This window comes from Sphingomonas alba, from assembly GCF_023516555.1.
GTDB lineage: Bacteria > Pseudomonadota > Alphaproteobacteria > Sphingomonadales > Sphingomonadaceae > Sphingomicrobium > Sphingomicrobium album.
Window position 1 is genome coordinate 1384333 of record NZ_JAMGBD010000001.1, and the last position, 54597, is coordinate 1438929.

The 54597-nt window shown below is 64.1% G+C and carries 64 protein-coding genes (2 of these 64 cut by a window edge); 48 read left to right on the plus strand and 16 right to left on the minus strand.

All coding sequences use genetic code 11. The features are described from left to right. The 6 genes in view from LZ536_RS07250 to LZ536_RS07275 are tightly spaced (at most 51 nt apart) and all read left to right on the plus strand, a layout consistent with a single transcriptional unit that may run on beyond the window. Positions 1-162, plus strand: partial view of a hypothetical protein gene (locus tag LZ536_RS07250; protein WP_249847740.1) — the end only. Its footprint begins 246 nt before the window's first position; the window shows 162 of its 408 coding nt (coding positions 247-408); its start codon lies off the left edge, out of view; the stop codon is at positions 160-162. A gap of 28 nt (positions 163-190) precedes the next feature. Continuing rightward, entirely contained in the window at positions 191-793 is a 603-nt protein-coding gene (locus LZ536_RS07255) for a hypothetical protein (RefSeq protein ID WP_249847741.1), read from the plus strand. Further along, complete coding sequence (locus LZ536_RS07260) at positions 790-1005, plus strand: helix-turn-helix transcriptional regulator (protein ID WP_249847742.1); 216 nt, start codon at positions 790-792, stop codon at positions 1003-1005. Before LZ536_RS07255 ends, LZ536_RS07260 begins: the two co-directional genes overlap by 4 nt. Before the next feature lie 12 nt (positions 1006-1017). Then, the gene (locus LZ536_RS07265) at positions 1018-1917 is read left to right on the plus strand and encodes an alpha/beta fold hydrolase (RefSeq protein ID WP_249847743.1); all 900 of its coding nucleotides are present in this window, start codon (positions 1018-1020) and stop codon (positions 1915-1917) included. Between the two features lie 51 nt (positions 1918-1968). Next, positions 1969-2739, plus strand: a complete 771-nt coding sequence (locus LZ536_RS07270; protein WP_431357939.1) for an alpha/beta hydrolase family protein — start codon at positions 1969-1971, stop codon at positions 2737-2739. Then, complete coding sequence (locus LZ536_RS07275; RefSeq protein ID WP_249847745.1) at positions 2736-3464, plus strand: tetratricopeptide repeat protein; 729 nt, start codon at positions 2736-2738, stop codon at positions 3462-3464. Before LZ536_RS07270 ends, LZ536_RS07275 begins: the two co-directional genes overlap by 4 nt. Positions 3465-3486: 22 nt before the next feature. On the opposite strand, the gene LZ536_RS07280 is transcribed toward LZ536_RS07275, so the two are convergent. Further along, entirely contained in the window at positions 3487-4233 is a 747-nt protein-coding gene (locus tag LZ536_RS07280; protein ID WP_249847746.1) for an SIMPL domain-containing protein, read from the minus strand. Between the two features lie 109 nt (positions 4234-4342). Between LZ536_RS07280 and LZ536_RS07285 the strand changes: the two genes are divergently transcribed. From LZ536_RS07285 to LZ536_RS07295, 3 genes are read left to right on the plus strand one after another with little or no spacing between them, the layout of a single operon-like run. Beyond that, positions 4343-4759: a VOC family protein gene (locus LZ536_RS07285; RefSeq protein ID WP_249847747.1), complete on the plus strand. Its 417-nt coding sequence runs from the start codon at positions 4343-4345 to the stop codon at positions 4757-4759. 5 nt (positions 4760-4764) lie between these two features. Beyond that, on the plus strand, positions 4765-5484 hold the full coding sequence (gene gloB / locus LZ536_RS07290; RefSeq protein WP_249847748.1) for a hydroxyacylglutathione hydrolase: 720 nt from the start codon (positions 4765-4767) through the stop codon (positions 5482-5484). Positions 5485-5535: 51 nt separating this feature from the next. Then, positions 5536-5940, plus strand: a complete 405-nt coding sequence (locus LZ536_RS07295; RefSeq protein WP_249847749.1) for a hypothetical protein — start codon at positions 5536-5538, stop codon at positions 5938-5940. Between the two features lie 40 nt (positions 5941-5980). On the opposite strand, the gene LZ536_RS07300 is transcribed toward LZ536_RS07295, so the two are convergent. Then, entirely contained in the window at positions 5981-7726 is a 1746-nt protein-coding gene (locus LZ536_RS07300; RefSeq protein ID WP_249847750.1) for an AMP-dependent synthetase/ligase, read from the minus strand. A gap of 91 nt (positions 7727-7817) precedes the next feature. On the opposite strand from LZ536_RS07300, the gene ggt reads away from it, so the two are divergent. Beyond that, complete coding sequence (ggt, locus tag LZ536_RS07305) at positions 7818-9524, plus strand: gamma-glutamyltransferase (RefSeq protein ID WP_249847751.1); 1707 nt, start codon at positions 7818-7820, stop codon at positions 9522-9524. Here the strand turns inward: ggt and LZ536_RS07310 are convergent. After that, positions 9521-10558: a quinone-dependent dihydroorotate dehydrogenase gene (locus LZ536_RS07310; RefSeq protein WP_249847752.1), complete on the minus strand. Its 1038-nt coding sequence runs from the start codon at positions 10556-10558 to the stop codon at positions 9521-9523. The two genes, ggt and LZ536_RS07310, sit on opposite strands and share 4 nt — an antisense overlap. A gap of 68 nt (positions 10559-10626) precedes the next feature. Between LZ536_RS07310 and LZ536_RS07315 the strand changes: the two genes are divergently transcribed. Genes LZ536_RS07315 through LZ536_RS07350 form a run of 8 tightly spaced genes read left to right on the plus strand, consistent with a single transcriptional unit; the run spans position 10627 to position 16365 of the window. Continuing rightward, positions 10627-11028 carry an RrF2 family transcriptional regulator gene (locus tag LZ536_RS07315; protein ID WP_249847753.1) on the plus strand — a complete coding sequence of 134 codons (402 nt, stop codon included), beginning with the start codon at positions 10627-10629 and terminating at the stop codon, positions 11026-11028. Beyond that, a complete protein-coding gene (sufB, locus tag LZ536_RS07320) occupies positions 11025-12494 on the plus strand; it encodes a Fe-S cluster assembly protein SufB (protein WP_249847754.1) in 1470 nt (489 codons plus the stop codon). Before LZ536_RS07315 ends, sufB begins: the two co-directional genes overlap by 4 nt. After that, positions 12491-12859 (plus strand): hypothetical protein, encoded by a 369-nt coding sequence (locus tag LZ536_RS07325; RefSeq protein WP_249847755.1) that lies wholly within the window; start codon positions 12491-12493, stop codon positions 12857-12859. The genes sufB and LZ536_RS07325 overlap by 4 nt, the downstream gene beginning before the upstream one ends. An 8-nt stretch (positions 12860-12867) precedes the next feature. Beyond that, the gene (gene sufC / locus LZ536_RS07330; RefSeq protein WP_249847756.1) at positions 12868-13611 is read left to right on the plus strand and encodes a Fe-S cluster assembly ATPase SufC; all 744 of its coding nucleotides are present in this window, start codon (positions 12868-12870) and stop codon (positions 13609-13611) included. Next, positions 13608-14345 (plus strand): SufD family Fe-S cluster assembly protein, encoded by a 738-nt coding sequence (locus LZ536_RS07335; RefSeq protein WP_249847757.1) that lies wholly within the window; start codon positions 13608-13610, stop codon positions 14343-14345. The genes sufC and LZ536_RS07335 overlap by 4 nt, the downstream gene beginning before the upstream one ends. Then, complete coding sequence (locus tag LZ536_RS07340; RefSeq protein ID WP_249847758.1) at positions 14342-15538, plus strand: cysteine desulfurase; 1197 nt, start codon at positions 14342-14344, stop codon at positions 15536-15538. The genes LZ536_RS07335 and LZ536_RS07340 overlap by 4 nt, the downstream gene beginning before the upstream one ends. Beyond that, positions 15538-15993: an SUF system Fe-S cluster assembly protein gene (locus tag LZ536_RS07345; RefSeq protein WP_249848581.1), complete on the plus strand. Its 456-nt coding sequence runs from the start codon at positions 15538-15540 to the stop codon at positions 15991-15993. Before LZ536_RS07340 ends, LZ536_RS07345 begins: the two co-directional genes overlap by 1 nt. A gap of 12 nt (positions 15994-16005) precedes the next feature. Further along, the gene (locus tag LZ536_RS07350) at positions 16006-16365 is read left to right on the plus strand and encodes a HesB/IscA family protein (RefSeq protein WP_249847759.1); all 360 of its coding nucleotides are present in this window, start codon (positions 16006-16008) and stop codon (positions 16363-16365) included. 9 nt (positions 16366-16374) lie between these two features. Here the strand turns inward: LZ536_RS07350 and LZ536_RS07355 are convergent, their stop codons facing one another. Continuing rightward, positions 16375-18678 (minus strand): S8 family peptidase, encoded by a 2304-nt coding sequence (locus LZ536_RS07355; RefSeq protein ID WP_249847760.1) that lies wholly within the window; start codon positions 18676-18678, stop codon positions 16375-16377. A gap of 111 nt (positions 18679-18789) precedes the next feature. Between LZ536_RS07355 and LZ536_RS07360 the strand changes: the two genes are divergently transcribed. The 3 genes from LZ536_RS07360 to LZ536_RS07370 all read left to right on the plus strand — a co-directional run bounded on the left by LZ536_RS07360 (position 18790) and on the right by LZ536_RS07370 (position 21365). After that, positions 18790-19470 (plus strand): pyrimidine 5'-nucleotidase, encoded by a 681-nt coding sequence (locus tag LZ536_RS07360; RefSeq protein ID WP_431357919.1) that lies wholly within the window; start codon positions 18790-18792, stop codon positions 19468-19470. Next, positions 19460-20278, plus strand: a complete 819-nt coding sequence (dapD, locus tag LZ536_RS07365; RefSeq protein WP_249847761.1) for a 2,3,4,5-tetrahydropyridine-2,6-dicarboxylate N-succinyltransferase — start codon at positions 19460-19462, stop codon at positions 20276-20278. The genes LZ536_RS07360 and dapD overlap by 11 nt, the downstream gene beginning before the upstream one ends. A gap of 82 nt (positions 20279-20360) precedes the next feature. Next, positions 20361-21365 carry a DMT family transporter gene (locus tag LZ536_RS07370; protein ID WP_249847762.1) on the plus strand — a complete coding sequence of 335 codons (1005 nt, stop codon included), beginning with the start codon at positions 20361-20363 and terminating at the stop codon, positions 21363-21365. Here LZ536_RS07370 and LZ536_RS07375 read toward each other — a convergent pair. Continuing rightward, positions 21349-21996, minus strand: coding sequence for a TlpA family protein disulfide reductase (locus LZ536_RS07375; protein ID WP_249847763.1), 648 nt, complete (start codon positions 21994-21996; stop codon positions 21349-21351). The two genes, LZ536_RS07370 and LZ536_RS07375, sit on opposite strands and share 17 nt — an antisense overlap. Here LZ536_RS07375 and argH point away from each other — a divergent pair. Genes argH through LZ536_RS07390 form a run of 3 tightly spaced genes read left to right on the plus strand, consistent with a single transcriptional unit; the run spans position 21935 to position 24470 of the window. Further along, a complete protein-coding gene (gene argH / locus LZ536_RS07380; RefSeq protein WP_249847764.1) occupies positions 21935-23305 on the plus strand; it encodes an argininosuccinate lyase in 1371 nt (456 codons plus the stop codon). The two genes, LZ536_RS07375 and argH, sit on opposite strands and share 62 nt — an antisense overlap. Further along, positions 23305-23616, plus strand: coding sequence for a hypothetical protein (locus LZ536_RS07385; RefSeq protein WP_348538817.1), 312 nt, complete (start codon positions 23305-23307; stop codon positions 23614-23616). The genes argH and LZ536_RS07385 overlap by 1 nt, the downstream gene beginning before the upstream one ends. Further along, on the plus strand, positions 23613-24470 hold the full coding sequence (locus tag LZ536_RS07390; RefSeq protein WP_249847765.1) for a UTP--glucose-1-phosphate uridylyltransferase: 858 nt from the start codon (positions 23613-23615) through the stop codon (positions 24468-24470). Before LZ536_RS07385 ends, LZ536_RS07390 begins: the two co-directional genes overlap by 4 nt. Here the strand turns inward: LZ536_RS07390 and LZ536_RS07395 are convergent. Then, positions 24467-25033 carry an HNH endonuclease gene (locus LZ536_RS07395; RefSeq protein ID WP_249847766.1) on the minus strand — a complete coding sequence of 189 codons (567 nt, stop codon included), beginning with the start codon at positions 25031-25033 and terminating at the stop codon, positions 24467-24469. The genes LZ536_RS07390 and LZ536_RS07395 overlap by 4 nt on opposite strands. A 204-nt stretch (positions 25034-25237) precedes the next feature. On the opposite strand from LZ536_RS07395, the gene gluQRS reads away from it, so the two are divergent. From gluQRS to LZ536_RS07455, 12 genes are all read left to right on the plus strand, one after another. Beyond that, positions 25238-26107: a tRNA glutamyl-Q(34) synthetase GluQRS gene (gene gluQRS / locus LZ536_RS07400; RefSeq protein ID WP_249847767.1), complete on the plus strand. Its 870-nt coding sequence runs from the start codon at positions 25238-25240 to the stop codon at positions 26105-26107. A 9-nt stretch (positions 26108-26116) separates the two neighbouring features. Then, the gene (locus LZ536_RS07405; protein WP_249847768.1) at positions 26117-26323 is read left to right on the plus strand and encodes a twin transmembrane helix small protein; all 207 of its coding nucleotides are present in this window, start codon (positions 26117-26119) and stop codon (positions 26321-26323) included. A 1-nt stretch (position 26324) separates the two neighbouring features. After that, entirely contained in the window at positions 26325-26879 is a 555-nt protein-coding gene (locus LZ536_RS07410; protein ID WP_249848583.1) for a cob(I)yrinic acid a,c-diamide adenosyltransferase, read from the plus strand. Continuing rightward, the gene (egtB, locus tag LZ536_RS07415; RefSeq protein WP_249847769.1) at positions 26855-28087 is read left to right on the plus strand and encodes an ergothioneine biosynthesis protein EgtB; all 1233 of its coding nucleotides are present in this window, start codon (positions 26855-26857) and stop codon (positions 28085-28087) included. Before LZ536_RS07410 ends, egtB begins: the two co-directional genes overlap by 25 nt. After that, on the plus strand, positions 28071-29039 hold the full coding sequence (gene egtD / locus LZ536_RS07420) for an L-histidine N(alpha)-methyltransferase (protein WP_249847770.1): 969 nt from the start codon (positions 28071-28073) through the stop codon (positions 29037-29039). The genes egtB and egtD overlap by 17 nt, the downstream gene beginning before the upstream one ends. Before the next feature lie 35 nt (positions 29040-29074). Next, positions 29075-29386, plus strand: coding sequence for a YggT family protein (locus LZ536_RS07425; protein WP_249847771.1), 312 nt, complete (start codon positions 29075-29077; stop codon positions 29384-29386). Between the two features lie 4 nt (positions 29387-29390). After that, on the plus strand, positions 29391-30281 hold the full coding sequence (gene folD, locus LZ536_RS07430; protein WP_249847772.1) for a bifunctional methylenetetrahydrofolate dehydrogenase/methenyltetrahydrofolate cyclohydrolase FolD: 891 nt from the start codon (positions 29391-29393) through the stop codon (positions 30279-30281). After that, positions 30278-30910 (plus strand): MarC family protein, encoded by a 633-nt coding sequence (locus LZ536_RS07435; protein ID WP_249847773.1) that lies wholly within the window; start codon positions 30278-30280, stop codon positions 30908-30910. Before folD ends, LZ536_RS07435 begins: the two co-directional genes overlap by 4 nt. A gap of 134 nt (positions 30911-31044) precedes the next feature. Beyond that, positions 31045-31980: a metallophosphoesterase family protein gene (locus tag LZ536_RS07440; protein WP_249847774.1), complete on the plus strand. Its 936-nt coding sequence runs from the start codon at positions 31045-31047 to the stop codon at positions 31978-31980. 16 nt (positions 31981-31996) lie between these two features. After that, complete coding sequence (locus tag LZ536_RS07445) at positions 31997-32353, plus strand: cupredoxin domain-containing protein (protein ID WP_249847775.1); 357 nt, start codon at positions 31997-31999, stop codon at positions 32351-32353. Positions 32354-32375: 22 nt separating this feature from the next. After that, positions 32376-33017 (plus strand): sigma-70 family RNA polymerase sigma factor, encoded by a 642-nt coding sequence (locus LZ536_RS07450; protein ID WP_249847776.1) that lies wholly within the window; start codon positions 32376-32378, stop codon positions 33015-33017. Next, complete coding sequence (locus tag LZ536_RS07455) at positions 33017-33769, plus strand: anti-sigma factor family protein (protein WP_249847777.1); 753 nt, start codon at positions 33017-33019, stop codon at positions 33767-33769. The genes LZ536_RS07450 and LZ536_RS07455 overlap by 1 nt, the downstream gene beginning before the upstream one ends. A 31-nt stretch (positions 33770-33800) precedes the next feature. On the opposite strand, the gene LZ536_RS07460 is transcribed toward LZ536_RS07455, so the two are convergent. Then, positions 33801-35573, minus strand: a complete 1773-nt coding sequence (locus LZ536_RS07460) for an AcrB/AcrD/AcrF family protein (protein ID WP_249847778.1) — start codon at positions 35571-35573, stop codon at positions 33801-33803. A gap of 83 nt (positions 35574-35656) precedes the next feature. Between LZ536_RS07460 and LZ536_RS07465 the strand changes: the two genes are divergently transcribed. Next, on the plus strand, positions 35657-36403 hold the full coding sequence (locus LZ536_RS07465) for a class I SAM-dependent methyltransferase (protein WP_249847779.1): 747 nt from the start codon (positions 35657-35659) through the stop codon (positions 36401-36403). Further along, complete coding sequence (locus tag LZ536_RS07470) at positions 36400-36825, plus strand: GtrA family protein (RefSeq protein ID WP_249847780.1); 426 nt, start codon at positions 36400-36402, stop codon at positions 36823-36825. The genes LZ536_RS07465 and LZ536_RS07470 overlap by 4 nt, the downstream gene beginning before the upstream one ends. Here the strand turns inward: LZ536_RS07470 and LZ536_RS07475 are convergent. Genes LZ536_RS07475 through LZ536_RS07485 form a run of 3 tightly spaced genes read right to left on the minus strand, consistent with a single transcriptional unit; the run spans position 36721 to position 40591 of the window. Beyond that, positions 36721-37800, minus strand: coding sequence for a glycosyltransferase family 2 protein (locus LZ536_RS07475; RefSeq protein WP_249847781.1), 1080 nt, complete (start codon positions 37798-37800; stop codon positions 36721-36723). The two genes, LZ536_RS07470 and LZ536_RS07475, sit on opposite strands and share 105 nt — an antisense overlap. Next, entirely contained in the window at positions 37797-39362 is a 1566-nt protein-coding gene (locus LZ536_RS07480) for a hypothetical protein (RefSeq protein ID WP_249847782.1), read from the minus strand. The genes LZ536_RS07475 and LZ536_RS07480 overlap by 4 nt, the downstream gene beginning before the upstream one ends. 2 nt (positions 39363-39364) lie before the next feature. Continuing rightward, a complete protein-coding gene (locus LZ536_RS07485) occupies positions 39365-40591 on the minus strand; it encodes an argininosuccinate synthase (RefSeq protein ID WP_249847783.1) in 1227 nt (408 codons plus the stop codon). A 124-nt stretch (positions 40592-40715) separates the two neighbouring features. On the opposite strand from LZ536_RS07485, the gene LZ536_RS07490 reads away from it, so the two are divergent. From LZ536_RS07490 to LZ536_RS07520, 7 genes are all read left to right on the plus strand, one after another. Continuing rightward, positions 40716-41411 (plus strand): EF-hand domain-containing protein, encoded by a 696-nt coding sequence (locus tag LZ536_RS07490; RefSeq protein ID WP_249847784.1) that lies wholly within the window; start codon positions 40716-40718, stop codon positions 41409-41411. 194 nt (positions 41412-41605) lie between these two features. After that, positions 41606-41794, plus strand: coding sequence for a Flp family type IVb pilin (locus LZ536_RS07495; RefSeq protein ID WP_249847785.1), 189 nt, complete (start codon positions 41606-41608; stop codon positions 41792-41794). Between the two features lie 42 nt (positions 41795-41836). Further along, positions 41837-42322, plus strand: a complete 486-nt coding sequence (locus LZ536_RS07500) for a hypothetical protein (RefSeq protein ID WP_249847786.1) — start codon at positions 41837-41839, stop codon at positions 42320-42322. A gap of 58 nt (positions 42323-42380) precedes the next feature. Continuing rightward, positions 42381-43535 (plus strand): dual-specificity RNA methyltransferase RlmN, encoded by a 1155-nt coding sequence (gene rlmN / locus LZ536_RS07505; protein WP_489146318.1) that lies wholly within the window; start codon positions 42381-42383, stop codon positions 43533-43535. Between the two features lie 58 nt (positions 43536-43593). After that, entirely contained in the window at positions 43594-44877 is a 1284-nt protein-coding gene (locus tag LZ536_RS07510) for an SAM-dependent methyltransferase (RefSeq protein ID WP_249847788.1), read from the plus strand. 156 nt (positions 44878-45033) lie between these two features. Further along, complete coding sequence (locus tag LZ536_RS07515; RefSeq protein ID WP_249847789.1) at positions 45034-46407, plus strand: glycosyl transferase family protein; 1374 nt, start codon at positions 45034-45036, stop codon at positions 46405-46407. A 584-nt stretch (positions 46408-46991) separates the two neighbouring features. Then, positions 46992-47504, plus strand: coding sequence for a hypothetical protein (locus tag LZ536_RS07520; protein ID WP_249847790.1), 513 nt, complete (start codon positions 46992-46994; stop codon positions 47502-47504). A gap of 9 nt (positions 47505-47513) precedes the next feature. Here the strand turns inward: LZ536_RS07520 and LZ536_RS07525 are convergent, their stop codons facing one another. From LZ536_RS07525 to LZ536_RS07540, 4 genes are all read right to left on the minus strand, one after another. Continuing rightward, complete coding sequence (locus tag LZ536_RS07525; protein ID WP_249847791.1) at positions 47514-49205, minus strand: ATP-binding protein; 1692 nt, start codon at positions 49203-49205, stop codon at positions 47514-47516. Between the two features lie 83 nt (positions 49206-49288). Next, on the minus strand, positions 49289-50050 hold the full coding sequence (locus tag LZ536_RS07530) for a TIGR02186 family protein (protein ID WP_249847792.1): 762 nt from the start codon (positions 50048-50050) through the stop codon (positions 49289-49291). Continuing rightward, positions 50047-50955 (minus strand): sulfite exporter TauE/SafE family protein, encoded by a 909-nt coding sequence (locus tag LZ536_RS07535; RefSeq protein ID WP_249847793.1) that lies wholly within the window; start codon positions 50953-50955, stop codon positions 50047-50049. Before LZ536_RS07535 ends, LZ536_RS07530 begins: the two co-directional genes overlap by 4 nt. 86 nt (positions 50956-51041) lie before the next feature. Further along, the gene (locus tag LZ536_RS07540) at positions 51042-51185 is read right to left on the minus strand and encodes a hypothetical protein (protein ID WP_249847794.1); all 144 of its coding nucleotides are present in this window, start codon (positions 51183-51185) and stop codon (positions 51042-51044) included. A 198-nt stretch (positions 51186-51383) separates the two neighbouring features. On the opposite strand from LZ536_RS07540, the gene LZ536_RS07545 reads away from it, so the two are divergent. The 3 genes from LZ536_RS07545 (at position 51384) to LZ536_RS07555 (ending at position 53570) form a co-directional block, all read left to right on the plus strand. Continuing rightward, entirely contained in the window at positions 51384-52313 is a 930-nt protein-coding gene (locus LZ536_RS07545; RefSeq protein WP_249847795.1) for a hypothetical protein, read from the plus strand. 108 nt (positions 52314-52421) lie between these two features. Further along, complete coding sequence (locus LZ536_RS07550) at positions 52422-52856, plus strand: cupin domain-containing protein (RefSeq protein ID WP_249847796.1); 435 nt, start codon at positions 52422-52424, stop codon at positions 52854-52856. Positions 52857-53096: 240 nt separating this feature from the next. Beyond that, complete coding sequence (locus LZ536_RS07555) at positions 53097-53570, plus strand: RcnB family protein (protein ID WP_249847797.1); 474 nt, start codon at positions 53097-53099, stop codon at positions 53568-53570. A 175-nt stretch (positions 53571-53745) separates the two neighbouring features. On the opposite strand, the gene LZ536_RS07560 is transcribed toward LZ536_RS07555, so the two are convergent. Then, positions 53746-54297: a PAN domain-containing protein gene (locus LZ536_RS07560; protein WP_249847798.1), complete on the minus strand. Its 552-nt coding sequence runs from the start codon at positions 54295-54297 to the stop codon at positions 53746-53748. Between the two features lie 90 nt (positions 54298-54387). After that, on the minus strand, positions 54388-54597 hold the 3' portion of the coding sequence (locus tag LZ536_RS07565; protein ID WP_249847799.1) for a MerR family transcriptional regulator. 198 nt of this gene lie beyond the right edge of the window; only the last 210 of its 408 coding nucleotides appear in the window; its start codon lies beyond the right edge, outside the window; the stop codon is at positions 54388-54390.

Genomic DNA, 54597 nt, shown 5'->3' on the forward strand with positions numbered 1-54597 from the left:
GCGAGCGGCTTCACGATGAGTGTCGCCACCATCTGGGGCTTCCTCGACAACTTCGAGCTCGTTGGCCACGCCGACGGTTATTACATCGTCGTCGTCTGGTTCTTCGGCCTCGGTATCGGCGGCATTGCGAACAAGCTCACGCTTGGCGAGCGCGGCTGCTGACCTTCGCCCCATCGTACAGGAGCCTGACATGAATATTGCTGTTCAAGATTCCGCACAGGCCGGCCGCCGCAAGCAGCTCGTTCTGGTGGTCGCCCTGGAAATGGTGGCGCTGAGTGCTGCCGCGGTTGCCATGATCTTCTTCGACCTAGGATGGGTGGGTGCCATATTGATTGCCTTGCTGGCCGGTGCCTTTACGATCGCCATTGTGCGGGTCGGAGAAGGCAAGGCCAAGGCCGAGGGCAATTTCTCGGTCGCAATGGGCCGCTACAACCGGCGTATGCTCGTCGCGAGCGCTGTCTACGTCGTCGGCTTGTTCGGCGCGATTTGGGCCGATGAACTGATCCGCCCGGGCGGGCCGCTCGCTTTTCTTATCGGGTTTTTGCCGTCGATCGGCGTCTTGGTGATGGTCGTCGCAATGGCGCGCCTGGTTGCGGAAGAAGAGGACGAGTATCAACGCTCCCGGCACATCCGGGCATCGCTCTTCGGTCTCGGCACCTTATTGGTCCTGGCGACAATCTGGGGCTTCTTCGAACAGTTCGGACTGGTGCCGCACGTGCCCTCCTGGGCCGCCGTCCCGGTCTTCGCGCTTGGGCTTGGGCTCGCCAATTGCCTGCCCGGGAGGCGCGCGTGAACAACCGGCTGAAGATCCTCCGCGCCGAGCGGAGCTGGAGCCAGGGCGATCTTGCCGACCGGCTCGGCGTATCCCGGCAGAGTGTTAACGCCATTGAAACCGGCAAATACGACCCGTCGCTGCCCCTCGCCTTCCGGATCGCCGAGCTGTTCGGGCTCGCCATCGAGCAGGTGTTCAGCTCTCCGACCCAGCATCAGTCCAAAGCCATCTAAAAGGGAAATCCAATGCGCATGCTTCTTCTCGCCGCTGCTGCGGCGCTCGCCACCCCTTTGTCTGCTGCCCAAGCGGCGCCGGCCACCCAGAGTCAACCGGCGGAGGTTCGCCTGCCGCACATTTCCATAGTCGCCGAAGGCAAGGGGTCGCCGGTCGTTCTCATTCCCGGCCTGTCCTGTCCGCGAGAAGTCTGGGAATCCGCGGCGGCAGAGATCCGCAAGGCCCATCGCCTCCTGCTCGTGCAGGTGAACGGCTTCGGCGGCGATGACCCGGGTGCCAATCTCGACCAGGACATCCTGGCCGGCATCGGGAATGACCTGCACGCGTACCTCCAGCGCGAGAAGATCGGGCCTGTCCATCTCGTTGGTCATTCGATGGGTGGGCTGGCCAGCCTGCTCTTCGCGAATGCCCATCCCGAGGACGTGAAGGCATTGATGATCGTCGACGCCTTGCCGTTCTTTCCGGTGCTCATGGACCCCAATGTAACGGTCGAACAGGCGCGCCCGATTGCGACGATGATGCGCGACCAGGTCGCGGCGACCTATGGCAAGCCTGTCGATCCGGCGGTGATTGAAGCCAATGTGAGAGGTCTGGCGCTGAAGCCCGAAAGCCTGGTCCTGACAAGGAAATGGTCCGCCGCGGCCGACTCTCGCGTCACCGCTCGTGCGCTCTACGAGGACATGACGACGGACGCCCGACCCCTGCTGCCGGCGATCAAGGCGCCCATCACCATTGTCGTACCCTGGAGCGATAGCGCGTTCGGCAAGGAAAGGACTCTCGCCTTCTACGGCAAGCAATATGCCGGAGCGCCAAACGTCCATTACGCCGACATCGGCGATGCTGGCCACATGGTCATGCTCGACCAGCCGCAGGCGTTCGAGGCGGCGGTGGAGGCGTTTCTCGCCAAGTAGGTGGCTGGCGGCCAGGCGGGGAGCTTGCTACCCGCCCCATCCATGAACGCCATGCCCCGCCCCGAACCTGCCCCGCTTTCCTATTTCGATCCCGGCGACGGCCGCCGAATCGCCTATCGGCTCAGGCCGGCGAAGCCGCAGATCAAAGGCCCAACCCTGGTCTTCCTGCCAGGCTATGCTTCCGACATGGACGGCACCAAGGCGAGCGAGATCGACGTCTTCGCCGCAGTGTCGGGCCTCGCCTACCTTCGCCTGGATTATTCCGGCACCGGCTCGTCCGGCGGCGATTTCGCCGAGGGGACCCTGGATCGCTGGCTCGATGAAGTCATCGCCGCGATCGACCAGCTTGTTGAAGGTCCGGTCGTCGTGATCGGATCGTCCATGGGCGGATGGCTCGCGCTGCATGCCGCGCAGAAGCGGCCGGAGCGCGTGAAGGCCATTGTTGGCGTGGCGGCCGCGCCGGACTTCACCGACTGGGGATTCACCGCGGAGCAAAAGGCGGAGCTGCAGCAGAGCGGCAAGCTGGAACAGCCCAGTCCTTATGGAGAGGAGCCGCAGGTCACGCATCGCGCCTTCTTCGAATCGGGCGCGGCCATGCGACTGCTGCACAAGCCGGTCATGCTCGATTGCGCCGTGCGGCTGGTCCACGGCGATGCCGACGAGGACGTGCCGATCGGCGTCGCCTTCAAGCTGCTGCAGGACGCCCATTCAGGCGATGTCCAGCTAAACATCATCAAGTGGGGCGACCACCGGCTGTCGAAGCCGCACGAAATCGAGACGATCGTGCGGACCATCGCCGTCCTCGCGGAGAAAATTCAATGATCCTGCTTGCCGCCCTTCTCTCTGCCGCGCAGCCGGCGGCCTCGCCGGCCGTCACTGCCGAAGCCGGGCAATGCGGCAATATGGACGACGCCGGCCAGAAGATCTGCGAGGCGCTGGCAGCCCAAAAGGCCGGACGTTTCACCGAGGCCGCGAGCACATTCGAATCTGCCGCGCTAGCGCAGAAGCCCGGAGACGCCGCCGCCGACCGCATGCTTGCTGCCGCCGGCAATATGTGGATCGCCGCAGGCGAGCCGGGCAAGGCGGCCGTCGCGCTGGACAAGGCGCTGAGCGGGACCGGCCTTCTCGCCGACCAGCGAGGTGAGGCCCTGCTCGATCGCGCCCGCGCGGCCGAGGCGCAAGGCGATTTCAAGACCGCCCGCGCCAAGGTCACAGCGGCCTCCGTCACCATCAGCGGGGATGCATTTCTCTGGTATTTCTCGGCGGCATTGGCGATCCGCGAGCAGGACGCCACGACGGCCAAGATCGCAATCGGGAAAGCGCTGGCCCTGGAACCCAATGATCCGACGGTCCTGTTCGAAGCCGGCCACGTCTACGAGTTTGCCGGCGAAGACGACAAGGCGCGCGATTACTGGACGCGCGCTTCGAACGCCGATCCCAAGGGCAAGTCGGGCGATGCCGCCCGCCGTGCACTGGCGATGATGGATGTGCCTCTGACGGTCACGAACAAGGTGACCAAAGAACCGATCGAGGACGAGAAGAACTAGCCTTCCCGTCCCCGCATTCGGCCTAGCCCAAATCGTAATCGATCGTCGTCACGACGCGGACTTTCTGGAACGGCGAACTGCCACCGGACGAGCCGCAGTCATCGCAATCTTCGCCGTCGCGCGCACCCACCGAGAAATAGCCCTGGCTGGCGGTCTTCAGCTTGCCGACCGCCACGCCGCTGTCGCTTGCGAACTGCTGAGCGCTGCGCCGCGCATTCTGGTTTGCCTCGGCAATCATTTCCGGCTTCAGATCGTTGAGCTTCGTAAAGGTGTACGTGACGTTGCTGCTCGACAGTTCGACGCCGTCGCGGAGCAATTCCGCCTGCCGGGCATAGGCCGCTCGCGTCTTCATCACGTCGTTGGTCCGAAGCTGGATCGAGCGGCTGACCGTCAACAACTGCGGACCGGCCGGCGCGCCATAGCGGTCGGTCGGCTGTGAATGGCTGAGCGTGACGTCCACATCCGTAATCTCATCCGACTTGAAACCCGCGCGCTGAAAGAATGCGCGGACCGACCGCGCCTGTTGGTCGACCGAGCCTTGGACGGACGCCAGCTCGGTCCCCTGGTAGGAAAAGCCGATCGACCAGGTCGCTAGGTCCGCTGTGACATCGCGTTCGGAAACACCTCGCACGGTCACCGTTCTGTGCTCGGCCAGCTTGTACCGCCGGAGACCGTCGCCCAGCGCATAGCCGCTTGAAGTCAAACCCAAAGCAAAAATCGCCACCGCGCCCAAAAGGACGGCACGGCTGTCCTGCAGCTTCTGGATCATGTTAGGGATACCCTGCGTTCGTCCGCATGAAGTGCAGCCACCGGTCACAATCGCCGGCCACGGCTGCGACGAACCGTGCCTATATAGCGATGAACTGAGCGAGGCCAAAGTGAAATTCCTCCATTCCATGATCCGCGTGAGCGATCCCGAGGCGACTGTTGCATTCTTTCAACTATTGGGGCTCGAGGAGCGGCGACGGATGGAGAATGAACAAGGCAAGTTCACCCTCATTTTCCTCGGCGTTCCCGGGGATGAGGGAGGCGAGGTCGAACTCACCTACAATTGGGGCGAAGAAGGCTATGCCGGCGGCCGCAACTTCGGCCATCTCGCCTATCAGGTCGACGATATCTACGAGACTTGCCAACGGCTCGCCGACAATGGTGTGACCATCAACCGCCCGCCACGCGACGGCCACATGGCTTTCGTCCGCAGCCCCGACAACATCTCGATTGAACTGCTGCAGAAGGGTGAGCGCAAGGCGCCGGCCGAACCCTGGGCTTCCATGCCGAACACGGGCGAATGGTGAGGGCTATGGAGATCGTCCCAGTCCCGGTCCTGAATGATAATTACGTTTGGCTGATTCACGATAGCGATAGCGGCGAGACAGCGGCGGTCGATCCTTCCGTCGGACCGCCGGTGATCGAGGCGGCCGAAGCGCGCGGGTGGCAGATCTCGCAGGTCTTCAACACGCATTGGCATCCCGACCATACGGGCGGGAACCAGGCCATCCACGAGGCGACCGGTGCGCCGGTCACAGGTCCGACGGAGGTCCGCAAGGTTTACGAGCCTGATCGGATTGTCGGTGAAGGCGACCATGTCCGACTCGGCGGCCTGGAAGCGAATATCTGGGACATTCCGGCCCATACAGCCGGCCACATCGCCATTTATTTCCCAACCGCCAAGGCGATCTTCGTCGGCGATACGATGTTCGCCATGGGCTGCGGCCGCCTGTTCGAGGGCACTGCCGCCCAGATGCACGCCAATCTCCAGCGGCTAGCGGCATTGCCCGAGGACACGCGAGTCTATTGCGGTCACGAATATACGCTGGCGAACGCGCGTTTCGCGGTGACGGTCGAGCCGGACAATGCCGACCTTGCAGCGCGACTCCAGCGAGTCGAGGATCTGCGCGAACGCGGCGAGGTGACATTGCCCACGACGATCGGCGAAGAACGCCGCACCAATCCCTTCATGCGCGCCCATAGCGTTGATGAACTGGCGCGGCTTCGGCAGACGAAAGACAGCTTCGGTTAATCACGGAAGGCGTTTTGATGCCTTTCAGGGAGCGACCAAACTCTAAGGGGAATGACGATGCGCCTTTTCATGCTTGCATCCGTTGCGGTCGGCCTGTGCGCCTGTGCCACCGCCAGTGAACCGATCCAGCGTTCAGCCCAGGCCCAGCGCGAATATGATCACGCTCTGGCGGGCAAGGTAGCTGGCAAGGCCGAGAAATGCCTGCCGACCTATCGATCGAACGACATGACGATCATCGATGACAATACCATCCTCTTCAGGGATGGGCGGACAACCTACGTCAATCATCCGCTCGGAGGCTGCAACAATCTGCACCAGAGCGGCCGCGCGTTGGTGACGAAGAATTTCGGCCCGCAATTGTGCCGCGGCGACCTGGCGACGGTGGTCGACAATTCGTCCGGCATGTCCGTGGGCGCCTGCTCACTCGGCGACTTCATTCCATACAAGCCGAGCTAGGCGAACCCATAGTCGCCTGGCCCCGGACAGGCGGGGCGGCTTACTTCTTGTAAAGCGCGTCGAGGCGGTCTCCATAGGCCGCCTTGATGACGTGCCGCCGGATTTTCATCGACGGCGTCAGTTGTTCGTTCTCCACCGTGAAGGACTCATCCGCGAGGATGAAGCGTCGTACCTTTTCAACAACCGACAACTCGGCATTCACGCGATCGACAGCCTTGCCGAGCAGCTGCTGCAAATCGGGATGATTGGCATATTCCGGGTCGGGAACCAGCAGGCCGACCAAATATGGATGGCGGTCGCCATGAACCATCGCCTGCGCGATCTCCGGCTGCAGGGTCAGCATGCCCTCAACCCGTTGCGGGGAAACATTGTCGCCCTTGTCGTTGACGATCAGATCCTTCTTGCGATCGGTGATGACGATGCGGCCTTTGGCATCGAGGTGGCCGACATCGCCCGTGCCAAGCCATCCATCGCTCAGCACTCGCGCGGTTTCCTCGGGATTGCGCCAGTAGCCATGCATGACGAGCTCGCCGCGGACGAGGATTTCGCCATCCTCGGCAATGCGGATCTCCGTGTTCATCAGCGGTGGGCCGACTGTCTCCATGCGGATCCCCGCCTGGGGACGGTTGCAGCTGATCACCGGTCCGGCTTCGGTCTGGCCATAGCCCTGCAGCATTGGCAGGCCCATCGCCTGGAAGAACAGGCCTACGTCGGTGTTTAGCGGGGCGCCGCCTGACACCATCGCTTTCATCCGGCCGCCGAACTTCTTGTTCACTTTCTTGCGCAAGGTAAGTGAGAGTATTCCGTCCATCGGCAGGTCGAGCGGGTTCTTCTTGCCCGCATAGCGCTTGGCCTCGATCGATAGCGCGCGGCTAAGGAGATAGGCGGGCAGTCCGCCGTCTTTCTCGATGGTCTTCAAGATGCGGGCGCGAAGCATTTCGAACAGCCGCGGCACGACGACCATGATCGTCGGCTTCACCTCCTCTATATTGGCGGCGAGCTTCTCTAGGCTCTCGGCGTAATAAATCTCCGCGCCAAGCGCGATCGGGAAGTGCTGGCCACCGGTATGCTCGTACGCGTGGCTTGCAGGCAGGAAAGAGAGGAAGACCTCCTCATCCCAGCCGAAATCGGTCGAAATGACGTCGATGCAGCCTTCGACATTGTGCAGGATCATGCCGTGGTGCTGCTGCACCCCGCGCGGCGCGCCGCCAGTGCCCGAGGTGTAAATCAGGCAGGCAAGATCATCGCGGCCGACTGTGGCGGAAGCGTCCGCCGTCCCGCCGATATCCGCGGGGCCGTCCACCAGCTCCGCCCAATGATGAAATTGCGCGACCTCCTGGGTCTGGCCCGTGCGAATGTCTTCGATGCCGATGATGTGATGACATTCCGACGCGAACATCACTGCCGGGATCAACTGCTTCGCCAGCTTCTGAGTCGAAACAATGACCGCGCGTGCGCCGGAATTGCCGAGAATATGCTGGTGGTCGCGGGTTGTGTTGGTTGTGTAGGTAGGCACGGTCACGCAACCTGCGGCCATGATGCCGAGGTCGGCGATCAGCCATTCCGGTCGGTTCTCGCTGACCAGCATGACGCGGTCGCCGGGCTCCAGGCCGAGCTTCTTGAGGCTCGCGGCCAGCGCCGCAACCTGGCGCGCCGCTTCATTCCAGCTGATCGATACCCACTTGCCGTCGCGCCTGGCCCAGAGAAACGGCTTCCCACCACGTTCGCCTGCGCGCGTAAAAAACATCGAGACCAGATTTTCGAAACGTTCGAGCTGACGCGCCATTCCTCTCCCCCGAATTGTGCGCCTTCTTAGCTCATCGAGGGCGAAGCGCCACCTGCTTGGAAGAGCGGCCAGTCTGGGCTAGGCGCACCGCATGCGCATTACCCGCCTGTTCGCCTGCGTCTCCGCTTTCCTTGGCCTCGTCAGCTGTGTTTCCGTTCCGGCTGGAACGACCGCGCCCAACGAGCAGCCGTTCGTCATTGCCGCCAATCCGCTTGCGGCCGAAGCTGGCCTCAATGTCCTGAAGCGCGGCGGCAGCGCGGTCGATGCGGCGATCGCGGTGCAGGCGATGCTGGGCCTGGTCGAACCGCAGAGCTCCGGCATCGGCGGCGGCGCCTTCATGACCTACTATGATGCCGCCTCGAAACAGGTCATGGCTTATGACGGCCGCGAAGTGGCACCGGCGCAGGCAACGCCGGACATGTTCCTCGATTCCTCCGGCCGGCCACTGCCGTTCGAGCAGGCCGTACTGAGCGGCCGGGCGACGGGCGTTCCGGGCGCGGTCAAGATGTTGGCCCTTGCTCATGACGAGCACGGCAAGCTCCCGTGGAATAGCCTGTTCGGCTCGGCCGAACGGACGGCGGACGAGGGCTTCATCGTCAGCCCGCGCCTCGCGAAGCTGGTCGTTTATCCCGTGCCGGAGAATGGCGCTCCAGACGTGATTGCCTACTTCCATCAGGGACCCGGCGGTGCGCTGGTCAAGGCCGGAGATCGGCTGGTCAACAAAGCCTACGCCGCCTTCCTCCGCCGGCTGGCGAGCCAGGGACCGGCCGCGCTCTATGGCGGCGAAACGGGTGCGCGCATCGTCGCGCGGACTCGCGTCGCGCCGCTGGCAGGCTCGATGACCATGGCCGACCTTGCCAACTACAAACCGATCAAGCGCGAGCCGCTGTGCGCACCCTATCGTGTTTACTTGGTCTGCACTCCGCCGCCGCCGGGCAGCGGCGTGGGAACATTGGAACTGCTTGGGTTGCTGGAGCATACAGACATCGACCGGCGCGGCCCCAACGATCCCGACGCCTGGTACCTTTTCGCCGAAGCCAGCCGCCTGATGTATGCCGACCGCGACCGTTATGTCGGCGATCCGGCCTTCACCAATGTACCTGCCAACGGCTTGCTGGCGCCCGACTATCTGGCAGACCGCGCGAAGCTGATTGGCGACATGGCAGGCCCGCCGCCCGCCGCGGGCAATCCCGCTTTGGCGCCGGCGATGGCCGCCGATCATACCTACGAGCCGACCGGCACATCGCACTTCATCATCCGGGACGCAGCCGGGAATGTCGTTTCGATGACCACCACGGTTGAATCCATTTTCGGCAGCGGGCGGATGGTGGATGGCTTCTTCCTCAACAACCAGATGACCGATTTCTCATTCACACCGGTCGATGCCGAGGGCCGGCCCGCCGCCAACGCCGTGGCAGCGGGCAAGCGCCCGCGCTCGTCAATGACTCCGCTGCTGATGCTCGACGGCGATCGCAATTTTGCCGGTGCGTTCGGGTCGGCCGGCGGCAATTCGATCATCGCCTTTGTCGCCAAATCGATGGTCGCGGCGATAGACTGGAATTTGCCGACGCAGGAAGCGCTGGCGGTGCCGAACCTCGTCGCCCGCGGACCCAATTTCAACGGCGAGGTTACCAAGTTCAGTCCCGAGATATTGGCCGCGCTCAAGGCCAAGGGCATTGATTTGAAGCCGGGCCAGGGCGAGGACAGCGGAGTCCACGCGGTGATGATCCGCAATCGGCAGGTCGACGGCGGCTACGACCCTCGGCGCGAAGGTGTAGTCCTGACCTTGCCGCGCTAGCGCTCGCCGCCGACGGCTTCGGCGATGCTGGCGAGATTCTCTTCGGTGAGCTTGGCGGCGAGGCCCCTGGCGATCCGGCGGGCAAGGCCGGGGCCTTCATAGACCATGGCCGAATAGATCTGGACGAGGCTGGCTCCGAAGCGGATGCGCACCCAGGCATCGTCGGCGGAGGCAATGCCTCCGGCGGCTACCAGCGGAATGGCGCCCCCACTGGCCGAGCGAAAGCGGCGCAATGCATCGAGCGCCAGTGTCTTGAGCGGTTCGCCGGACAGGCCTCCGGTCTCATTGGCGAAGCGCGATTGGAGCGGCGGTCGCGAAACCGTCGTATTGGCGACGATGATCGCATCGACCTTGTGCTGCATGGCAACGCGGACGATCTGGTCAGGCTCGCCCTCCCCCAGATCAGGAGCGACCTTCAAAAAGACCGGTGGGCCGCCAACCGTCCGCGCTTCCTGCACCGCCGACAGCAAGGCGCGCAGCGCGCCTTCATCCTGGAGCTGGCGAAGTCCCGGCGTGTTGGGCGAGCTGATGTTGATCGTCAGGTAATCGGCGACCGGCGACATGGCCCGGACGCCGGCGACATAATCGGCGATGCGATCGGGCGAATCCTTGTTCGCGCCGATATTCACGCCGACGATACCGCGGCTGCGGTCGCGCTTTGTCAGCCGCTCCAGCGCATCCGCCTGGCCGCGATTGTTGAAACCCATGCGGTTTATGACGGCGCGGTCTTCCTTGAGACGGAACAGGCGAGGCTTGTCGTTCCCGGCCTGTGGCACTGGTGTCAGCGTGCCGATCTCCACGAATCCGAAACCCAGGCCAAGCATCCGGTCGGGAACTTCCGCATCCTTGTCGAAGCCTGCCGCCAGCCCGACCGGCGACGGGAAGCCCAGACCGGCGACGCTGGTTGTCAGCGAGCCCGGAAAGGCAGGCTGGCGACGGCCAGGCGACCACTTCAACGCCGCGATGGTCGCGCGGTGCGCGCGTTCCGCATCCAGGCGGAAGACCAACGGCCGGAGGAGCGGGTAAAGCGCCATGGCGCAAGGCCTAGACGGTTGAGTTTTGGACGCCAAGCGCCTAAATCGGACTGGAAAGCTCCGATTAGATGCGACTCACCCACCTTGCCGACTATGCAGTCGTGCTGATGACCGCCGCCGCCCGGCGCGAAACGGGCGAGCGCCTGAGCGCCAACGAGCTTGCCGCCGAGACCGGCGTTCCGCTGCCAACCGCCCAGAAACTGATGGGCCTGCTCGCCAATGCCGGCCTGCTGCGGAGCATGCGCGGCCAGGGCGGCGGCTTCTCGCTCAACCGCGACGTCGTCGCGATCAGCCTGGCAGACATCGTCGAGGCGGTCGAAGGCCCGTTCGTCATGACGCAATGTGCCGACGGCGTGAATCACGAATGCCTGCTCGACAAGCACTGCCGCGTGAAGCCGCACATGGGCATTATCGGTGAGCGGGTGCGCGGGGCGCTGGGCGCGGTCTCGCTGCAGGAACTGGCGCAATGACCGACGACGTCCAGAACAAGGAACTGCGCGAGCGCGTCGCCCAGGATTATGAATGGGGCTTTGCGACCGAGGTCGAGCAGGAGTTCGCGCCCAAGGGCCTGAACGAGGACACGGTCCGCTTCATCTCCGCCAAGAAAAACGAGCCCGAGTGGATGCTCGACTGGCGCCTGAAGGCCTATCGCGCATGGCTGGAGATGGAGGAGGTCGACTGGGCCAAGCTCGAAATTCCGGCGATCGATTATCAGGACGCTTATTATTACGCGGCGCCCAAGTCCAAGCCGAAGCTGCAGTCGCTCGACGATCTCGATCCGGAAATCCGCCGCACCTACGAGAAGCTCGGCATCCCGATCGAGGAGCAGAAGGTGCTCGCCGGCGTCGAAGGCGCGCGCAAGGTTGCCGTCGACGCCGTGTTCGACAGCGTTTCCGTCGCCACCACGTTCCGCGAGGAATTGTCAAAGGCCGGGGTCATTTTCCTGTCGATTTCGGAAGCGATCCGCGAGCATCCGGAGCTGGTCAAAAAGTACCTCGGCAGCGTCGTTCCGCAGCGCGACAATTACTTCGCCTGTTTGAACAGCGCAGTCTTTTCCGACGGCACCTTCGTCTACATTCCCGAAGGCGTCCGCTGCCCGATGGAATTGAGCACCTATTTCCGGATCAACGCCGAGAATACGGGCCAGTTCGAGCGCACACTGATCGTCGCCGACAAGGGCAGCTATGTCAGCTATCTCGAAGGCTGCACGGCGCCGATGCGCGACGAGAACCAGCTGCATGCCGCGGTGGTCGAGATCTTCGCGCACGAGGATGCCGAGGTGAAGTACTCGACCGTCCAGAACTGGTATCCGGGTGATGCCGAGGGCAAGGGCGGCATCTTCAACTTCGTCACCAAGCGCGCGTTGTGCAGCGGCGATCGGTCGAAGGCGTCGTGGACGCAGGTCGAGACCGGCAGCGCGATCACCTGGAAATATCCGAGCTGCATTTTGAAAGGCGCGAACAGCGTCGGCGAATTTTATTCGGTGGCGCTGACCAACAACCGCCAGCAGGCCGACACGGGCACCAAGATGGTGCACATCGGCGCGGGCACGCGATCCACCATCGTCAGCAAAGGCATTTCCGCGGGCAAGTCGAACAACACCTATCGCGGCCTGGTGCGCGTGCTTCCAGGCGCCGAGAATGTGCGCAACTTCACGCAGTGCGACAGCCTGCTGCTCGGCGATAAATGCGGCGCGCACACGGTGCCCTATATCGAGGTCAAGAACCCGACCGCGACAATCGAGCATGAAGCGACGACGTCGAAGATCAGCGAGGACCAATTGTTCTACGCGATGAGCCGCGGCCTGGATCAGGAAGCGGCGGTCGCACTGATCGTCAACGGTTTCGCACGCGAGGTCTTGAAGCAACTGCCGATGGAGTTCGCGGTCGAGGCACAGAAGTTGCTTGGCATTTCTCTGGAAGGAAGCGTGGGATGATCAGTATCGCATTCACAGCCGCCACCCTCGTGCTCGCCCAATATGGGGGCAGCTACGGCGCACCGCCGTCCAGCTCTTACGGCAGCTCCAGTGCTGGAGGGGTGGATACCGCGCCTTTCGTCCAGCTTGAGCACAAATGCCTCGACCAGGCGGTGACCGACACGGGCCCTGCGACCCAAGACGTGAAGCAGCAGGGCTTCGACAAGTGCCTCGCGTTGCACGACGCAATGGTGAAGCATGCGACCGCCAATTTGAGCGGGAAGGAATCCGCCAACGTCAAGCGCGACCTCGATCATGCATTGCTTGGGGTTGAGAAGAATTACGCAAAGAAGCTGGGCCTGATGATGCCGGCCGAGGTGAAGTGAACGAACGAATGCTGAGTATCAAACACCTCCACGCGACGGTTGCCGGCAAGCCGATCATCGATGGGCTCACGCTCAGCGTTCCGGCCGGTGAAGTACATGCCATCATGGGCCCGAACGGCGCCGGCAAGTCGACGCTCGCCTACGTGCTCGGCGGGCGGCCCGGCTACGAAGTGACCGAGGGTTCGGTGACGTTCGACGGCCGGGATTTGCTCGCCCTCGAGCCGCACGAGCGCGCGGCCGCTGGTCTGTTCCTGGGCTTCCAATATCCGGTCGAAATCCCCGGCGTCTCGTCGCTGCAGTTCATCCGTGAGAGCCTGAACACGCAGCGCCGGGCGCGCGGCGAGGCCGAGCTTTCGGGCGCGGAATTCATTAAGCTGGCGCGTGCCGAGGCCGCCGAGCTCGGGATGGACGCGGAGATGTTGAAGCGGCCGGTCAACGTCGGCTTTTCCGGCGGCGAGAAGAAGCGCGCCGAGATGGTGCAGATGGGCATCATGCGCCCGCGCTTCGCGGTGCTCGACGAGACGGACAGTGGGCTCGACATCGATGCCCTCCGAACCGTCGGCCGCGAGATCAACCGCATCATGCGCGCGCCGGACAAGGGCGTGCTGCTGATCACCCATTACCAGCGGCTTCTCGATTATGTGCAGCCGGACAAGGTGCATGTGCTGTCGACGGGCAAAATCGTGCGTTCGGGCGGCCCCGAGCTGGCGCTGGAGCTGGAGCGCGAAGGCTATGCGGAGGCGGCTGCGTGACGGCGCTTCCGACCCGCAAGCTGGAGGCATTTCGCTATGCCGACATCGACGCCTTGTCGTCGGTGTGGGAACAGCTCGCGGCGCCGCGATCGATCCAGATTGCTGCGCACAAAAAAGTGCAGCAAATCTGGCTTCCGAACGGCAACGACATCGAAGTCCGGCGCGCGGAAATCACGCTGGAAGCGGGCGCGGAAATGTCGCTGTTCGCGCTCAACAATGCGCGCGATTACGGCCGCATCGAACTGGATGTGACGCTGCGCGAAGGTTCGCACTTTACGTTCAACGCAGCGAACATAGGCGCGGGTGAATCGAATCTCGAGATCGTCACCACCGTCCGCCATGACGCGCCGTCGGCGGTGTCGCGCCAGGTCGTACGCAGCGTGCTCGGCGGCAAGGCCGTCGGCTCCTATTTGGGCAAGGTCGCGGTGGCCCGCGACGCGCAGCAGAGCGACGGCGAGCAGTCGGTGAAGGCCATGCTGCTCGACCGCGGCGCAACGGCCAATTGCAAGCCCGAGCTGGAAATCTACGCCGACGACGTGAAGTGCGCGCACGGTGCTACGGTCGGTGAGCTCGATCCCAACCAATTGTTCTACGCCATGTCGCGCGGACTCGATCCGGCGAGCGCCAAGGCGCTGCTGCTCGAAGGCTTCGTCATGGGCCTTTGGGACGATGCGGAGGGCAGCGACGCGATCTGCGAAGCGGCGCGTGCGGCGTTGAAGGTGGTCACGGCATGAACGTCGCCGCCAACATCACTCCGGCCCTGTCGGTGCGTGGCGAATTCCCCGCCATCGCCGGCTGGCATTATCTCGACAGCGCCGCGACTGCGCAAAAACCGCAGGCAGTGATCGACGCCATCACGCGCGGCTACGACCGCGATTATGCGACGGTGCACCGCGGCGTTTACGAGCGCTCGGCGGTGATGACGCAGGCCTACGAAAATGCGCGTGCGGCGGTCGCGTCATTTATCGGCGCAGCGAACGCCAATGAGATGGTCTTCACGCGCAATGCGACGGAGGCGATCAACCTGGTCGCGCAGACCTTGCCGAAGGGCGGCCGCGACCGCGTCCTGCTTTCGGAGCTGGAGCATCATTCCAACATCGTCCCGTGGCAGCTGGCCGGATATGCGATCGATGTCGTCCCGATCACCGCCGACGGACTGATCGATCTCGACGCCGCCGAACGAATGATTTCCGACCAGCATCGCGTGGTCGCCCTCGCGCACGTTTCGAACGTGCTGGGCTCGATCCTCGACGCAAAGCGTGCCGCCGAGATCGCGCATTCGAAAGGCGCGCTGCTGCTACTCGACGGCTGCCAGGCGGCGCCGCGAATTCCGGTCGATGTGCAGGATATCGATTGCGATTTCTATGCGCTGTCAGCGCACAAACTCTATGGTCCGACTGGCCTCGGCTGCCTGTGGGGACGCGGCGAGTTGCTGAACGCCTTGCCGCCATACCAGGGTGGCGGCGCAATGATCGACAGCGTGACGTTCGAGAGGACGACCTTCGCGCCACCGCCGCAGCGCTTCGAAGCCGGTACCCCGCATATCGTCGGGGCTGTCGGCCTACATTCGGCGATCGACTGGGTGAACAGCGTCGGCCTCAACGCCATCCACGCGCATGAGACGGCGCTGGTGCACGAATGCCGCGAAGCTCTTCGTCGTATCAACAGCGTTCGCCTGTTCGGTCCCGAGGACAGTGCCGGCATCGTCAGTTTCGCCATTCACGGGGTTCACCCGCATGACATCGGCACCATATTGGACGACGAAGGCGTCGCCATCCGCGCCGGTCACCATTGCGCCCAGCCTTTGATGAAAGTGCTGGGCGTTCCGGCGACCGCGAGGGCGAGTTTCGCCGCCTTCAGCGACTCCTCGGACATCGAGGCGCTGGTGAAGGGCATCGACAAGGTCTTGCGGATTTTCGGGCAATGATGGGCGAAGAGAAAAAAATCGAGGTAGAAGAGGTCGACGGCGTCGAGACCCCGCCGCGGGCGCGCGTGACGCCGGACTTCGAGCGCAAGCGCGATTATCTCGCCGGCTTCCTCGCCGAGACCAAACCGGAAGTGCCGCAGGGCGGCGCCGGCGGGCAGCTGATGGAGTCGGTGATCGAAGCGCTCAAGTCCATCTTCGACCCTGAGATCCCGGTCGACATTTATGAGCTCGGTCTCATCTATGGCGTTGACATCAGTGAGGATGGCGATGCGGTCATCACCATGACGCTGACGACGCCGCACTGCCCGGTTGCCGAAAGCATGCCGGCTGAAGTCGAGCTTCGCGTCCTGTCGGTGCCGGGCATCCGCGACGCAGAGGTCAAACTGGTCTGGGACCCGCCATGGGACCCGAGCAAGATGAGCGACGAAGCTCGCCTGGAATTGGGGATGCTGTGAGCGGTATTTGGAATGAATAGGGAATCGAAAGTGCGTGCGCGTCCCGCCGCGATCATCCTGACGCCAGCGGCCGAGGCCCGCATCGCCGAGCTGATGGGCAAGGCTCCCAAGGGCGCAATCGGCGTCAAATTGTCGACGCCCCGTCGCGGTTGCTCAGGCCTCGCCTACTCGGTCGATTACGTCAGCGAGCGCAATGCGTTCGACGAGAAGATCGAGACGCCTGGCGGCGTGTTCTACGTCGACGGCGGGTCGCTGCTGTACTTGATCGGCTCGACCATGGACTGGGTCGAGGACGATTTTGCCGCCGGTTTCGTGTTCCAGAACCCGAACGCCAAGGGCGCCTGCGGCTGCGGCGAGAGCTTCACCGTCTAGGCGAAGCGCCTAGAATCCCAGGGTGAAGCGGACTGCACCGCCGACATCCGTATCCGCCGACTGAATATGCCCTGGCTGGCGGCGAGCGAACATGTTGCCGCCGAGCCAGCCACCTGCGAACGGCCGCGAATAGTTGACCTCGGCGTCAACCTCGCGCCCGCTAGGCGTGAACGACAAGGTCGACCAGCTCTCGGTGGCGCTGGCGGTGGCGTAGCTGTAGCTCGTCGGCAGCATGAGGCCGAGGCCGCCCTTTTCGATCCTGAGCGGCTGTGCAAGCCGGAAACCTAAGCGGTCGCCTACGCTGAGCAGGTTCCATTTCTGCAGGTCAAAGGCATAAGCCGCGCTCTGGAAGCTGCCGCTGGAGAAATTGGTCCAGCCGCGACGCGCGCTGAAGCTGGCCTGCCAATTGTCACCGAACTGGCGCCGGGCCTCGACGTCGAGGAAGGTACTGCTCGAGCCGCCACCGCCGTAAGCCTCGCCCAAGCGGCCGCCGAGCACGGTCTCCTTCTCGTCGAGCTTCGACACACTTGCCGACAGCCATGTCTTGCCGAAATTGCGGTCCATCGCGACCGTCGCCATGCGATAGGGCGATCCGTTCGCCGTGCTCGCCGTATCCTGCCAAACCTCGCCGCTCTCCGACGACAGGGTCATTCCGACCGGCCCAAGGTTACGGCGCAATGCCATGCTGGCGCCCCGCTTGGCCGCGAAGCCCGGTTCGCCGCCAACGTCGCGAGCAACGAGGAAGGCGCCAGATTCGGCGTTGGATAGCTTGCGCTCCAGTGCCTTGGCTCCTTCGGAAAGGCCCAAGGCCAAGGCGGTCTTCCGGTCGAGTCGCGCAACGGCGGCACCGGCGACGACCCGCGCCTTGCGGGCATCCTCCGGGCCAATACCGAGCCGCTCTGCCTCGAAAACGCCATTTGACTGGCGAGTCTCCGCAACGGTCATCGCGACGCTGAGCGGGCCAACAGACACGGCGCTATCGCGCACCGTCTGCCCATTATGGAGCGCACGAGTAAGGGGCATGTCGGCTTGCGCCGCGCGCAGCGATTGCGCGAGGTTCAGAGTGAAGGCGCGATTGTAGCCGTCGATAATGATGGCGCCGAGCTTGCCGTCGATCAGTCCGCCGTCGCCGGCAGCCGGGGGCAGATCCCCGCTTGTCCCCTCGCCGACCGCGACCTGACTGTTGGCGAGCGTCGTCGTTCCGTTTGGCTGGAACGCTCGGGCGATGTTGAGGCGGCCTTGCCCGTAGATGGGGTCGACCCCAGCTGCGCCTAGGTCATCCGCAGTGCTGTAGAGCAGGGAAATGATCTGCGCCGCCGTCAGGTTCGGGAACGCCTGCGCGAGAAGCGCGACCGCCCCCGTGATCACCGGCGCCGAAAAGCTGGTTCCCGACCATAGGTAAAGTGTGCCGGTATTGTCCGGCGAAAGAACACGCGTGCCGATCGCAGTCAAATAGTGCTGCGCACTCGTGCCGGCCTTGTTGGAAAAGTCGGCCAGCTGATCGAGGTCTGTGCTGGTGCCGTTATAGAGGCCCACCGCCCCAGCGATGATGACATTGTTCGGATAGTTCTGGGCGGGGATGGCGGCGAACGGGTCAGCGTTGTTCCCCTTGGCGGTTTCGCCGTCATTGCCAGCAGAAATAACCAAGATGATACCGGCGTTGACCGCTCGCTGGATCGCCGAGCTGAGAGTCGGGCCGGGCGCTGATCCGCCAAGCGACATATTGATGACACGGGCACCGGCCAAGCGCGCTGCATCGAGACCCGCCGCGATGTCATTGTCAAAGAACACGCAGTCGTCGGTGCCGGTGCAGCTCCCTGGATCATCCGCACGTTCCGAAATGATCGTCGCGTTGAATGCGACGCCCATCGTGTCGAGATTGTTGCGAGCCGCCGCCGCAACGCCCGCCACTGCCGTGCCGTGACCGTCGGAGTCGCCGACACCGCGGCCGCCCCCCGTCGCGTCACCGGATCCAGGATCGATACGCCCCGCGAACTCCGGCGAGTTGGCATTGATGCCGGTGTCGACAATGCCGATCTTGATGCCTTGGCCGGTCGCGCCGGCATCATAGGCCACAATCGCGCCGTGCGAATTGGCGCCGTTCGAGCGCAAATACTCCGCCGTATAATAGGGACTGGTCGTCGGTGTCGGCGTCGGCGTGGGGGTTGGCGTTGGAGTCGGTGTGGGAGTCGGCGTCGGTGTGGGAGTCGGCGTCGAATTGACCGGCGGGCCGCCCGCACCACCACCGCCGCCGCACGCTGAGAGCATCAGCGCCAGCGCCAATCCGCTCGTCGCCAGAAGCTTCTTGGTCATTCACCCCACCCCACTCAACTAGCTGTAATTCAAAGGCTTTCCTTGCATCTTATGCTTAACAAAACCTTTCATTTTGATGAAGGCCCTATTTGCGGCTAGGCGCGTCCTCGCATGCTGGAACCGCGCTTCGCCCACATCCGCGACTGGATCTTCGACCTCGACAATTGCCTTTACCCGGCGTCGGCGGGTCTGTTCGCGCTGATCGACGAGCGCATGGGTGCCTATATCCAGCGGCTGATGGACGTCGACCTTGTCGAGGCGAAGCGTATCCAGAAGGCCCATTTCCACGAGCATGGAACGACGCTCGCTGGCCTGATGAAGGAGCATGACGTCGACCCGCACCACTTCCTGGACGAGGTGCACGACATCCCGCTCGACCGGATTGAGGCCAATCCGAAGCTGGCGGCCGGCCTCGCGCGCCTGCCGGGGCGCAAGTTCGTCTTCACCAACGGCGATGCGCCTTATGCGCGCCGGGTTCTCGAAGCGATCGGCGTTCACGTCTATTTCGACGAGCTCCACGACATCCACGCCAGCGATCTCAGGCCCAAGCCCGACCCGCATGGCTACGAGCTGCTGCTTGGCCGCTACGGGATCGACCCAAAGGCCGCAGTGCTGGTCGAGGACATGGCGCAGAATTTGAAACCCGCGAAAGCTCTGGGAATGACGACCGTCTGGGTCGACAATGGCTCCGAACGCGGCGCACATCTGGCCCAGGATGGCCATGTCGATTTCGTCATCGCCGACGTCGGCGACTGGCTCGAAGATATTCTAGGGGACGACAATGACGATTGAGAGCGTGATCGATGCGGCCTGGGAAGCCCGCGACAGCATTGGCGCCGACACAAAGGGTGAGGTCCGGCAGGCAGTCGATGCCGCGCTCGCCTCGCTCGACAGCGGCGAAGCCCGGATTGCCGAAAAGGTCGACGGCGACTGGCGCGTCAACCAATGGCTGAAGAAGGCCGTCCTGCTCTCGTTCCGCCTGAACCCGATGGAGGCGATCTCCGGCGGGCCGGGAGGTGCACACTGGTGGGACAAGGTGCCGTCCAAATTCTCCGGCTGGGGCGAGCGCGAGTTCGGCGAGGCGGCTTTCCGCGCGGTGCCGGGCGCCATCGTCCGCCGCGGCGCCTTCATCGCGCCGGGCGCAGTGCTGATGCCGAGCTTCGTGAATATCGGCGCCCGCGTCGGCGAGGGAGCGATGATCGACACCTGGGCGACGGTCGGCAGCTGCGCGCAGATCGGCCGCAACGTCCACATTTCCGGAGGCGCTGGCATTGGTGGCGTGCTCGAGCCGCTGCAGGCGGGACCGGTCATAATCGAGGACGATTGCTTCGTCGGCGCGCGTTCGGAGGTGGCCGAGGGCGTTATCGTCGAACAGGGCGCGGTGCTGTCGATGGGCGTCTTCATCGGCGCATCGACCAAAATCGTCGACCGTGCCAGCGGCGAGGTTATGTACGGCCGCGTCCCGGCCTATTCGGTGGTCGTACCGGGAACACTGCCGGCCAAGGACGGCGGCCCCAGCCTTGCATGCGCGGTGATCGTAAAGCGCGTCGACGAGCGCACCCGGTCCAAAACCAGCATCAATGAACTACTAAGGGACTGAGCAGGGAATCGATAAGTCCAGCTTATCGTTGCTGCCGAGCCTTTTGTTGGCCGACGCGCACTGATTCCGGCAGATTCGGGGGATGGCACGCGACGATCTCTTTGACCGCAAGGCGCGGGACGCGCAGGCGCAACCCCCCGTCTATCCGGCGCCGATGATCAATAGCGAAATGACCGGCCGAGAATGGGCCATCCTGCTGGTGCTGGCCATTATCTGGGGCGGCGCCTTCCTGTTCATCGGCGTCGCCGTCAAGCACGTCCATCCGCTGACTTACGTCTGGCTACGGCTGACGATTGCCGCCGGCGTGATGCTCCTGTTCCTGAAGCTGAAGGGAGGCAAGCTCGGTCTGCCGCGCGAGGTCTGGGGCTCTATCCTCCTGCTGGCGTTGCTCAACAATGCCTTGCCGTTCACGCTTTTCGGCTGGGGCCAGACCCATATTGCCAGCGGGCTTGCATCCATCCTCAATGCAACGACGCCAATCTGGGGCGTCCTTGTCGCGCACCTCTTCACCGACGACGAGCGCATCAACCCGCGCAAGCTGGCCGGCGTGCTGCTAGGCTTTGGCGGAGTTGCCGTGATGATCGGCCCGGCCTTGCTCGCCAACGTCGGCACCGATGCGCTGGCGCAGCTGGCCTGCATTGGCGCCGCGCTGAGCTACGCCTTGGCCGCCGTCTGGGCGCGCCGCTTCCGCAAGATTGGCGTGTCGCCGATGTCGGTGACGACTGGCCAGCTGAGCGCCGGCGCGCTGATGATGCTACCACTGGCGATGCTGGTCGATCAGCCGTGGACGCACCCGCTGCCGCCGCTTTCAGCATGGGCGGCGATCGCCGCGCTGGCGATCTTCTGCACCGCGTTCGGCTACGTCCTCTATTTCCGGCTCATCGAAACCGCAGGCGCGATCAACGCGCTGTTGGTGACCCTGCTGGTCCCGCCCTTCGCGATCCTGTTCGGCACCCTGTTCCTGGGTGAGGTCTTGGCTCCGCAAGACTTCATCGGGCTCGGGCTGATCGCCCTCGGCCTGGCGGCGATTGACGGACGGCTCGTGCGCCGCTTCAGCCTCTACCGAGCGGCTACTTCGCTTCGCTGAGCAGCTTCTGGGCTTCGGGACCGGTCCAATCGAGGTCGCCGATGTAGCGCCAGATCTCCTTGCCGTCGGAGCCGTAGAGCACGGTCGTCGGCATGGTCTGCACGCCAAGCGCGCTCGACAGGGCCATCGAGGAATCGTGATAGGCGCCGATGTCCTTGACGCCGAGATTGGCGAGGAAATCCTTCACAGCTTTCTGGTCGCTCGTGTCCTGGCTCACCGAAATGACGCCGAGCTGGCCGTCGACCGCATGGCTTGCCGCCAGCTTGTCGAGCGTCGGCAGTTCCTTGATGCAAGGGCCGCACCATGTCGCCCAGAGGTTGACGAGGGTCGGCACGCCCTTGAACTGGGCAATGCTGATGTCGCCGCCGTCAGGGTCCTGGAAGATCGTCGGCGGGGCGGCCTTGCCGGCCTGGCTGCGGTCGACGCCTTTCTCGACGATATCGGGGGCCGCTGCCGTGGCATTTGCCTCATTGGCTTGAGGCGCTTCGGGCTTTTGCCTATCGCAACCGGCGATAAGGGCGAGGCCAAGGAGCAAGACGATCGAGCGCAAGGACAACTCCGCGAACCAGATGTGGGGCGGCCGCTTTGCGGGCGGCCCGGCCGCGGTGATGCGTGAGATCAACGCCTCCATCGCGGTCGACAAACGCCTATGGCGGGAGGACCTGACCGCGTCAAAGGCGCATGCGGCCATGCTCGGCGCCCAAGGCATCATTTCGGCCGACGAAGCCGCTGCGATCGCCAGGGGCCTCGATCGGATTGCCGAGGAATATGCGGCGGGGAAGCTGGTCGAGGATTCTGCGCTCGAAGACATCCACATGCATGTCGAGCATCGGCTCGGCGAGTTGATCGGGCCTGCGGCAGGCAAGCTGCACACGGCCCGCTCGCGCAACGACCAGGTCGCGACCGACTTCAAATTGTTCGTCCGCAATTGCGCCGATGAGGCGATCGCCGGGATCGATGCGCTGGAGGATGCCTTACTGGCCCGCGCCGAAGAACATGCGGCAACGGTCATGCCGGGCTTCACCCATTTGCAGTCTGGCCAGCCGGTCACGCTCGGCCACCACCTGATGGCCTATGTCGCCATGCTGGCCCGCGACCGCAGCCGGTTCCTGGATGCGCGGGCGCGGATGAACGAGAGCCCGCTCGGTTCGGCGGCGCTGGCCGGCACCGGCTTCGACATCGACCGCGACGCGACGGCGAAGACTCTCGGCTTCGACCGGCCGACGACCAATAGCCTCGATGCCGTCTCCGACCGCGACTTCGCCGTCGATTACCTCCATGCCGCCGCGCTCTGCTCGGTGCATCTGTCGCGCCTTGCCGAAGAAATCATCATGTGGGCGTCGCAGCCCTTCGGGTTCGTGAAATTGCCCGATGCCTGGTCGACCGGCTCGTCGATCATGCCGAACAAGCGCAATCCCGACGCCGCCGAGCTGGTGCGCGGGCACAGTGCGCGGATCGTCGGCGACCTGGTGGCGCTGCTGGTGCTGCTGAAGGGCCTGCCGCTCGCCTATGCCAAGGACCTGCAGGACGACAAGCCGCCCCTGTTCGACGCGCACGACCTGCTGTCGCTGAGCCTTGCGGCCATGGCCGGAATGATCACCGACCTGGAATTCGTGCCGACGAAAATGCGCGCCGCCGCAGCCGCCGGACATGCCACCGCAACCGAGCTCGCGGACTGGCTGGCCGCGAATGGCGTCCCGTTCCGTGAAGCCCACCACATTGCCGGCCGCGCCGTTGCGCTCGCTGAAGCGACCGGCAAGGCGCTCGACGAGCTGAACCTGGCGGACCTTCAAGGCATCGACCCGCGCATCGGCGAAAACGCGCTGCCGCGCCTGTCGGTCGAAGCGGCCGTCAAGGCGCGTGGGTCGGCTGGCGGGACGGCCCCGGACAGGGTAGCAGAGGCCGTTGCGGCCGCTCGCGCCGCGCGCCGGAGTCGTTAATGAAGCTTGTTCGCCTCATTCCGTTGTTCGTGCTAGCGCTCGCCGCTTGCGGCAAGGTCGCGCCCCTAAAACCGGCAGCCGGCCAGGCGCTGCCGATCAGGCCGGCGATGGCGACAGTCACGCCAACGGCCGAGCAACTGCTGACGCCCCCGACCTACGCCAAGCCGGAGCGTGTCGACGAACTGATGAAGCGCTCGCAGCCGCGCCAGACGGACCGTTTCGACCTGCCGCCGCCCGCCGGTGAGGCACCGCCGGCTGCGGCTCCGGAGGGCAATGCCTCCGAGAACGTCACCATCTCGGATCCGCAATGAGCTGGAAGCCGGTTCGCAAGGCGGTGTTTCCCGTGGCCGGGCTCGGCACGCGGCTGCTGCCGGCCACCAAGTCGATCCCGAAGGAAATGCTGACGGTCGTCGACCGGCCGCTGATTCAATATGCGGTCGACGAAGCGCGCGAGGCGGGGATCGAGCAACTGATCTTCGTCACCGGTCGCGGCAAGGCGGCACTCGACGATTATTTCGACATCGGCTTCGAACTTGAAACGACCATGCGCGAGCGCGGCAAGAGCCTCGATGTACTTGCCTCGTCGCGTTCGGGTTTCGGCGAAATCGTCTCGGTCCGCCAGCAGCAGCCGCTGGGTCTCGGCCATGCGGTCTGGTGCGCCAAAAATATCGTTGGCGATGAACCGTTCGCGGTGCTGTTGCCCGACGATCTGATGGCGCCGGGTGCGCTGAAAGATATGGTCGCGGCCTATAACGAGCTTGGGGGCAACATCCTGTTGACCGAGGAAGTGCCGAAGGAGAGGACCGCCAGTTACGGCGTCATCACCCCGGGCGAAACCAAAGGCCGGGCAGTCGAGGTGAAGGGTCTGGTCGAGAAGCCGAAGCCCGAAGACGCGCCATCGAATCTCGCCGTCATCGGGCGCTATATACTGCAGCCCGAATTGATGCGCATTCTCGATTCCGGCGAAAAGGGTGCGGGTGGCGAGATCCAGCTCACCGATGCCATGGCGAAGCTGATCGGCGCGCAGCCCTTCCATGCGGTGACATCGGATTCAGCCCGGCACGATTGCGGCGACAAAGCAGGCTTTGTGCTGGCCAACCTTGCGCTAGGCCTGGGGGACCCAGCCGTAGAGCCGAAGATCCGCGCGTATCTGAAGGGCGCCTAAGCCTCCAGTTCGACATCCCAGTAGAGATAGTCCCGCCAGCTCTGGTGCAGGTAATTGGGCGGGAAGCGCCGCCCGTGGTCCTGTAGCTGCCAGCTGGTCGGCCGGATCGGTTCGCTCTCGATTTGCATATGCGCCTGAATCGGCGTCCGCCCGCCCTTACGCAGATTGCAGGGCGCGCAGGCAGTGGCGACATTCTCCCAGGTCGTCCGCCCGCCCTGGGCGCGCGGGATGACATGGTCGAACGTCAGCTCCTTGCGCGACCCGCAATAGACGCAGCGAAAGCGGTCGCGGAGGAACAGGTTGAACCTCGTGAAGGCTGGATATTCGTTCGGCTTCACGAATTGCCTGAGCGCGATGACGCTGGGCAGCTTCAGCGCCCGGCTCGGGCTGTGCACCTCGCGGTCGTAATGGGCGACGACATCGACGCGCTCGAGGAACATGGCCTTCACCGCGGTCTGCCACGGCCAGAGGCTCAATGGATAATAGCTGAGCGGCGTATAGTCGGCGTTGAGCACCAGCGCCGGGCAGCTGTCGGGGTGGCGGATGAGGTCCGGATGATACATGACGCGGGCAATGGCCTTTCCGTGTCCGCCCGCTCGAACACCGCTCCGGCCCTGTCGCACGCAAGGAGGAGTGAGACCGAACGGGCTCGCTTCCCTTGTGACCTGCCGGATGCCAACCCGGCGTGACAAAGCCATGAATCGGACATTGCAGATTCGTCGTCAAGTGCACCCGGAACGCCAAGGCCGCCATAACATGTCGCAATCTTGGCCAATGTTGCAGCCGGGACTCACTTGCCGGTGACGACGACCCGCTTCGCGCCGTCCCCGTCCGGCCGCCTGCACCTGGGCCATGCCTATTCGGCGGCGATCGGCAGGCGGGCGGGCGATCGGTTCCGTTTGCGCATCGAAGATCTGGACCCCGGACGCTGCCGGCCCGAGTTCATCGACGGCATATTGGAAGACTTGGCTTGGCTTGGCATCCGGTGGGACGGCGAGCCCCTGATCCAATCGCAACGGACGCATTTATATGCCGACGCCTTGGACCAGCTGCGCGAGCGTGGCCTTGTTTATCCCTGCTTCTGCACGCGCGCCGACATTGCCGCTTCGCTGACCGCCCCGCACGGCGATGCAGGTGCTGCTTATCCCGGCACCTGCCGCGGCCTGCCCGACGATCCCGAGCGCCGATCAACGACGGCGCATAGCTGGCGGCTGGATAGTGCCAAGGCGCTGGCCATCATTGGCCTGCCGACCTGGACGGAGCACGATGGCACGCAATTCGAAGCGAAGGCCGGCGACATCGGCGACGCCATCCTCGCCCGCAAGGACGCGCCTTCATCCTACCATCTCGCCTGTATCGTCGACGATGCGAATAGCGGCGTAACCGAGGTCGTGCGCGGCGCCGACCTGCGCCCGTCGACGCCGGTGCAGCGGCTGTTGCAGCTACTACTCGGCCTGCCTGAGCCGACCTACCGCCATCATGCGCTTGTCCTGCACGGAGACGGCCGCCGCCTCGCCAAGCGCGACCTGGCGCCAACGCTTGCTGCGATGCGCGACGGCGAGGTCGATGGTCGCGCCCTTGCCGCGGATTTGGTCAACGGCAAGCTGCCCCTTGGTTTCATCTTCTCCGCGGACTAGGAGCGCGCCATGAGCATCTTCCTCGTCATCCTGCTTGTCGCGGCCATGGCGGCAACCGTCTACGTCCTGGTCCGCGGCGTCATGACCATGGCCCAGGGCAAGGAGATGTCGAGCGAGCAGCAGCAGAAGTGGATGCAGAAGCGCGTCCAGTTCCAGGCGCTGGCGATCGTCATCGTCATCATCATCCTGCTCGCCGCCGGCGTTTCGCGGGGCTGACCTGGTCAAGCTCAACAAGATTTACACGCGCACCGGCGACACCGGGTCGGCCGGCCTTGTCGACGGTTCCCGGGTTTCGAAGAGCTCGGCTCGAATGCACGCAATCGGCGAAGTCGACGAGGCGAACAGCGCCATCGGCGTCGCTTTGACGCTGGCCGACGACGATCACGGGAAGCGGCTACGTGCCATCCAGAACGAAATGTTCGACCTCGGAGCCGACATCGCCACGCCCGGCGCTATGGAAGGCGCGCTGAGGATCACCGCCGGCCAGGTGGAGCGCCTCGAGCGCGAGATCGACACCATGAACGCCGAACTTGAACCGCTGACCAGCTTCATCCTGCCCGGCGGTTCGCCTGCGGCGGCCTCGCTCTACCTGGCGCGGGCCGTCGTCCGCAGGGCCGAGCGCGCGGCCGTTGCATTGAATGAGAGTGACCCCATCAGCCCGCACGCGCTCGCATATTTGAACCGACTATCCGATCATCTGTTTGTCTCGGCGCGGCACATTGCACGCAGCAGCGGAGGGGATGTTTTGTGGCAACCCGGAGCCACTCGCTAAGCGGCCAGCTTGCCGACCGGCTCGCCGCGACGCGGCGGCTGAGCCTTGACCTCGCCGCGCCGCTGTCCGAGGCCGACGCCAACCTCCAGCCCTTCCCCGACGCCAGCCCGGCCAAGTGGCACCTCGCCCACACGACGTGGTTTTTCGAGACGTTCGTCCTTCGCGACCATGCGCCCAGATATCGCCCCTTCGACGAGCGCTTCCACTTTCTCTTCAACAGCTATTACGAAGCCGAGGGCGACCGCCACGCCCGGCCCAAGCGCGGCCTGCTGAGCAGGCCCTCGCTCGCTGAAGTCCGCGACTGGCGGGCGCATGTCGACGAAGCGCTAGCCAAGGCCATGCCGAACCTGCCGGCGGCAACTCTCGAGCTGATCGAGCTCGGAATCAATCATGAGCAGCAGCACCAGGAATTGCTGCTGACCGACCTGCTCGCCGGGCTCGCCGAGAATCCGCTGGAGCCGGCTTATGGCGAGCTTTCGGCTCCGGCCTGCTTCGCCATCGGACCGCTCACTTGGCTACCGGGCCGCGAAGGAGTCGCGAAGATCGGCGCGGTCGACGGCGGCTTCGCCTTTGATTGCGAACGCCCAAAACATGACGTGATTCTGACACCGCATCAGATTGCCGCGCGGCCCGTCACCAACTGCGAATGGTCGGAGTTTATCGCGGGCGGCTGCTACTCGAATCCGTCGCTCTGGCTCAGCGACGGCTGGGCCTGGGTCCAGCAGGAAAAGATCACCGCGCCGCTCTATTGGCATGGCGACGGCACCATCTTCACCCTCGGTGGCCGCCGCGAGATCGACGGCGCCGCGCCTGTTTCCCACATCAGTTTCTACGAGGCCGACGCCTTCGCCCGCTGGGCCGGCGCGCGACTGCCGACCGAAGCCGAGTGGGAGGATTTCGCCAGCGGAGCCGATCCCTGGCTCGGTCATCAGCTCGATACCGGCGGCCCGGTCATCCCGCGCCCTGGCGGCGGAGTCTTCGGCGACGTCTGGCAATGGACCGCCAGCGCCTATCTCCCCTACCCGGGCTTCAGGATCGCCGAGGGCGCGGTCGGCGAATATAATGGCAAGTTCATGAGCGGGCAGATGGTGCTGAAGGGCGCCAGCTGCGCCACGCCGCGCGGGCACAGCCGCGCCTCCTACCGCAATTTCTTCCCGCCGGCCGCGCGCTGGCAATTCACGGGAGTGCGCCTTGCTCGCGACGCCTGACACCGACACTGAAGCCGATCCCGCCTTTCGAGCCGATGTGCTGGCGGGCCTCGCCGAGCCGACCCCGGCCATCCCGGCCCGCTGGTTCTACGACCGCCGCGGATCGGAGCTGTTCGACGACATTACCCGGCTGCCAAGTTATTACCCGACCCGGACCGAGACGGCCCTTCTTGAAGAGATCATGTCAGAAGTCGACGCCTTGTCGGCGGACAATTGCGCGGTCGTCGAACTCGGCTCTGGCTCCTCGACCAAGACGCCGCTGCTGCTGCGCGGCATCCAGCCCAAGGCCTATGTCCCGGTCGATATCAGCGGCGACTACCTGCGCGAAAGCGCCGCTGTCGTCGATAAAGATTTCCCGGACATCCACGTCTATCCGGTCGAAGCGGACTTCACGAAGCCGTTCGCTTTGCCGCCCGAAGTTGCGGAGCTTCCCAAGCTTGGCTTCTTTCCCGGCTCGACGATCGGCAATTTCGTGCCTCGGAGCGGCACCGACCTGCTCCGCCACTTCCGCGACATCCTCGGCACCGGCGCGCGCCTGCTGATCGGCATGGACCGGGTCAAAGGCATTGAGCGCCTGCTCGCCGCCTATGACGATCCGGAAGGGGTGACGGCCGAATTCAACCTCAATCTCCTCCACCGCATCAACCGTGAGCTCGGCGGCGACATTCCCGTCGATGCCTTCCGGCATCAGGCACGCTGGAACGACATATTGTCGCGGATCGAGATGCACCTGGTCGCGAAGCGCGACGTCAGCTTCTCCATCGACGGCCATTCCTTCTCTTTCGCCAGGGGTTCCAGCATCCATACGGAGAACAGCCACAAATACGGCCCGCGCGGCGGCCGCGTGCTGCTGCTCGCCGGGGGTTGGACGCCATTGCGGGAATGGACCGACGAGGACGGCGACTTCGCCCTTATCCTCGCCGAAGCCATGCCCAATCGTTTCGCCCCCTAGTTGCCGCCGGAATCGCGCGCGGCTAAGCGTCGGCCATGATACTCATCACGATCATCCAGATCCTCATCGTCCTGCTCGACGTCCTGTGGTGGGTCATCATTGCCCAAGTGGCGCTGAGTTGGCTGATCGCGTTCAACGTCCTCAACACCTCGAACGATGGCCTGCGTCGCTTCCTCTACGGTCTCGAACGCTTCCTCGATCCGCTTTACCGGCCGATCCGCAAGATCCTGCCGGACTTCGGCGGTCTCGATTTCTCCCCGCTGGTGCTGCTGCTGGTCATTTCCATCCTTAGCCAGATCGTGCTTCCGAATATCGCCATGAGCCTGCCACCGGCGGGCGCGGCCTGAGCCGATGGCGGCCCGCCTGATCGACGGGCGCGCCGCCGCCCAGGAGGTTCGCGCCCGCGTCGCGCAGGAAGTCGAGCGCTTCCGCGCTGCCACTGGCCGCGCGCCCGGTTTGGCCACCGTGCTGGTTGGCGAAGACCCGGCCAGCGCCGTCTATGTCCGATCCAAGGGCAAAGCGACGCGCGAGGCGGGCATGGAGAGCGTTAGCCACAATTTGTCCGCCGACATCGGCGAAGCCGAACTGCTGGCGCTGGTCGACCAGCTAAACCGCGACCCCGCCATCGACGGTATCCTCGTCCAGTTGCCGCTTCCCGGCCATATCGACAGCGCCAAGGTCATCGCCGCCATCGATCCCGCCAAGGATGTCGACGGGTTCCATCCCATCAACGCAGGCAAGTTGGCGATCGGGGCGGCCGACGCGCTCGTTCCCTGCACGCCCTTTGGCTGCCTTTACTTGCTGAAGCAGGAGCTGGGCTCGCTGTCCGGCCTCGACGCCGTCGTCATCGGCCGCTCCAACATCGTCGGCAAGCCGATGGCGATGCTGCTGCTCGGCGAAAGCTGCACCGTCACCATCGCCCATAGCCGCACCAAGGACCTGCCCGCCGTCGTCCGCCGCGCCGACATCGTCGTCGCCGCCGTCGGCAGGCCGGAAATGGTCAAGGGCGACTGGCTGAAGTCCAGCGCCACCGTCATTGACGTCGGCATCAACCGCGTCGACGCCGGCGAAGGCAAGACGCGGCTGGTCGGCGACGTCGCTTTCGACGACGCCCAAAAAGTGGCGGGCGCAATCACGCCGGTCCCGGGCGGGGTCGGGCCGATGACCATCGCCATGCTGCTCCGGAACACGCTTGTGGCGGCGCACCGCCGCGAAGGCCTCGCGGAGCCCGCGGGCCTGTGATCGAGCTTTTCACCACCGCCTTCATCACCTTGCTGGTGATCATCGACCCGCCGGGCTGCGCGCCGATCTTCGCTTCGCTGACCAGCGGCACGACGCAAGTGCATCGCCGCAAGATGGCCGTACGCTCGACGGCGGTTGCCTGGTGTATTCTCGTCTTCTTCGCTTTGCTCGGCGAGCCGCTGCTCCGGACGCTCGGCATCTCGCTGTCCGCCTTCCGGCTGGCGGGCGGCATCATGCTGTTCATGATTGCATTGGATATGGTGTTCGAGCGGCGGACCGAGCGCCGCGAGGAGCGGGCGAAGGAGATCGAGGGCACGCCGGAGGCCGAAGACATCAGCGTCTTCCCCATGGCCATCCCGATGATCGCCGGGCCCGGTTCCATCGCTTCGATCATGCTGCTCAGCGCGCGCGCCGAGGGGCTGACGCAGGGCGCGATCGTCCTCGGTGCGCTGACCGCGGTCATGATCCTGACCCTCATCGCTCTACTGACAGCAGGTCCGCTGATGAAGCTGATCGGCGCCAAGCTGGAAGCCATGATCACCCGCATCCTCGGCGTCATCCTCGCCGCGCTGGCGGTGCAGTTCGTCCTCGACGGGCTGGAGCGGAGTTTGCCGGGGCTTGCGGGTTAGGATCGCGCGCCGCGAACTAATGGCAGCTTTCGGCCCAATGCGGACATTGGCTTCCTAAAAAATTTCGTGCGCCGGGAATAAACCGGAACGCCGGCCGGTCGTGTCGTCGAACGCCTTTCAAAAGAGGACTTTCGATGAACCCCGAAAACGACCGCCGCGATTTCCTCAAATGCATGGCCTGGGCCGGCACAGGAGCGCTCTTTGCCTTCAACGGCGGGATCACAAGCTCTCTGGGTCTCGACAGCGCGATCGCCGCGCCGCTGCTTCGTTCGGCGTCAAAGCCTTTCACCTTCGTGCAGCTGAGCGACAGCCACATCGGTTTCAACAAACCGCCTAACGCTGACGCCCGGGCGACCTTTCGCGAAGCCATCGCGAAGGTGAAGGCGCTGCCGAACCAGCCGGATTTTGTCATCCACACCGGCGATGTCTCGCAATTGTCGCGCGACGAGGAGTTCGATGACGCGGACCAGATGCTGAAGGAGCTGGGACTTCCCGTCTTCTTCGTGCCCGGCGAGCACGACATGCTGGACCCCGACGGAGGCAAGGCATTCCTTAAGCGCTTCGGCAAAGGAAGTATGGGTGCCGGCTGGTACAGCTTCGACCATCGCGGCGTGCATTTCATCGCCCTGGTCAACGTCGCGGACCTTAAGCCCGGCGGAATGGGCAATCTCGGCGCGGAGCAGCTCAAGTGGCTCAAGGCGGATCTCGCCGCCCGCCACTCTTCGACCCCCATCGTCGTCTTCGCCCACATCCCGCTCTGGACGGTCTACGAGGCATGGGGTTGGGGGACCGACGATGCTGCCGAAGCATTGAAGCTGCTTGCGCGGTTCGGATCGGTCACCATCCTCAATGGCCACATCCACCAGATCACGCAAAAGGTGGAAGGGCACATCGCCTTTCACACGGCGCGCTCGACTGCCTTTCCGCAGCCCGCGCCGGGCACCGCTCCATCACCCGGTCCACTGAAGGTCCCTCCGGAGCAACTGCACAGCATGCTTGGCATCACCGATGCCGTGTTCGTGCGCGGCCACGACCGCGTCGCGCTGATCGACTCCACTCTCACCGCTTGAATCAAAGGAAATCTGCATGACCCGCGCTTTTGGAATGGTGACGTTTCAAGCCTTCTCACTGCTCGCAGCCGCATTCGCGATGACGATTGTCGCCGATGACGTGAAGGCGGCTCCGCCTCCGCAGGCCCAGCTCGTTCACATCGGGAATTTCACCTTCAATCAGGCCACGCTAACCGTGCGTCCGGGGACCACTGTCACCTGGGTCAATGATGACGACATTCCCCACACGGTCGTCGCGCAGGGTCTCGCGTTCAAATCGAAGGTGCTCGATACCGGCGACCGCTTCAGCTTCACCTTCGCCAAAGCCGGGCAATTCGGGTATTTCTGTTCCCTGCACCCGCACATGACGGGCACGATCGTCGTGAAGGCGTGAGCATGGGACTAGTCGTCAGCTCGTGAGGAATTTTGCCCCCACCCTCTTCACGCCGCGCGTGGCGACTAGCAACCGTCCGGTGCCGGGAGCGTCCCTGCCCGGCGCCGGACATCTGCAATCATTCAACCAGCTGATCCTGCCCCACCTCGACGGGGCCTATAACCTCGCGCGCTATCTCACGCGCGACCCCGTGCTCAGCGAAGATGTCGTGCAGGACGCACTGTTGCGGGCCTTCCGTGCGTTCGCCCAGTTCCGGGGAGAGTCGCCAAAGGCTTGGCTGTTCGCGATCGTTCGTAATTGTTGCCGGAGCGCACAGACGCCGGGCGGAGCAGTGTCACTGGTCGTCCACGAAAGCAGCCTAGGCGAAGAAGCGGCGGCCCTGGTCAAGAATCAGCCGGATCCCGGTCCGAGTCCGGAGGACGAGGTGTTGCGCAAGGCCGAAATCGGCCAGGTCAGGGCAGCGATCGAGGCTATCCCCGAGCCATTCCGGGAAGCCATCGTGCTGCGGGAGCTGGAGGACCTGTCCTATGCTGAAATCGCCGAAGTCACCGGCGTGCCGATCGGTACGGTCATGTCGCGCCTCGCGCGAGGTCGGGCCATGCTGGCAAAGGAGTTGTTGCCCGCCGGAAGGAACGGCGACGAGCAGTCTAGGAGTGTGAAGTAATGGTTGCGTGCGCTGATCAGGAGCTGCTCCTCGGCGGTCTTGTCGACAACGAGCTCGATGCGGCGAACGTCGCGATGGTCGAGGCGCATGTTCTGCGCTGTGAAGGCTGCCGCGAGGAACTCGAGCGTCTGCAGGCGCTGCACAACCTCATGCGGAGCGACGGCGTTCGCCATGCCGCTCCGGATTCGCTGCGGCAGCGGATCGGCGCGATGCCCGAGCTTTCGCCCAGGGCGGCGAACGAGAACAGGCTGCCGGCCTGGCTTGCGCCAGGTCTCGGCGGTGCGATCGCAGCCTCGCTCGCAATGGTGACGTTCCTCCCTGCTACCGGGCAGGCGGCACTCGAGCAGCAGCTTGTCTCGAGCCACGTGCGCTCTCTCCAGCCCGGCCATCTCATCGACGTGCAGACGGCAAACCAGCACGTTGTGAAGCCGTGGTTCAACGGCAAGGTGGATTTCGCGCCGCCGGTGCCGGACCTTTCGGACCGCGGCTTCCCGCTCGTCGGCGGCCGGCTCGATTCCATCGACGGCAAGACGGCGGCGGCAATCGTCTACAAGCGCCGGCTCCACACGGTGAATGTGTACGTGTGGAGAGCCTCCGCCGCGCGCGGCCGAAACAAGGTCGAAAACGGCTTCGCGCTTGACCAATGGAGCACGGACGGACTTCGCTTCGCCGCGATTTCCGACATTCCGTCGGCCGAGCTCCGGCAGTTCGAAAACCTCTACCGGCAACGATCGGACACGGCGGGACGGTGAGCTGAAGCCGTGTGAACGTTGCGAACGGCCTCTAGCCGACCACTTTCCACATCTTCAGCGGGCTGCCTTTGCCAAGGTCGATCGGTTGCAGCCAGGCCGGGATCTTTCCCTTGTCGAGCTGAGAATAGAAGCCGTTCGGGGCGTCCGACTTGAACAGGGTCGACTGGCTCATCATCGGGCAGACGAGCACATAATCGGACCGGTACTTCTTGATGATCGCATGCGCCTGGTCCGGCGACCACATGAAGGCGTGCATCATGTCGATGATCTGAGTGCCATTGCGATGATAGGGGCCGGTGATCGAATAATGATGGGTGACGGTGATCAGCCGCGGGGCAAGGTCACCGAAGGTGAAGACGATGCCTTGCGGCTGCTGCGCCACCGGTTTCATCGCCCACAGCGACGGGCAGAGGTTGTTGGCCAGCCCGATCTTCTTGTCGCGCGGCGTCTGGGTCTTGTCGGGGATCTGGTCGAGGATGATCGGGGCCGCCGCGCCTAGCCCGCCCAGCACGATCAACGTCGTCCCAAACACCCGTACGATCGTGTTGTTCGACGCGAAGGCACGCGGCGCCCAGGTCCACACGAGCGCAACAGCGCCGGGAATGGCGAGCATCTGCGCCGCCGGCCCTGTGCGCGTCTGCCAGAAGAGCAGCAGGGTTGCCGCGATCGCCGATAATGCGACGCCGGCGACCTTGAGCAGGCGGCTCCAGTCGCGCCGAGCTTCCCAGACGAGCAGCGCCCAGCCGATGGCCCCCGCAATCGGGAGCGCCAAAGTGAATGTCGCCGTCCGCCAGCCGTGCGCGTAGATCGGCCGCGCCTCACGGACATGGCTGAGCCAGAGCTTATAAAGCTCCGGCGAAGCGCCTTCGAGCCGCGACAGGCAATGCGGCCAGGCGAGTGCATGGAAAGCGGCGATCGCGATTCCGGCGGCCGCTGCGGCGCCGAGCCGGATCTGCCATTTCACAGGCGACCAGGAGGCAAGGCAGAGCAGGAGCGCGCCGCCGAGCAGGGCATCGGACATCCAGACCGGCGACAGTGCGTCGCAGACCGGCCCGCGGTTGGCGTAGGAGGCGAAGACGAGGAAGCCGAGCGCGGTGCCGCCCGCCAAGGTCACGGCATAGGTCGCCAGCCGCCGCCTTTCGTCCCGGTCGAAAATCCAGAACAGCACCAACGTCACGCCGCCGAGCGCCAGATAGATCAGCATCTCCAGCCCGATGCTGAGCGACAGTGCCGTGGCGATGCCAAGCACGACGCCGCCGCGGGCGCGCTTCTTGTCGGCAATCCCGGCACAGCCGAGCGCCAGCAGGGCCAACTGCCAATTGTGATGGTCGATCCGAGTTGGCTGGAACATGCCCATGGTCGAGCCGGCAAAGAACAGGCAGCCGATTGCCAGCGGCCATGCCGCCGGCGCCACCAGGCGACGGATGATCAGGCTGAGCGACGTCATCATCAGCGCCAGCGGGATCAACGGCGCGACGGCGACCGCCATCTGCTCCGCATGGGGGCCGGTTATGAACAACCGGCCAAGCAGGATCAGCCCGGCAATCGGCAGGTCCACCAGACGCGACCAGTGGATGTTGATGCCGTAGGGGGTGTTCATCTTGTATTGGCGAAGGTCGAACCAGCCCTGCCCGTTCATCCAGGCGCGGACCTGGCTCATCCGCATATTGTCGTCGGTATCGGTGAGGATGAAGCCGCGGATGTAATTCCAGCGCGAATAGATCAGCCAGGCGCAGAACAGCGCCCAGGCGATGAGCAGCAACAGACGCCAGCGGCGGTCGAAAACCTGTTTGAGCTTTTCCATAAACGCCTGGCCGACCCCATGTTCTTGCGCTCTTCGCTGTTTCGCGCTCTAGCGTGGCCCGAGCCTAGGACAAGCGGCAGACGATGAGCGACCACGAATATTCCCACGATTTCTATTCCTATATCGACGCCGGGTCGCGACGGTCGGCGCGCGCCGTCGCCTCGATCCTCCTGCCGGAAATGAAAATTACGAGCCTGCTCGATGTCGGCGCCGGCCACGGTGCCTGGGCTGCAGAATGGCTGGCGGCAGGCGTGAAGACTGTAGTGGCGGTCGATGGCGACTATGTCCAGGCCGACCAGCTGGCGATCCCGAAGAAGAACTTCCGCGCCCACGACCTCTCGACGCCGCTCGATCTCAAAAAGAGCTTCGACCTGGTGCAGACCCTAGAAGTCGCCGAGCACTTGCCTGAGGGTAAGGCCGAGCTCTTCGTCGACAACCTTACCCGCCACGGCGACGTCATCCTCTTCTCCGCCGCCGTCCCGCACCAGGGTGGCGAACATCACGTCAACGAACAGCCGCCCGAATATTGGCGCGAGAAGTTCGCGTCGCGCGGCTATGCGGCGTTCGACTTCGTCCGGCCAAAGCTCCAGGGCCAGAGCGAGGTCATGCCCTGGTATCGCTTCAACAGTTACGTCTATGCCAATGCGGCGGGCCAGAAGCGGCTGTCGAAGGCAATGCTGGCGAGCCGCGTGCCTGACAGCCAGCCGCTCGAAATCGGCGGCGACTTCGCCTGGATGCTGCGCCGGGCAGCAGTGAGGCTGATCCCGACCTCGCTGGTCAAGCCTGTGGCCATGGCCAAGGCAACCATCGAGGCACGGCTGAAGAGGTGAAGAAGCATATCGACCGCGCGATGGCCGACCCGGAGGCCCGCGCCGCCTTCGGTCAGCTCATCCGCTACGGCGTCATCGGCGCGCTGATTACCATCGGCGGCCAGGCGATCTATTACGTTCTGGCCGAAACCCGGACAACGTCGCCACTCGTCGCCATCGCCATCGCCTGGATCGTTGGTGTCGTCGTCGGCTATTTCGCCCATGGCTGGATTAGCTTCGCCGGACACGGGACACGGGACGATCACGCCGCCACCGGCACCCGCTTCGTCGTCGTCAACATCGTCGGATACCTGCTCAACAGCTTCTGGGTCTGGCTGTTAGTGGAGCGCCTTCTTGGGCCGACGTGGTGGCCGATCGTTCCCAACATCGCGTTGACGCCGCTGATGACCTTTTGGCTTCACCGCCATTGGACCTTTCGCTGAGGCGACGATGCCGAGCCCACGCTCGTGGCTCGGCGGCTGGCCTATTCCACCCCCCTCGATTTCCTGGACGATGTAGAGCGGCCGCTGTTTCGACTGGCTGTACAGCCGGCCGATATATTCACCCATCATCGCCAGCACGAACATCTGCACCGCGCCGATGGCGACAACGACCAGCATCAGCGACGTCCAGCCGGGAATGGCACGGCCCGACAGCCAGCCGGCGAGGATGTAGATCACCAGCAGCACCGAGCCGATCGAGAGCCACAGGCCGGCATGGCTCGCAATCTTCAGCGGCGCCGACGAGAACCCGGTCAGCGCATCGAGCGCGAAACGGATCATCTTCCTGAGCGGATATTTGGTCGTCCCCGCGAAGCGCTCATCGCGGTTGTAGGGTAAGGGCACTTGGCGGAAGCCAATCCAAGCGACCATGCCGCGAATGAAGCGCGCCTGCTCCGGCATCGCCAGCAAAGCGTCGAGCGCGCGGCGGCTAATGAGTCGGAAATCGCCGGCATCCACGGGGATGTCGACATCGGTTGCCCGCGCCAGCATGCGATAGAAAGCGTGGGCCGTCGCGCGCTTGAACCTGGTCTCGCCGGCGCGCGCGGTCCTCAGGCCATAAACGACGTCTGCGCCCTCGCGCTGCATCGTGTCGATCATGGCCGGAAGCAGCTCTGGCGGGTCTTGAAGGTCGGCGTCGATGATCAAGATCGTGTCACCGCGGCAAAGGTCCAGGCCGGCGGTCAGCGCCAGCTGGTGCCCATGGTTGCGCGACAGATTGATGGCGACCAGCCGGGGATCGGCAGCCGCCAGGTCCTTCATCATCGGCCAGGTGCGGTCGCGTGAACCGTCATTGACGAGGACGATCTCATAATCACCACCGGCCGCCGACTTCGCGGCCTTGGTCAGCCGCTGGTACAAAGCGGCAATGCACTCCTGCTCGTTGAAGCAGGGGACGACGATCGACAAGGCGGTCATGGTTTCGGCTGATCCCCGGTTTTGCCGATAGCATAGAGCAGGCTGCCCGGCCCGCGCCAGACGGGAGTCATCCCATCAACCAACCGTGGGTCGATTGGCGGTACGTCGACCAGCCAGACATAATCGAAGACGCCCTTTGGGATCGCAGCGAGCGCGCGCTCGGCCGCCCACGCCTCCTTACTCTCGCATTCGGCCGGCCGTACGATCTGCGATGGGTCGGCGGTGAAATGCCCTGCTGCCTTGTAGCGGACCGACAGCAAGTTTGCGCCCTCGACGGTCCACTGGTCGTTGGAAAAGGCATGCCGGCGAACGAGAGCCATCGCCGGCAAATGCGTGTTGCGGGGCAATGCCCACAGGGCTTTGCATTCCTGACCGACGAGGCTGACGAGCGCCACGCCGCGCGGAACATGGTCGAGCGCATCAAGCTTTGCTTCCTGGTCGTTTGACGCCATCGCCAGGCTGATTGTCGTGGCGACTATGCGCAGCGCATAAAAGCCAACGGCCAGCACGGCGAGCTTTCGGGCCAACGGCATCACCGTCTCCGTCCGGAAACGGATGGCTAGGATGGCCGTGGCAATCATGAACGGCGCCAGGCGCATGTCAGCATAAGCTGATCCGAAGACGATCCGTGGCAGAATCATGAAGCCGGCGAGCAACACCAGGGCGGAAAACGCCAGGTTGCGAGAGAAAGTGAGCTCGGGGCGCCGTCGTGCCTCGACAATGACGGCCAGTAAGGCCGCGACACAGGCAAAGTCGAACCACTGCCAGCGGTCGCGCAGCGACATCATGATCCAACTGGCCTTGGCGGGCAGGTTGAACCAGTCAGCCGTGCCTCCGCTCTGCACCGTGCTCCGCCAGGTCAGCATGACCACCACTGGGCCAGCCATGACCACGGCATGGAGGGCAGCGCTAAGCGCGGCCTTCCACCAGTCCACTCCCTTGTCGTGCTGACGGACGGCTTCGGCTGAGAAAGCCAGCAATCCCAAGGTGCCCCAGCCGAAGGTATGGCAGAAGAAGAGAACGAAGCTGATGGGCACGAACAGCACCAGCCGCAGCGTCGTCCGCCCGAGGCGCCCGAGCCTCAGCCAAAGCCCGAAAGCGAGAAAAGCTAGCGCCATCGACAAGGTGAAGTTGACGAAGCCGAACAGGAAGGGATGCCCGATGGCAAAGGGAAGCGCGAATGCGGCGGTCGGCGGAAGGCGGTTGTGCACTTCGCGCGCGACCCAGAGGAACCCGCCGACAGTCAACGGCGGGATGCTCATGGCGATGAGCTTCACCGCCATTTCCAGCCCGAACAACTTGCTCAACGGAATGACGAGTATGTCGACGCCGAGATTGCCGATCAGGTGCCAGTCATAGGCATAGAAGCGTTGCAGCTCGGGCGACGAAGCAAGGTCGAGCTGGACTGTGTAGCGGCCCATGTGCCCGAGCAGGTCGACCAGGGGCGGAACCGGCGGATAGGCCAGTGGAATAACGGCGGCGAGGATCATCGCCGCGACGAACCAGCGCGTTTCCCACCAGGGCCGGGGGCCTGGCAGCGAGGGCGGCGCTGCAGCTTCCAAGGTCAGCCGCGCGTTCTGTCGCGCTGGGCCAGGAGCCGCAGGCGCAAGGCATTCAGCTTGATGAAGCCCTCGGCATCGCGCTGGTCGTAGGCGCCGGCGTCGTCCTCGAAGGTGACCACGCGCTCGCTGTAGAGGCTTTGCGGCGACTTGCGGCCGGTGACATGGACCGCGCCCTTGAAGAGCTTCATCCGCACCGTGCCCTCGACCTTCGCCTGGCTGTGGTCGATCGCTGCCTGCAGCATCTCTCGCTCCGGCGAGAACCAGAAACCGTTATAGATGAGCTCCGCGTAGCGCGGCATCAGCTCGTCCTTGAGGTGCATGGCGCCGCGATCGAGCGTCAGCTGCTCGATGGCTCTGTGGGCGGCATGGTAGATGGTGCCGCCCGGGGTCTCATACATGCCGCGGCTCTTCATGCCGACGAAGCGGTTCTCGACGAGATCGAGCCGGCCGATACCATGCTTGCGGCCAAGGTCGTTGAGTGCGGTCAGCAGGGCCGCCGGCGAAAGTGCTTTCCCATTAAGTGCGACGCCGTCGCCGCCCTTGAACTCGACGGTGATCTCTTCCGGCTTGTCGGGTGCGGATACGAAATCGTCCGTGCGCGAGAAGACATAGTCCGGGACTTCTTGCCACGGGTCTTCGAGCACTTTGCCTTCGGACGAGGTGTGCAAAAGGTTGGCATCGGTCGAGAACGGGCTCTCGCCGCGCTTGTCCTTGGGGACCGGGATCTGATTCTTTTCGGCGAAGTCGATCAGTGCGGTGCGGCTGTTGAGGTCCCATTCGCGCCAGGGGGCAATGACCTTGATGTCCGGATCGAGCGCATAATAGCCAAGTTCGAACCTGACCTGGTCGTTACCCTTGCCGGTAGCGCCATGGGAGACGGCATCGGCGCCGACCTGGTGGGCGATCTCGATCTGGCGTTTGGCAATCAATGGCCGGGCAATCGAAGTGCCGAGCAGGTAGAGCCCCTCGTAAAGCGCATTCGCCCGCATCATCGGGAAGACGTAGTCGCGGACGAATTCCTCGCGCAGGTCGTCGATGAAGATGTGCTCCTGCTTGACCCCCATGAGCTCCGCCTTGTGGCGCGCCGGCTCCAGCTCCTCCCCCTGACCGAGGTCGGCGGTGAAGGTGACGACCTCGCAATTGTAGGTCTGGCGTAGCCACTTCAGGATGACGCTGGTGTCGAGTCCGCCGGAAAAGGCGAGGACGACGCGGCGAATCGATTCGCTCATCGAGGGGGTGAAACTCCTTGGGAAATGGGGCCGCGCGCCATTGCCACCCCTTCACTTCCCATTCAAGCGGGATACAGGAATGGCGGATTATCCCTTCGTGCGGACTTTTGAGTGGGAGGTCTCCATGAAGGAATTTCTGATCGGCGCCGCCGGTATCGTGCTTGCGGGCGCAGCGATTGCCCAGGCACCCGTCGCCCAGCCCGCGCCGGCTCCGCAAGCCGTCCCCGACCGGCCGATGGCGGACCGGATCGATACCCGCGATGAAATGGTCGCCAAGGTTCGGGAGCATTTCGCGCAGCTCGACACGAACAAGGACGGCTTCTTGAGCAAGGAAGAAGCCGAGGCCGGTCATGCCGCGATGCGCGATCATATGCGCGAAAGGTTCGCCGACCGCGGCGCGCGTCGCATGGAATGGACGCAAAAGACGCGCGACCCCAACGCCGCATTCGACCGCCTCGACACGAACAAGGACGGCAGCATCAGCCGCGACGAATTCTCGAAAGCGCACGAAGAGCGCATCGAGCGCCGCGTCGTCCTGAAGGACGGCCATCCACTTCCGGAAGGCGTCGCGCCACCTCCGGGCATGCCGCACGAAGGCATGCGCATGCATCGCATGGGCGGCGGCATGATGGGCGGCCAGATGTTTGAAATGGCCGACGCCAATCGTGACGGGCGGGTTTCGCTTCAGGAGGCGACCGACGCCGCGGTCAAGCATTTCGACATGGCCGACGCCAACCATGACGGCCGCATCACGCCGGACGAGCGCAAGCAGATGCGGATGCAATTCATCGAGAAGCGCCGCGCCCCGAAGGCCGGCTGAACCTCTCGACCCGCTTGAGACAAAGGGCTCGGCTCCGGCCGGGCCCTTTTCGTTTGCACTCACGGCGATTCCCAAGGCGGGACAAATTGTTTAAGTCTTATTAACTCAATTACTTGACTTCTGATTAATGAAAGCGCAGCGGGGCAGGGCGTCTTTTGGCGCCCAGAATCCATCGGCGAGAGCGGGATTGCGCGATGAAAAAGCATCGGCGTTTCAGGAAGAGCGAGTCGGGCGCTGCGGCAGCAGAATATGCGCTCGTCCTCGCCATCCTAGGGGCCGCTCTGACCTTTGGTGCCTTGTCGCTGGGCAACGCCATTACTGACTCGCTGGGCGAGCCGAACGGCTGCGTGGCGGGCACCGTCGCTTCCAACATCAACTGCTGATCGCTTGACCTGTTGACCGCCTGCCCCGACACCCGTCGGGTCATGATCCGCGCCGCCGTCCTGTCAGCCTGCATGCTCGCAACCGCTGCGGCTGCTGCGCCGTCACATCTGCTGGCCTCGGGCGGTAGCTGGGCCAGCTTCGATCGCGGCCAATCCTGTGAGGCGGTCGCGCAGCCGCTCTTGCCTGCGAAAAAGCAGGAGTTGGCGCCGTTCGCCGCAATCGCCTTCGATCGATCAGGCCCTCGCCACGGGCAGTTCTCCGCGCAGCTGCGGCGTCCCGTCAGGCCACGCTCAAGCGTAATCCTGACGATTGGTGACCAGCCCTTCATGCTGGTTGCGAGCGGCGCTTCTGCCTGGAGCAAGGATTCTGCCCAGGAAGCCGCGATTATCGCTGCAATGCGTGCGGCGAGCGGGCTGAGGGTGGAAGCGCGCGACATAGGCGGTCGCCGCATGTCCGATCGCTATCTGCTCGAAGGCGCCCCAACCGCAATCGACGCGGCCGCGGCGGCCTGCTCGCTACCCCGGTAGAAATTCCGCCACATTCCCACTACATGGGCGGCAATCCATGAGCGCCGACACCGACCTGATGCCCATTCCGGGGCCCGTTGACCCTGTGCCCGTGCCGCGCGCGGCCGTTCCGCGTGCCGACGGCAAGGTCGAGCTTATCGGGCTCGGCAAGGACGCCATGCGCGCCGAGCTGGAGCATGCGGGGCTCGAGCCGAAGCAGGCCAAGCTCCGCGCCAAGCAGATTTGGCACTGGATCTACAATCGCGGAGTCACCGACTTCGACGCGATGAGCGATATCGCCAAGACGCAGCGGCCCTGGCTGAAAGAACGATTCGTAATCGCGCGGCCGGAAGTGGTCGAGGCACAGGTTTCGAACGACGGCACCCGCAAATGGCTGCTGAAGACCCACGACGGCCATGAGTTCGAGATGGTCTTCATTCCCGACGCCGATCGCGGCACGCTTTGTGTCTCCAGCCAGGTTGGCTGCACCTTGAACTGCCGCTTCTGCCACACCGGCACCATGCAGCTGGTCCGCAACCTCGAACCGGCGGAGATCGTCGGCCAGGTGATGCTGGCCCGCGACGCGCTCGGAGAATGGCCCAGCCAGCCCGAAGGCCGCATGCTGACCAACATCGTCATGATGGGCATGGGCGAGCCGCTCTATAATTTCGACAATGTCCGCGACGCGCTGAAGATCGTCATGGACGGCGACGGCCTCGGCCTTTCCAAGCGTCGCATCACGCTCTCGACGTCAGGTGTCGTCCCGATGATGGCGCGCGCCGGCGAGGAGATTGGCGTCAACCTTGCCGTCTCTCTGCATGCGGTGACCAAGGAAATCCGCGACGAGATCGTGCCCTTGAACCGCAAGTATGGCATCGACCAGTTGCTTGAGGCCTGCGCCGCCTATCCGGGCGCCAATAACGCCCGCCGCATCACGTTCGAATATGTGATGCTCAAGGACAAGAACGACAGCGACGAAGACGCGCGCGAGCTGGTTCGCCTCATCCGCAAGTACAAGCTGCCGGCGAAGGTGAACCTCATCCCGTTCAACCCCTGGGGCGGTGCGCCGTATGAATGTTCGAGCGAGGAGCGAATCCGTTCCTTCAGCAACATCGTCTTCGAGGCCGGCATTTCCGCGCCGGTCCGTACGCCGCGCGGCCGCGACATCGATGCCGCCTGCGGGCAGCTGAAGACGGCCGCGGAGCGCAAGCGCAAATCCCGCGAAGCCGCCTGACCGATTGCCGCCGCACTGACGCCGTGGCATCCGACAACAAATCATTCGGGGAATTTGCATGGCGTTGATCGAGAAGCTGGTCGGTAAGATCATCCGTGAAGGCCGGCTGGTGCTGCTGATGCCCGGCGGCAAGAGGCTGGAATTCGGACCCGGCGGCGGCAAGACCGTCACCGTCCGCCTTGCCGACAACAAGACCGCCTTCGCCATCGCCCGCAATCCACGCCTCGGCCTTGGCGAGGCCTATATGGACGGCCGGATGACGATCGAGGACGGCACCATCCTCGACCTGATGGAGCTGGCGACTGCCGCCAACCCCTGGGAGGATGCAAGCGCAGGCCGCAAGGCCATCGGCAAGGGCAAGAGCCGCTGGAAGAAGCTGTGGCGCGCCAAGAATGTCGCCAAGCGGGCGCGGAAGAACGTCGCCCACCATTACGACATCGGCAATGACCTCTACCGCCTCTTCCTCGACGACGACATGCAGTACAGCTGCGCTTACTTCACCGACCCCAGGAACAGCCTGGAGCAGGCGCAGCTCGACAAGAAGGCGCATATCGCCGCCAAGCTGGCGCTGGAGCCTGGCCAGCATGTCCTCGACATCGGCTGCGGCTGGGGCGGAACGGCCCTGTTCCTCAACAAGGTCGCCGGTGTCCGCGTCACCGGTGTGACGTTGTCGGAGGAGCAACTGAAGGTCGCTCGTGAACGCGCCGAGGCAGCCGGCGTCGCCGACCAGGTCAAGTTCGAGCTGATCGATTACCGCCATGTCGAAGGCCAGTTCGACCGCATCGTCTCGATCGGCATGTTCGAACATGTCGGCGGCGCGCATTACGACGAATTTTTCGGCAAGTGCCGCGAATTGCTCAAGCCTGATGGCGTCATGCTGCTGCACACGATCGGCAAGCTCGGCAAGTCGATGAACGCGCCCGACCCGTTCACCGACAAATATATTTTCCCCGGCTACCACCTGCCGTCGATCTCATCGATGGCCGCTTCGACCGAGAAATTCCGCCTCATCACCACTGATATCGAGACGCTGCGCCTGCATTACGCCTATACTTTGCGTCACTGGCTGCAGCGGACGCAGAAGGCCAAGGCGAAGATCGTCAAGCTGTACGACGAGCGCTTCTACCGCATGTGGGAATTCTATTTGTCCGGCGGCGTCGTCGCCTTCGAGTCCGGGTCGATGTGCAATTACCAGCTGCAATATGTCCGCGATCGCAATGCCTTGCCGATCACCCGTGACTACATAGCCGAAGTGGAGGCCAAATATCGGGAGCTTGGTGCACCTTCCACGAAAGCAACCGTAAAGGCCCCGCGCAGCCGGCGGACAAAAGAGGCGGTGTAGAGTAAATCAAAGTTCAGCCATAACGGTCGTACTTGCGGTCGATTTGGCGATGTGACATGAAGCCCGCGCTCGGATTGTTGCGCTGCCGTGGGAGGCCTGTCATGTCCGAGTGTATTCCACCAAAAATTAGCTGCCTGACGCCCTGATCAGCTTCGCGTGACGTCCGCGTTCCTGCTGGCCGACGCCGCGTCGGAGCTGATGCTGTTTGCTGCTGTCGGCTTCCTGCTGTTTGCTCTCGACGACCTGGCCGTCGACCTCATTTACTTTGCTCGCCGTGCGTGGCGGGCAATGACAATCTACACCCGCTACCCGCGCGCCTTCGCGACCAGCATCGCCATGCTTTGGAAGCCACGCTTCATCGCCATCTTCATCCCCGCATGGGATGAAAGTCTGGTGATTGGGCCGATGCTGAAGTCGACCCTCAAGCGCTTCGATCATCCCGACTACCGGATATTCGTCGGCTATTATCGCAACGATCTCGCGACGGCGGCGGCGATCGTCAATGTGGCCGACAAGCGAATAGAAGCAGTCGAAGTGCCGTCCGACGGCCCCACCACCAAGGCCGACTGCCTCAACCACCTTTACGATGCCCTTCTCACCTACGAGGCAGGGACCGGCCGTTCACCGATTGCAGTCGTGCTCCATGACGCAGAGGATGTGGTTCACCCCTTCGAGCTGACATTGTTCGACCAGCTCATCGACCGGGCCGCCCTGATCCAGCTCCCAGTCCAGCCGCTCGTCGATCCATCGTCGACCTGGGTAAGCGGCCACTACTGCGACGAATTTGCCGAAAGCCACGGCAAAGAATTGGTGGTGCGTGAAGCCGTCGGCGCAGCAATTCCACTGGCGGGCGTAGGTTGCGCCATAGAGCGGAACGCATTGGCCCGGCTCGCCGCCATCCAGGAAGGCCGCCCCTTCATCGGCACCAGCATGACCGAGGATTACGAGATGGGGCTCCGTCTCGGCGCGCTCGGCCTCAAAACCATGTTCGTCCGAATCCCGGCACGAACAGGTAGCAATGCCGTCGTTGCCAGCCGTGGTCATTTCCCTGCCAGCTTCGACGCCGCCGTACGCCAGAAGGCGCGCTGGGTTGGCGGCATTGCATTTGCCGGTTGGGACCGCCTCGGCTGGCGGGGCGGGCTGGGCGAGCGGTGGATGCGGATGCGCGATCGCCGTGGCCCACTGGCGGCATTGCTGATGGTCGCCGGCTACGCGGCCGTTCTGATCTGGATCCAGCTCGGCCTTGCCAGGAGCCTGGGGGCTCCTGCGCATCCAAGCTTGTCGCCCGCATTGAAATCGCTGCTCACGATTAATGCGTGGCTGCTTGGTTGGCGTGTGCTGATGCGATCCGGCTTCGTCACTGCCAACTACGGTTTGAGACAGGGGTTGGTGTCCATCCCGCGCCTGTTGGTCGGCAACCTGATCGCCATCCTGGCGGTCAAGCGCGCCCTATTCCTGCATGCCAGCGGCGGTCCCAAGAGCTGGGACAAGACCCGCCACATCTTTCCGGCCGAGGAGATTGCATCATGAGTTCATCGATCCGGTTTCTGGGATTGGCAGTCCTCGCTTGGGCGGGGGTTCGCGCGGCAAGTCTGGGTATGGTCCCGGGAATTGCCTCAACTATTTCGCCACCGGCCGAGGCCGCGACTACGCGCCTGCCACCGGTTGAGGAAACCCACTTTACGCCGCCGCTGCCGCCGATGGAGCCGGTCGTAATGGCCGGCAACGCTAATGGCCCTTATCCGGGTTATCCACCCTACGGGCCCTATCCTCAGCCGGTGGCTATTCCTTATTATTACCCCGCACCGGCACAGGTGACGGCCACACCGAAAACTCGCCCGTCGGCATGGGATGAGGTCGCCCCAACTCCCCGGGATCTCTACGATGGCTGGGCAGTCTCAGAGCCGACACCCATAACGCAAATGGCCTCGACAGCGGTTGGAACGCGGAGTGATCCTGCCCCTGCATACACTGCGCCTGCTGGCGTCCGTCCGCCGCTGCTCAAGCGCCTTGATCGCCTCCAACTGACCGCTTGGGCCCTATTGCGCGGAAGCCCCGGACCCGGCGCTCTCGCAACCGGCGGAACGCTTGGGGGCAGTCAAGTCGGTTCGCGGTTGTCGTACAATTTCACTCCGTCGCTGTCGGCTTCACTAAGATCGAGCGGCTCGGTCGGTGGCGTTCGCTATGCAGAAGCGGCGGCAGGAATCCGCTGGAAGCCGCTGGCCAATGTTCCGGTTGCACTGAATTTCGAGAGGCGGCAGGCGCTGAACCAATGGGGCGGGCGTAGCGCCTTTGCCCTCTTCGCGGAGGGTGGCCTCTATCAAACGCCGGTCTTGGGAATAGGCAGCCTCGACCTCTATGCCCAGGGCGGTGTCGTCGGCGTCAAAAGCCGCGACTATTTCTTCGACGGCGGCGCGACGATCACGCGGCCAGTGTGGAAGAACTTCTCCGCCGGGCTCGGCGTCTGGGGAGGTGTGCAGCCCGGTCTATATCGAGTCGATGCCGGACCGCGGCTGACCATGAATGTCCGTCGCGGTATTCGGCTGCATGCAGATTATCGCCAGCGGGTGGCTGGTGAGGCCCTGCCGGCATCAGGCCCGGCGTTGACGATTGCCGGTGATTTCTAAGCGAGAAGCTTAGCGGCCGTGGCCGCGCCAGCGCTTGATGGTGCGGCTGATGATGCCTTCTTCGCCACCCGTCTCGCGCCACAGGGCCGCGAAGCTCGGGTCGGACGAGGCCGGCCGCTTTTCAGGCTCCAAATCGTCGAAGCGGACTCGGATCGGAATGGCGACGCCTTCGCCGCAAACGATGCACTCTCGGTTGCGGAGCGCCGGGATGGCATCGAGGAAGCCGCGGGCGCCTTCCGGCATGGCGGCGCGGACGCAGGCCTGGTCGCGATCGTTGTTCAGGCGCATGGAGATGATCGTGCCGCACTGCGACAGCACGCCTTCGGCCAAATCCGACGGACGCTGCGTGATGAGACCAAGACTGACGCCGTACTTACGGCCTTCCTTGGCGATACGCTCAAGGATCTTGCGGACCGCCTGGGCGCCGGAATTCTCGTCCTTGGGGACGTAACGGTGCGCCTCTTCGCAGACCAGAAGCAGCGGCCTCTGCGCTTCGGTGCGGCTCCAGATCGCATAGTCGAAAACCATGCGGGCGAGCACCGAGACGACGACGCTGGTGACTTCCGACGGAACACCCGAGACGTCGACGATCGAGATCGGCTTGCCGTGTGCCGGCAGGCGGAACAGCTTGGCGAGGAACGGGCCCATCGAGTCCGACACCAGCATGCCCGAGAACATGAAAGTGTAGCGCGGATCGGCGCGGAGCTCGTCGAGCTTGTTCTTCAGTCGCTGATAGGGCGTTGTGTCGCCGGCTCGGTCGAGCTTACCCATTTCCGCCGTCAGAATCTGGCTGAAATCGGTGAGCAGGTACGGGATCGGCGAATCCACCGTCACCTTGCCGTACTGCTCGAGGTTCTTGCCCTTGGTGCGGGCGGCCAGAAGGATCTTGCCGAGAATGTCAGCATCGCGCTGCCGCTCGGCCCCATCGGTCGTGAGGAACACCTCGCAATGTTCCTCGAAATTCATCAGCCAGTAGGGCAGCTGTAGGTTGTCGACATTGAACAGTTCGCCGCAATCCTTGAACGCAGCCGAATATTCGCCGTGCGGGTCGATCATGACGATATGACCCTCGGGGCTCAGCTCCGAAATACGGTGCAGGATCAGCGAAACGCTGGTCGACTTACCGGTACCGGTCGAACCCAAGACCGCGAAGTGCTTGCCGAGCATCGGGTCGACGTAGAGCGCACCGCGGATGTCGTCGGTCGGATAGACGGTCCCGATTTCGACGTGCGGGCTGTCGTCGGCGGCGAAGATGGCGCGCATGTCTTCGGTCGAAACCGGGAAAACGGCGCTTCCGGGAATGGGATAGCGGGTGACGCCGCGGCGGAAGTTGACCATGCGGCCACCCGACGCGTTCTGGCCTTCGCCGAGAAAGTCGACGTGCGCGATGACGCCATCGTCACTATCGTCGGCGCGCAGGGTGCGGACGTTGGCGATCAGCCAGCTGCTACCGACCTTCATCTTGACCTGGCTGCCGACCTGACCAGCCATGGCGATGGACGGATCCTGATGCTCCGCCAAAGCGTGGAGCTGGGCGACGTTCATCGCGATGCGCGAGCCCGAGCCCGCGATTTCGAGTACGGTGCCAATTTCGCCGACCGAGCTGGACGGTCCGGGCACACGGCCGCCCGTCTGAGCGTTGTCATCGCTATAGCTCGACAGATGATCGACGAACTGCTGCAGGTTCGGTTGCTCGTTCATTGCTTGACGACGCCTTTGCTACTTCCGGAAACAATCAAGGCGTCGGCATATCGAAAGCCGGTTAAGATTTGGCTTACTTCACTTCAGCTCCGGCGCGAGAAGGCCCATGCCGCGGCATAGCCGAGACCGAGCGACATGATCATCGCGGCAAGGCCATAGACGATGGAGTGGCGTCGCGCCGCCAAGGCGACGTAGCGCTCGAAACCCGACTTGCCGATTTCGATTTCCCGGGTTGCGGCGGCGACAACGCGGTTATTGTCGATCAAGAAGGTTTCGGCAGTGTAGGTGCCGACCGGCACCTGACTGGGGATGTCGATGCGGGCCCGGTAGAGAACGCCCTCAGCTATCTCCACGCCCTTGGGATTCTCGCGGTACAGGCCCTGCCGCTTGCGGAGGTCGAGCAACCCGGCTTCGAACCGGCGTTCCTTGTCGGGCAGCGCGCCACCGCCCGGAGACAATTGGAGGTTGTCGAGACCCAGTTCATAGATGGCGGCCGTGCGGTCATCGATGAGTTCTTCCACCGGCCGCGACGAGGCGATCGCGTAGAAACTTGGGGCCGACCGGAAACGGTGGCTGTCGGCATTCATCCAGATGCCGGCGATCTTGTGTTTTTCGCGGACGACGATCGGCTGGACCGGGCCCTTGACGACGACTGCAATGTCAGCCCGCTTCGAAGGCAGCCGCCCACCGGGATAAAGGATGGCGCCGAACAACAGCAGCTGCGCGCCGCTGAAGCTGTAACGGATCTCGATCGCTCGGGAGGAAACGTCTGGCACCAGCACCGGCTTCGACGCTCCGACCAAGAGCGGCGCTGCCAGGGCGAGGAAAAAGGCCCCCCGCCTCATAGGTAATAGACCGTGTAGATTTCATCTGGCCGCCAGGCGAGGCCGAGAGCCATGCGCAAGGCCACGCCCAAGATGATGACGGCCAATGCGAACCGAAGAAGGTCCGGCTTCAGCCGAGTCGTCAGGCGGGCGCCATATTGCGCGCCGATGACGCCGCCGAGGAGAAGTAGGCCGGCGAGGACGATATCGACCGATTGCGTCGTCACGGCATGAACGAACGTCGTCACCGCGCTGACCGCGAGGATCATGATCAAGCTGGTCCCGATCACAACCCGCGCCGCCATGCCGAGTAGGTAGATCATGGCGGGAACGAGGATGAAACCGCCGCCGACGCCCAGAAGGACCGTTAGCATGCCGGCGGCGAAACCAAGCGCCATGGGCGCCAGCGGTGAAATATAAAGGCCGGACGCATAAAAGCGCCACCTCAGCGGCAGGGATGCGACCCATTTGTTGTGCCGTGGCTGCGTTTTGGCCTCGGGCTGCTGGACCCAGCCAAGCGCGACTATCGCATCCTTGAGCATCAAACCGCCAATGGAGCCTAGCAACAGGACATAGAGAAAGCCGATGATGAGATCGATCTGGCCGCTGTTCTGAAGCACCCGGAACAGCATGGCGCCGACAATCGATCCGACGAGGCCGCCGGCGATCATGACGCCGCCCATCTTCAAATCGACGCCGCCGCGTTTCCAGTGCGCAGCGACGCCGGAGACGCTTGCCCCGGTAATCTGCGTCGTGGCGGATGCGACCGCGACCGTCGGCGGGATGCCGTAGAAGATCAGCAAAGGCGTTGTCAGGAAGCCGCCGCCGACCCCGAACATGCCCGACAGCAGGCCCACCACGAACCCAAGCACGACAATGAAGACCGCGTTGACGCTGAGGCCGGCGATGGGAAGGTAAATGTCCATGTCGCGCCCGGCACGCTAGCCGCTCGCTTCGCCGCAGGCCAGCATGGCGTTGGGGGCACCGCCGACGGCTATTGATCCAGCACTGCCTAACGCTTGAAGAACTGGACCTCGCGTTCATGTTTTTCGGCCGCGGCGCGGCTGGAGAAGGTGCCGAGGTTCCTGCGCTTGCCGTCGGAGCCCTTCTTGCGTGAGTAGAGACGATACTCGCCCGATTTCAGTTTTCTGATCATAGCGCGGCTTCAACGCCTGGCGGTGGCAAAGGCTGCCGACGGCATGGCCGTAAACTCCCTGCAAAATCAGCCACTTGGCGGGATGATAACTGATCTAAGTCTCTAATATTGTTTGGTTTTTTCAGTTCGTCGACGTATCGTTTCGGCTTGCCTTAAACGCTGCGACCAGTTCGCAGGTGCGCGTGTTGGTTGGGCATGATGTACACACGCAAGACGCTTAGCCTGGCCGGGACCGCGATTGCCGCGGCCCTCGCCTTTTCATCAACCCCGCTGGTTGCGCAGGACACTGCCGCCAGCGAAAGCACGGCGGCCGATACTTCGGCAACGACGACGACCGCAGACCCGCTCGCGCCGACGGCCGACGCGCCGGAGTCGACCACGACGGCGCCCGAGCCGTCGGCCAAGCCCAAGGCAAGCACCAAAGCCAAGGCCGTCACGACGGCCAAGCCGGTGAAGGCTAGCCCCAAGGTGGCCGCGAAGGCTCCGGCCCCGATTGCCGCCAAGAGCGAACCCGCCCCGGCCGCGGACCCGGTGGCAACGCACGCCGAAAGCACAGCCGCCGTGCCACTGGCCAGCATGGCGGCCGCCCCGAAAGCCGCGCCGCGACCGCAGCAGGCGGCTCCGACGACGTCGCTCCAATCGCTGACGGACCCCGATATGTTGCCCTATGCGGCGGGTGCCGGTTTGAGCCTGCTCGCTTTGGCCGGGGTCGGTGTTGCCGCAGCCGCCAGCGGCCGCAGGCAGCGCCGTCGCGACACAACCGCCCCGGACGATCGCATTGTCGCCGCCGATGGACCGGTGACGAAGGAGCCGGGCTTTGTTCGAGCGGCGGCGCCCGTCGCCGCGCCTCCTGTTGCGGGGGCAACGGTGGCGCCGAGCTTCGATGCTCCTGCCGGGTCGAGCCCGCGCACTGTCGCGGCCTACAAGGGCCCGACCGAGGACAATCCTTCCCTGTCGCTCAAGAAGCGGCTGAAACGGGCCCGGGCGATGGACCAGATGGAGCGGCGCGGGACCCTTCCTCCGGCGCTCGCCGCCCCGGCGCGGAAGGCGAGTACGCCATTTACGGACTCGAAGGTGTCGGCGTTCCGGTTCGGGCAGCCGAGCGGCCAGCCAGCCTTCCAATATTGATCTCCCGGCGAGCAGTGGCGGAGCGCCGTCGTCCATCCGGGCGGCGGCGCTTTGCTTTGCGCGGATCGCGGCGCCATGATTTCGGAGCGATTCGACATGGGGGCGAGCATGACGGCGGACGAGCTAATCGAGGCATTGCAACTGGCGCCGCATCCCGAAGGCGGCTGGTACCGCGAGACCTGGCGGGCTGAGGCGACGGAGGGCGAGCGGGCGGCGGCGAGCGCGGTGCTCTATGTCATCCAGCCGGGCCAGCGGTCGCACTGGAACCGGGTCGACGCCGATGAAGTCTGGCTGTGGCACGCGGGCGATGCGGTCGAGCTGAGGATCGCCGCCAGCGACGCCGGGCCGGTGCGGACGGTGAGGCTTGGCGGGCGCGTCACGGACGGCGAGCAGGTGCAGGCGATCATCCCCGCCGGCCAATGGCAGTCGGCAGAGCCGGTCGGCGGCGCGGCTAGCTACGCCCTTATTTCCTGCATCGTCGCGCCGGCGTTCGAATTCCGTGGTTTCGAGCTGGCTTCGCCGGACTGGGAGCCGGGCGCCTGACGGGAAAAGGCGGCCTTAAGGTCACTAAAGTCGCTAAAGTCTCGGGATCAGCGACCATTTTTCGGATCATTTGCGGCTGTTGGAAAATTGCACATTGTGGAGGCGGGCGATGCGAAAGAGCGCCCTCTCAATGGCGTCCAGTGCCACCTGTAGGACAGGAAAAACGACGGACGGCTCCTGAGTCTCCCTGATGGCGGGGCCCTATACAGCGGCCTAGCCCTGACCGCGAAGGAGATCCCCATGACGAAACTCCCAGCCCGTATCGGCTATGCTTTGACATTCGCATCCTTGATCGCACTGGCGAGCGCCGGCGATGCCCAGCAGCGGGCCCGGCAGGGCACCCAGAAGGCGACCACGGTGAACAAGGCGGGCAATACCAACCGCGGCACGCGCAACACGAACGTCAACAAGAACACCAACGTCAACGTGAACCGGAACGTCAATGTCGACCGCGACGTCCATGTCTATCACGGCAACCGCGTCCATGCGGGGCGTTACGCCTGGCCGCACGGCTATGCCTATGGCCGCCGCGCCGTCGGCTACATCATGCCGCGGCCGTTCCTGACCTCGGCCTATTATTACAGCGGCTGGCGGGCGCTCGGCCTGGCGGCACCATTGGCTGGCCACCAGTGGGTGCGGTACGGCGAAGACCTGCTGCTGGTGCAGGTGGCGACCGGCCGCGTCGTCGACGTCCGCTACGGCGTATTCGACTAAGTTTTCAGCCTAAAGTTCACTGATGTCATGGAGTGGACGACCAGAATCTGTGAACTTAAGCGGGCTGGCGGCGGTGGCGGGTGCGAAGGAGCGCAGGGTGCGAAAGAGCCGTGTCCTCGATGCATGACCGCGCGCGTGTAGGACAGCGAACAGCGGCCTGAACCTAGGCCGATGGCTAGTCCTTCACCGCCGAAATCATATCGGCATTGGGTGACTGCGGCGGGACCACGCCCTTCAGCCAGCAAGTGCGATTTGAAATCACATAGGTCATCGCCACGCAGCGCTTTTCAATCCGGCAAAGCTCCGAGCAATCATAGGCGTTGGCCGCGTATTTTCCGATGTTGCTGAGGTCGTGGGCATCCCGGTTCACGCCTTGTTCGAGCGGCCCCATTGTGCCGCCCGTATCAGTTGATGTGTTGTCCTGCACCTCGGTCGAATTGTCCTGATCGGTTCCGCCATCGGTGTTCGACGTCGCATTTTCCTGCGTGTTGTTCTCGTTCAGGTTCTGCGCGTCGGTCGAATTCCGGCTTTCGTCAGGGTCATGCTTGGGGTTGATCGCGGGCGAGTAGAGGCCGAGCACGAGCAACACCCCGCCCAGCGCGAACAGCAGCGCCTGCCGCTTGATCGAGGACAATGCAGGCAAGGTGACGCCGAAGGCGCTGAGGCCGCCTCCGATCAATGCCCCGGCCATGAAGACGATTCCAGCGCTCACGAAAACGGTTTGCATTGCGATTCCCCCCACAATGCCGGTTCCCGAGCGCGCTCATTCTATCAAAAAAGAGGCGGGAAGATAGGCTCGCCGCGTTCCGGCTCCGGTTCAGGTGTCGAAGGCGCCAAGGATCGGGCAGGGCCCGCCGCGCTTTTTGGCGCAGGCGGTGGCGAGCCCGGAAAGCGCGTCGCGGGCTTCCTGCAACGCCAGGATCTTCTCATCGATGGCGGCGACCCGGGCCTGGGCAAGCTCGCGGGCGCGGGCGCGGTCGTCCGACGCATCGAGCGCGATGAGCTCGCCAATCTCGGCAAGGGTGAA

Coding starts and splice junctions, on each gene's coding strand:
- LZ536_RS07255 (WP_249847741.1), top strand. CDS start 191: ATGAATATTGCTGTTCAAGATTCCGCACAGGCCGGCCGCCGCAAGCAG.
- LZ536_RS07265 (WP_249847743.1), top strand. CDS start 1,018: ATGCGCATGCTTCTTCTCGCCGCTGCTGCGGCGCTCGCCACCCCTTTG.
- LZ536_RS07270 (WP_431357939.1), top strand. CDS start 1,969: ATGCCCCGCCCCGAACCTGCCCCGCTTTCCTATTTCGATCCCGGCGAC.
- LZ536_RS07275 (WP_249847745.1), top strand. CDS start 2,736: ATGATCCTGCTTGCCGCCCTTCTCTCTGCCGCGCAGCCGGCGGCCTCG.
- LZ536_RS07280 (WP_249847746.1), bottom strand. CDS start 4,233: ATGATCCAGAAGCTGCAGGACAGCCGTGCCGTCCTTTTGGGCGCGGTG.
- gloB (WP_249847748.1), top strand. CDS start 4,765: ATGGAGATCGTCCCAGTCCCGGTCCTGAATGATAATTACGTTTGGCTG.
- LZ536_RS07295 (WP_249847749.1), top strand. CDS start 5,536: ATGACGATGCGCCTTTTCATGCTTGCATCCGTTGCGGTCGGCCTGTGC.
- LZ536_RS07300 (WP_249847750.1), bottom strand. CDS start 7,726: ATGGCGCGTCAGCTCGAACGTTTCGAAAATCTGGTCTCGATGTTTTTT.
- ggt (WP_249847751.1), top strand. CDS start 7,818: ATGCGCATTACCCGCCTGTTCGCCTGCGTCTCCGCTTTCCTTGGCCTC.
- LZ536_RS07310 (WP_249847752.1), bottom strand. CDS start 10,558: ATGGCGCTTTACCCGCTCCTCCGGCCGTTGGTCTTCCGCCTGGATGCG.
- LZ536_RS07315 (WP_249847753.1), top strand. CDS start 10,627: ATGCGACTCACCCACCTTGCCGACTATGCAGTCGTGCTGATGACCGCC.
- sufB (WP_249847754.1), top strand. CDS start 11,025: ATGACCGACGACGTCCAGAACAAGGAACTGCGCGAGCGCGTCGCCCAG.
- LZ536_RS07325 (WP_249847755.1), top strand. CDS start 12,491: ATGATCAGTATCGCATTCACAGCCGCCACCCTCGTGCTCGCCCAATAT.
- sufC (WP_249847756.1), top strand. CDS start 12,868: ATGCTGAGTATCAAACACCTCCACGCGACGGTTGCCGGCAAGCCGATC.
- LZ536_RS07340 (WP_249847758.1), top strand. CDS start 14,342: ATGAACGTCGCCGCCAACATCACTCCGGCCCTGTCGGTGCGTGGCGAA.
- LZ536_RS07345 (WP_249848581.1), top strand. CDS start 15,538: ATGGGCGAAGAGAAAAAAATCGAGGTAGAAGAGGTCGACGGCGTCGAG.
- LZ536_RS07350 (WP_249847759.1), top strand. CDS start 16,006: ATGAATAGGGAATCGAAAGTGCGTGCGCGTCCCGCCGCGATCATCCTG.
- LZ536_RS07355 (WP_249847760.1), bottom strand. CDS start 18,678: ATGACCAAGAAGCTTCTGGCGACGAGCGGATTGGCGCTGGCGCTGATG.
- LZ536_RS07360 (WP_431357919.1), top strand. CDS start 18,790: ATGCTGGAACCGCGCTTCGCCCACATCCGCGACTGGATCTTCGACCTC.
- dapD (WP_249847761.1), top strand. CDS start 19,460: ATGACGATTGAGAGCGTGATCGATGCGGCCTGGGAAGCCCGCGACAGC.
- LZ536_RS07370 (WP_249847762.1), top strand. CDS start 20,361: ATGGCACGCGACGATCTCTTTGACCGCAAGGCGCGGGACGCGCAGGCG.
- argH (WP_249847764.1), top strand. CDS start 21,935: ATGTGGGGCGGCCGCTTTGCGGGCGGCCCGGCCGCGGTGATGCGTGAG.
- LZ536_RS07375 (WP_249847763.1), bottom strand. CDS start 21,996: ATGGAGGCGTTGATCTCACGCATCACCGCGGCCGGGCCGCCCGCAAAG.
- LZ536_RS07385 (WP_348538817.1), top strand. CDS start 23,305: ATGAAGCTTGTTCGCCTCATTCCGTTGTTCGTGCTAGCGCTCGCCGCT.
- LZ536_RS07390 (WP_249847765.1), top strand. CDS start 23,613: ATGAGCTGGAAGCCGGTTCGCAAGGCGGTGTTTCCCGTGGCCGGGCTC.
- LZ536_RS07395 (WP_249847766.1), bottom strand. CDS start 25,033: ATGTATCATCCGGACCTCATCCGCCACCCCGACAGCTGCCCGGCGCTG.
- LZ536_RS07405 (WP_249847768.1), top strand. CDS start 26,117: ATGAGCATCTTCCTCGTCATCCTGCTTGTCGCGGCCATGGCGGCAACC.
- LZ536_RS07425 (WP_249847771.1), top strand. CDS start 29,075: ATGATACTCATCACGATCATCCAGATCCTCATCGTCCTGCTCGACGTC.
- folD (WP_249847772.1), top strand. CDS start 29,391: ATGGCGGCCCGCCTGATCGACGGGCGCGCCGCCGCCCAGGAGGTTCGC.
- LZ536_RS07440 (WP_249847774.1), top strand. CDS start 31,045: ATGAACCCCGAAAACGACCGCCGCGATTTCCTCAAATGCATGGCCTGG.
- LZ536_RS07445 (WP_249847775.1), top strand. CDS start 31,997: ATGACCCGCGCTTTTGGAATGGTGACGTTTCAAGCCTTCTCACTGCTC.
- LZ536_RS07455 (WP_249847777.1), top strand. CDS start 33,017: ATGGTTGCGTGCGCTGATCAGGAGCTGCTCCTCGGCGGTCTTGTCGAC.
- LZ536_RS07460 (WP_249847778.1), bottom strand. CDS start 35,573: ATGGAAAAGCTCAAACAGGTTTTCGACCGCCGCTGGCGTCTGTTGCTG.
- LZ536_RS07465 (WP_249847779.1), top strand. CDS start 35,657: ATGAGCGACCACGAATATTCCCACGATTTCTATTCCTATATCGACGCC.
- LZ536_RS07475 (WP_249847781.1), bottom strand. CDS start 37,800: ATGACCGCCTTGTCGATCGTCGTCCCCTGCTTCAACGAGCAGGAGTGC.
- LZ536_RS07485 (WP_249847783.1), bottom strand. CDS start 40,591: ATGAGCGAATCGATTCGCCGCGTCGTCCTCGCCTTTTCCGGCGGACTC.
- LZ536_RS07490 (WP_249847784.1), top strand. CDS start 40,716: ATGAAGGAATTTCTGATCGGCGCCGCCGGTATCGTGCTTGCGGGCGCA.
- LZ536_RS07495 (WP_249847785.1), top strand. CDS start 41,606: ATGAAAAAGCATCGGCGTTTCAGGAAGAGCGAGTCGGGCGCTGCGGCA.
- LZ536_RS07500 (WP_249847786.1), top strand. CDS start 41,837: ATGATCCGCGCCGCCGTCCTGTCAGCCTGCATGCTCGCAACCGCTGCG.
- rlmN (WP_489146318.1), top strand. CDS start 42,381: ATGCCCATTCCGGGGCCCGTTGACCCTGTGCCCGTGCCGCGCGCGGCC.
- LZ536_RS07510 (WP_249847788.1), top strand. CDS start 43,594: ATGGCGTTGATCGAGAAGCTGGTCGGTAAGATCATCCGTGAAGGCCGG.
- LZ536_RS07525 (WP_249847791.1), bottom strand. CDS start 49,205: ATGAACGAGCAACCGAACCTGCAGCAGTTCGTCGATCATCTGTCGAGC.
- LZ536_RS07530 (WP_249847792.1), bottom strand. CDS start 50,050: ATGAGGCGGGGGGCCTTTTTCCTCGCCCTGGCAGCGCCGCTCTTGGTC.
- LZ536_RS07535 (WP_249847793.1), bottom strand. CDS start 50,955: ATGGACATTTACCTTCCCATCGCCGGCCTCAGCGTCAACGCGGTCTTC.
- LZ536_RS07540 (WP_249847794.1), bottom strand. CDS start 51,185: ATGATCAGAAAACTGAAATCGGGCGAGTATCGTCTCTACTCACGCAAG.
- LZ536_RS07545 (WP_249847795.1), top strand. CDS start 51,384: ATGTACACACGCAAGACGCTTAGCCTGGCCGGGACCGCGATTGCCGCG.
- LZ536_RS07550 (WP_249847796.1), top strand. CDS start 52,422: ATGACGGCGGACGAGCTAATCGAGGCATTGCAACTGGCGCCGCATCCC.
- LZ536_RS07555 (WP_249847797.1), top strand. CDS start 53,097: ATGACGAAACTCCCAGCCCGTATCGGCTATGCTTTGACATTCGCATCC.
- LZ536_RS07560 (WP_249847798.1), bottom strand. CDS start 54,297: ATGCAAACCGTTTTCGTGAGCGCTGGAATCGTCTTCATGGCCGGGGCA.